The sequence below is a fragment of the Burkholderia sp. ABCPW 11 genome (assembly GCF_001523445.1).
GTDB lineage: Bacteria > Pseudomonadota > Gammaproteobacteria > Burkholderiales > Burkholderiaceae > Burkholderia.
Window position 1 is genome coordinate 172,316 of record NZ_LOVM01000046.1, and the last position, 55,798, is coordinate 228,113.

The window sequence follows — 55,798 nt, forward strand, 5'->3', positions numbered from 1 at the left end:
CGCTCGCTCGGTTATACCGTCGAGGCGGCGCTCGTGTTCGGCGATCGCATCGCGGCGAACGAGGCGATCGGGATGATCGCCGGCGACGAGGACGTCACGCAGGTAGTCGTCACCGACAGCAAGGGACAACTCTTCGCGACGTGGCAGTTGCCGGCCGGAAACGGGATCGCGCGGCTCGAGCGCGCCGTCGCCGCCGTGGCGCTACCCGGGCCGGTTACCGCCCCGGTGATGCATGACGGCATCATCGTCGGCCACGTCGTCGTACGCGGCCGAGGACATCAGTTCTTCGGCTTCCTGCTCGGGGGCGTCGGCGGCATTCTCGGCTGTCTCGCCTTCAGCGTGTTCGGTGCGTATGTCAGCTCCAAGCGTCTGCTGCACGACATCGTTTCGCCGCTGCGCGCGCTGGCGGGCGTCGCGCACGCGGTGCGGCGCGAGCGTGCGTTCGGGCGCCGCGTCGAGCCCGCGGCGATCGACGAACTGAACCAGCTCGGCGACGACTTCAACGCGCTGCTCGACGAATTCGAAGACTGGCAGAACACGCTGCGCGACGAGAACGCGTCGCTCGAACACAAGGCGACGCACGATGCGCTCACCGGGTTGCCCAACCGCGTGCAGTTCGAGTCGCGCCTCGCGCTTGCGCTTTGCGATGCGACGTTGACGGGGCAGCGCGTCGCCGTTCTTTATCTCGACTGCGACCGCTTCAAGGAGATCAACGATTGTCTCGGCCACGACGCCGGGGACGCGGTGCTGATCGGCATCGCGTCGCGGCTGCGCACGCGGGTGCGCGAGGCCGATCTCGTCGCGCGCCTGGGCGGCGACGAGTTTGCGGTGATGCTGGCGACGGTGCCCGAAGCGGGCAGCGTGTGCCGGATCGCCGACGAGATTTTGTCCGGCATGGCGCTGTCGATCGAGCTGTCCGACGGCCGCGTGGTGGCCACCATGATGAGTGCTGGCATTGCGCTGTATCCCGATCACGCGTCGGACGCGAGCGGCTTGCTGCGCGCGGCGGATATCGCGATGTACCGCGCCAAGCGCGCGCGGCCGGGATCGTGGCGGTTGGCGGAGAGCGTTGCAGGGCCGGTGTGACGTTGATCGACTCGCGCTGCGGGCGAGGCCGCAGCGGCGGTTAAAAGAAGCGCTTGCAGAGCGGGCGCGATAGAAGGGGATGCGAAATGAACCACTCGTTTCCTGTGAGCATGGGGCGGATGTGCGTCGGGAGTGCGCTGCTGCTGGGCATGCTGCTGGGGGGCTGCAAGACGCCGCCGCTTCATCGCGGGCTGACGCAGACGCAGGTCACGGCGCTGAAGTCGGCCGGGTTCCAGGAGACCGGGCAGGGATTCGAGTTCGGTTCGACCGGGCCGATTCTGTTCGATTTCGATCGGTACAACCTCAAGCCGGATGTCAGGCGGATCGTCGAGCGGATCGGGCGGACGTTGCAGTCGGCGGGAATCAACGGGGTGCGGGTTTATGGGTACTCGGACGACGAGGGGGAGGCTGCTTACGATTTGGAGTTGTCGAGACGGCGGGCCGAGGTCGTTGCTGTCGAACTGGTCGACGTCGGACTCGATGCGAAGCGGATCGCGATCGTCGGGAAAGGGAAGCGCGATCCGGTAGGAGACAACAAGACGCCGGCAGGGCGGGCGCAGAATCGGCGCGCGGCGATTGTGGTTTCGCCGCGGTGAGGGAGGTGCGCCGCGATATCGATTGCACGCCTGCCGACCAGTAGGCTGTCTAGTATGGTTGCTCAAACACTGCGCCCGGAATGCCTTGGTGCGGTCAGTTCGTTTTAACTGTTTCCTGCCATTGTCACGCAGACGCCTGAGGATGCAGTGTCACGGTTTTCATTGCAGGCCGTCGCGCTGCTTCGGCGCGGCGTGCCGCCTCCGGGCACCCGGCCGGTGGTTTTTTTTCGGATTTTCAGGGCCCGAACGAAAACGTTTGCGGGCATCTTTCAAGCGGTCGGGTTTTACCCTACATTATCGGGGCTGCGGGCCGGCGAGCCGGCTCATGGAACCTGAGATCACACGCAAGGAACAAGAATGAGTTTCGCTCCGAACGGGGGTATTCCCAGTGGATTGGGCGGTAGTGCGCTCGGCTCGTTGAGCGCGCTCGGGGGCCTCGCCGGCCCGGTGGCGTCGAGTGTGGCCGGCAGCCTGGGGCCGCTCGCCGGCCTGGCCGGGCACGTCGACACCGTCCAGCGCGCGATGCAGCTCGCGCAGACCGGCTTCTCGCTGATGGACAAGACGCCCGGCGCGATTGCAGAGGCGATCAACGGCGCAGCCAACCCGGCACGCCTGACCCAGCTCAACCGCTATGTGACGCTCGACACGCCGCTCGGCCCGGATGTGCTGCTGGTCAGCGCGGCCGTCGTCGACGAGCACGTGAACCGCTTGCCGGAAATCCACCTCGACCTGCTGTCGCATCGCCACGACCTGCGGCCCGAGGACCTGATCGGCCAGCAGGTCAAGATCCGCTTCGACCAGCAGGCGCGCCTGTCCACGCTCGAACGCGTCGTGGCGTCGGGCACCGGCGACAACGACCGCTATTTCGACGGCTACGTCGCGTCGTTCGACCGCGCCGGCAACCCCGGGAACGTCACGCAATACCACCTGACGGCCGTGCCATGGTTCTGGTTCCTGACACGCTCGACCGACTGCCGGATCTTCCAGAACAAGACCGCGCAGGACATCCTCACCGAGATCTTCCAGGAACACGGTTTTTCCGATTTCACGTTCGACATCCGGACGAGCCAGAAGCCGCTCGAGTACGTCGTGATGTACCAGGAGAGCTACTACAACTTCTGCGCGCGGCTGATGGAGCAGGAGGGGCTCGTGTGGACGCACCGCTACGAGAAGGACAAGCACTTTCTCGTGATCGGCGACACGAACCTGCTGTTCCGCCCGATCGAAGGGCTCGCCACCGTGCCGTTCGCCGCGACGGAGGCCAGCGAGGGCAGCGGCATCGACCAGTTGCACGAAGGCCGGCGCTTCGGCGTCGGCAAGGTCACGTTCCGCGACTTCAACTACCAGAATCCGTCATCGCCGCTGATGCTGGTGGAGGCCGGGCCGCAAAACCTCAAGCATGCGCGGCTCGATGCGACCGAGCGGTTCGAGCACCAGTCGCTGTACGACCACGGCGACGACGGCAACCGCTACGCGCGTTACGCGATGGAGGCCGAGGAGGCGCAAGCCCATCGCTATACCGGCGGCGGCTATGCGTGGCGCATGACGACGGCGGGCGCCGTGACCGTCGCGAACCACCCCGTCCTCGAAAACAACCAGGAGTACGTGATCCTGCACGTGCGTCACGAGGCCGTGAACGACTATACGCAGCACAGTGCGAAGCTGCCGTACCGCAACAGCTTCTCGCTGCTGCCGAAGAAGATCCCGTACCGCGCGCCGCGCGCGACGCCGAAGCCGGTGATTCACGGCACGCAGTCGGCGATCGTCGTCGGGCCGAAGGGCGAGGAAATCTATACGAACGGCAGCGCGGTGAAGGTGCATTTCCCGTGGGACCGGCGCGGCAAGAAGGACGGCTCCGATTCGATGTGGGTGCGCGTGTCGCAACCGTGGGCGGGCGACGGCTGGGGTGCGGCCGCGATTCCGCGGATCAAGCAGGAAGTGCTGGTGGCGTTCAATCAGGGCGATCCGGATAACCCGGTGATCGTCGGCCGCGTGTTCAACGGCGAGCAGGGCAACCCGTATCATGGCGCGGCCGGCCAGACGATGGGGATCAAGAGCCAGACGCACAAGGGGCAGGGGTCGAACGAGATCCGCATGACCGACACGAACGGCATGCAGGAATTCTTCATGCACGCGCAGAAGGACATGAACACCGTCGTCGAGAACAACGAGACGCATAAGGTGCTGGGGCCGATGCGTACCGTCCTCGTGGCGACGGGCAGCGAAGAAAAGCAGATTCCGCAGGGTAACCTGACCGAGACGATCGCCGAGAAGCGCAGCACCACGGCGACTACCGTCGAGGTCACGACGCCGGCCAAGGACGGTGGCGGCGGCACGCAGGTCTACATGGCCGAGCGCGGCATCCTGCTGAAGGTGCAGAACAGCTCGATCTCGCTCGCGCCGGAAGGCATCCGCCTGGAGCACAACGGCTCCGTGATCCTGATGACCGACGACGGCGTGATGGTCAACGGCAAGCGCATCGATCTCAACAAATAACTCGAAGAACACCAGCCATGCACTACGCAATCCATGAAGGCACATTCGAATTGCCGGACGCGGCGCTTGATCGCACCGTCAACATGCTGATTCTTCCCGTCGGCTCGGGCGGGCTGAGTCTCGTCGTGTCCCGCGGCCGGCTGCGCGAGCAGGAGTCGATCGACGCGTTCGTCGAGCGCGAATGGGCGCAGGCGTCGCGCACCGCGCAGAATCTGAACGTGCAGTCGCGACGCCCGGTGACGGTCGGGCGAGCGGAATGCCCCGGCGTGCAAACGGAATCGACGCATGAACAGGACGGCCGCACCTTTCATCAGATGCAGACGGCATTTCGGCTCGATGCCGGCGGGCAGGTCATCGTGATGACGTTGACCAATGCCGCGCCGCTCAACGACGAACAACGTGCGCTCGCCGCGCGCATGCTGGAGAGCTTCCAGCCGCGCCCGGTTGCGCCCACGCTGGTTTCGGATGCCGGCCGCCCATGAGCCAGCCGGCCGCTCGTAAGGACGATCCCTTTACCCACACGACGCTCGCGGGCGACCTGCTCGGCATGGGCGGGTCGCTGCTGGGCGGCTTGGGAATCGGATGGGCGCTGACCACGATAGCGGAAGGCCTCGTGTTCGGTGCATTGGGTGCGCTCGAAATCGGCACCGGCGGGTTGGCGACGCCCATCGTGCTGGCGATCGGTGTCGGCGTGGCCGCCTATATGCAGGGCTCGGGCCTCAACGACGAGATCGACGAGGCCGCGAAGGGGCTCGGCAATGCCATTTCTCCGCCCGAGGAGAAAGGTACGATCCAGAACGGCTCGCCTGATGTGTTCGTCAACGGGAAGCCGGCTGCACGCGCGGCCGACGGCGCGGACATGGATCCGGTTCTGTGCAGCGATCATCCGGGTCCGCAATTCGTTGCGCAAGGCTCCGACGTGGTGTTCATCAACGATCTACCCGCGGCGCGAGTCGACGACAAGACCACCTGTGACGGCACGATCTCGAAGGGCTCGCCGGACGTTTTCTTCGGCGGCGGCACGAAGACCGTGCGCGAGATCAGTGCGGCGCGACCGTGGGTCGCTGGACTCGGTGCGGCGATCGGTATTGCGCTTGCGCTATGTGGTCGAGGCAAGGGAAGCTGGGGCGATTTCGTCAAGGGCAAGCTGCCGTGTCTCGCGATGAACTTCGCGGCCGGCATATTCGGCACATGGCTCGGCAGCAAGATGCAGCCGTCGGCCGGCCATCCCGTCAACGTGATCACCGGCGGCAAGATTCTCGACGGCAGCGACGATACCGACTTCGTGTTGCCTGGCCCGCTGCCGATCGTCTGGCGGCGTTTTTACAGCAGCCACGACGATCGCGCCGATGGCCTGTTCGGGGCCGGCTGGAGCGTTCCGATCAGTGTCGAGTTGAGGTTGGGGCGGGAGAACGGTGCCGTCACGTCGATCACGTACTGGGACGAACAGGGGCGTGAGATCGAGTTTCCCGCAGTGCCTCCGGGTGAGAGTCATTTCAGCGTGCCTGAAGGCATTTACCTGATTTGTACCGCCGGCGGGCACTATGTGATCGAAACGGTCGACGGTTTGTATCGCGATTTCGGCCCTGCCCGAGCACCGGCGTCGGATGCAGAAACACTGGACCTTCGGCGGCTCGAGGACCGAAACGGCAACTGGATCGAGGTCGAGCGTGCGAGTGTCGGCGAACGGGGGCAGCCGGTGCGGCTTCACGATAGCGCCGGCCGTGTGCTGGCGCTGCATTACGATTCGGGGCATCCGCGACGCGTCGCATCGATCGAACTGGTACGCGGCGTCGATGGCGAATTGCCCGAGATTCTGGTTCGTTACGGCTATACGAGCGCCGGCGAACTCGCATCGGTCACCGATCGCAGCGGCCATACCGGGCGGCATTTCGGTTATGAGCACGGCCTGATGACCCGGCATACGCTGCCCGGCGGACTACAGTGCTTTTACGCGTGGAATGGTGTCGGCCGCGACGCGCGCGTCGTGCGCCACTGGACCGACGACGGCGAAACGTACACGTTCGACGCGGACCTTGCGCAGCGTTCGGTGATGATCACCGATCAAATCGGGCGCGTGACGCAATGGACGTGGAACGAGGACCGGCAGCCGACGAGTCACACGGACGCCGAAGGCAACGTGTGGCGGCTCGAATGGAACACGATGCGGCAATTGATCGGTACGACCGATCCGGCCGGGAATACGACGCGCTTCGAATATGACGAGCGCGGGCGGCAGACACAGCGCATCGACGCGCTCGGCCACGTCGAACGGACCGAATGGAACGGGCACTACGATCTGCCGGTTGCGGAAATCGATCCGACCAACGCGCGATGGATCTATCGTTACGACGCGTGCGGCAACCTGACGATGACGCGCGATCCGGCGGGCTTCGCGACCGAATTTTACCGGGACGATCGTGGGCTCGTGCATACGATTCGCGACGCGCGTGGCGGCTACAAGTTTCTCGAATGGAATGGCCGGGCGCAGTTGACCGCGTATACCGATTGTTCCGGCAAGGTCACGCGGTTTGCGTATGACGCACGCGGTGCGCTCGCGCGGGTGACGGATGCGGCGGGGCAGGCTACCGTGTACGAAACGGACGCGATGGGGCGCGTCACGGGGATCGGGACGGCCGATGGTGCGCATCAGACGTTTCGGTACGATGCGGCGGGGCGCCTCGTCGAGATCGTTGATGCGAATCAGCGCAGCACGCGCTACGAACTCAATTCGCGTGGATTGTTGCTGGCACGCACGGATGCGGCCGATCGTGTCGTGCGGTTCGGCTACGACGATGCGTTCCGGTTAGCGAGCCTGACCAACGAGAACCATGAGACATATCGCTTTCAGTATGACCGTCGCGATCTCGTTTCCGCACAGATCGGTCTCGATGGCCACAAGCGTACGTACGAGTACGACGTGTGCGGCCAAGGCACGATCGTACGCGATGGACAGATCGAGACGCGATACGAGCGCGATGCGATCGGGCGGTTGACGGCGAAGCAAGCCGCGCACGAGCGTTGCGAATACCTGTATGACGAGGCGGGCCGGATCACATCGGCCGAGTTGTACACGCTCGCCGCGCGCGGGCCATCGCTGAAGAATCGCGTCAGCCTGAAGTACGACAAGCGTGGAGAAGTCGTCGAGGAATACACGCCGACCGGCTGGCTCGCACACACCTACGACGAGCTCGGCAATCGTGTCAGCACGACGATTTCCGGCGAGCGCACGATCGATTGGCTGCATTACGGTTCAGGGCATGTGCACCAGATTCGTTTCGACGGCGCGGCAGTTGCAGACATCGAACGGGACGATCTGCATCGCGAGGTGCTACGGACGCAGGGCAAGCTGACGAGTCACTTCGGGTATGACGCGGTGGGGCGCCGTGCGCGGCAAACTGCACGGCGCGGTGCGGCGGGTGGCGAGTTGCTTGCGAAGCAGTGGCAATACGATGCGGCAGGTGACGTGATCCAGAAGCGCGATCAGCGTTATGGCACGACGAGCTATCGGTATGACCCGACAGGGCGCATCGAACAAGCGTCAGGGCCGGGATTGCCGTCGGAAGTGTTTCGCTGGGATGCGGCGGCGAACCTGGTGTCGAGCGATCACCCGGGCGGCTACGTCGAGCACAACCGGCTCAAGATGTTCGAGGACAAGCGCTTCGAGTACGACGCGTATGGGCGGCTCGTTCGCAAGCTGAGTGGACATGGGCCGGCTAAAGAACTGGTTCTTGAATACGACGATTGGAACCAGTTGAAGACCGTCGTGACGAAGGATCGGCTTGGCATCGCGACGACGCATTTCGAGTACGACGCGTTCGGTCGGCGGATCCGGAAGCTCAATGGCAGTTACGCCAGTACGGATTTCCTGTGGGACGGCATGCGGTTGGTGCAGGAGACGTATCACGATCGTCATGGCGAGGAAGCGCTGACGTATTTGTACGAGTCGAATAGTTATGTGCCGCTTGCCCGGATCGATCAAGGGAAGGCGGCGGCTAACGATGCGGATGTCCGGGACGCGGTTTATTACTTCCACAACGATGTTTCGGGGCTGCCGGAGGAACTGACTGACGCTGGGGGCGAACTGGTTTGGCAGGCGCGCTATAAGGTTTGGGGCAATGCGGTGCAGGAGGAGTGGGTTGCGCGGGCGCCGCAGCGAGCGATCTCTGCTTGGGGGAAGAAGTGGGAGACGGCGTCTATATCTACTCACGTACCGCGATCGCAGAACCTGCGCTTCCAAGGGCAATATCTGGATCGCGAGACGGGGCTGCATTACAACGTGTTTCGGTACTACGATCCCGATATTGGGAGATTCATTAACCACGATCCCATTGGACTGGCCGGTGGGATGAATTTGTATCAGTATGCGCCGAATCCGATAAATTGGACAGATCCGCTTGGGTTGAGTTCGCTGGATGCGATTCAGCAACAAATAAATTCAATATTTGAAAGTCATTTGCCTGCAATACAAGCTATCGATCCCAATGCGACAGTCGGTTATAGAGGGAGTGCTGCGAGTGGTGTCAGTAAAGCACATGATCCTGCGATCTCTCGGCCAATAAATATAAACGATTTTGATGTTGACGGATTTATTCAATCTGATTATTTGGCAAATAATCCGATATTCACGAATAGGCGTCGAGATGCGTCTAAAATACCCGGGTTTTCCGATATAGAAAAATCCATTGATAGTGATTTGAGGAAGGCATTTCCTGGGCTGCGAGAGGATCCGTTTGGGTTTAGAATTTTTAAAACCCACGAGTTGAGTGATCTTGCAAGAAAGGGAGATAAGCAAGTGAAAATTGGGGGGTGTTTAAGGTGAATGATAAACGTGGTCGGTGCTTGAGTGTGGTTCTTCTTGAAGATATTGATTTTGAGGAATTGGTAAAAAAAATCGAAAATGCGTTTGGTGTAAATCTCTTGGTGAGTGATAAGAAGGGGCGCTATGTTGCGGAGTGGGAGGGGGGCGATTTTTCCATTGAGGTTATTGATAGGGTTGATCGGCTTGGGGATTTTTTGAGTGACGATAATCACGTTATTGATTTTTTTGTCAATTCGAGCAATATGTCAAATTTGGAATTTGAGGGAAAAATTAAATCACTTTTAAAAAGTGGTGGGGTTAAGTGGGCGCGAGGGGTGTGGTCGCAAGTTAATCGGGGTGACGATTTCAGGGAGATATATCCGAATTTGGATTAATCTGCGGGGCTGGGCGGCAACTCTGCCGGGTGTGTCTGGATGGGCCGCATAGGGTGCTTATAAGTCTGGATGAACATCACTATGGGACCGGGATTGCCGTCGGAAGTGTTTCGCTGGGATGCGGCGGCGAACCTGGTGTCGAGCGATCACCCGGGCGGCTACGTCGAGCACAACCGGCTCAAGATGTTCGAGGACAAGCGCTTCGAGTACGACGCGTATGGGCGGCTGATTCGCAAGCTGAGTGGGCATGGGCCTGCTAAAGAACTGCTTCTGGAATACGACGATTGGAACCAGTTGAAGACCGTCGTGACGAAGGACCGGCTTGGCATCGCGACGATGCATTTCGAGTACGACGCGTTCGGTCGGCGGATCCGGAAGCTCAATGGCAGTTACGCCAGTACGGATTTCCTGTGGGACGGCATGCGGTTGGTGCAGGAGACGTATCACGATCGTCAGGGCGAGGAAGCGCTGACGTATTTGTACGAGCCGAATAGTTATGTGCCGCTTGCCCGGATCGATCAAGGGAAGGCGGCGGCTAACGATGCGGATGTCCGGGACGCGGTTTATTACTTCCACAACGATGTTTCGGGGCTGCCGGAGGAACTGACTGACGCTGGGGGCGAGCTGGTTTGGCAGGCGCGCTATAAGGTTTGGGGCAATGTGGTGCAGGCGGAGTGGATTGCGCGGGCGCCAGATCGACCGACAGCGGTGTGGGGAGACGTCCAAGCGGCTGTGCCAGTGCCCGCTCATGCACCGCGACCGCAGAACTTGCGTTTTCAAGGGCAGTATCTAGATCGTGAAACTGGGCTGCACTACAACACGTTCCGGTTCTATGATCCGGACATCGGTCGATTCATCAGCCCGGATCCGATTGGGGTGGTAGGCGGGTTGAATCAGTATCGATATGGGCCGAATCCGCTGGCGTGGAATGACCCGTGGGACCTGACTTGCCTGAGTCAATGGAGTGGAAAGCGCGGTCGCGAAAAATCGATGTACGACTTGGAGCGAAACGGCTTCAACGTCGTTGCTGAAGAGGTGACAATGAAGGTGAACGGCAAGCGTATTCGGGCCGACTTCGTTGCAACGGACAACCACGGCAACTATCACGTCTTCGAGGCGAAGCATGGGACAGGGCGTCTGACCAAAAATCAAAGCGCTTCCGGTGTGTTTGACATGGCGAGTTCATTGAACACCGTTGACGGTATTGGTGGTGGGGTAATTACGCCATCAGCGGGAGAGACGGGGCAGTTCGAAATCGCAACTGGAAATAGAGATATAGGGGAAGTGCTTGGTGAGCGTGGTACTTCGTATGATGCAACATTTCATGTGCTGAAATATTGAGGCGTGTTGATGAGCGCGGAGTTGAAGAAGATATTTGAGAAAAGATTGCAAGATTTTTTAAAGGAAAATATCAGCGAAAGCGGTGTCAAGGTATCGAGGGGTGAGATTGTTGTTGACCGAGAAGGTGGGGGTAATGGGCGCATCGGATTTAGATTTCTGAGAAATGCAAGCGGATATATTCTTTCTGCTGCAGCTGATTCTCCTGGCCTTCGGGATTTTTATGTGAGCAGAAATCCTCCGTACAGACCAAGGATACCAACTGGTCTGGTTATGGCAATGAATACGTCTATGGAAACGGTAAAATCATTTTCCCCGAATGTCGGTGGGGCAATTGATCTGCCGCGTGATGAGGGGGAGATTGAGTCGGCATGTCGATGGATATGTGAAAAGGTAGCGAGTATTTATTTGCCAAGAATAATCAATGTGGTGGAGGTCAATTCTGGGTTGGTTCGGGACGTAATGGAAAATCCAAATTACTATTCATACCCATTTCTAACCATTGTTTTTGCTGCAAAGAAAAATGGTATCGGCCTGAATGAGCTTGATACTGATTATTTGCTGGGTAAAAAGGTGTCGGGGAATAAGTCGTTCGATGGTGAAGTTTTGAAAGAGTATTTTTAGGGTATGAAGCGGTGGGGCGCCGTGCGCGGCAAACTGCGCAGCGAGGTACGGCGGGTGGCGAGTTGCTTGCGAAGCAGTGGCAATACGATGCGGCGGGCGATGTGATCCAGAAGCGCGATCAGCGCTACGGCGCGACGAGCTATCGGTATGACCCGACAGGACGCATCGAACAGGCGGCAGGGCCGAGGCTGCCGTCGGAAGTGTTTCGCTGGGATGCGGCGGCGAACCTGGTGGCGAGCGATCACCCGGGCGGCTATGTCGAGCACAACTGGCTCAAAATGTTCGAGGACAAGCGATTCGAGTACGACGCGTATGAGCGGCTCGTTCGCAAGCTGAGTGGGCATGGGCCGGCTAAAGAGCTCACGCCGCAAGGCGAGGATCGATATTGAGCCAGGGAGGCTGATCATCACGTAGCTGTAAGCGCAACGCCGCAGGATGCGGCCGCGCTGCGCGACGTCGCGCAGCGCGCCGGACAGGGTAGAGCAGCCGTAAGCGGCAGTCACCCAAAACCCGACATCACCAAGCAATATCGCAAGACGACCGCGACGTCCCCGCACCGCCGGTAGCCGTGCATTTCGTCCCCGATCCGTTGTCGTAGAACGTCCGCGTCTCCGGTTGCCGCACCGACGGATCGAACGGATTCGGCGCGCCGTGCGGACCGCGAGGCGCATCGTACGGCCGCTGGGGCGCATGCGCACCCGCACTTCCAACTGACCGAGAGCCGTTCGCGCGCAGGTATTCGTTCCAGTGCTGCTCGCGCTGCTCATACCCGGGCACTGCGCGACCCAAACTGTCGCTCCCGCCCGCGCCTAGCGCGACGCGGTTCGGAGCCGAGAGAAAATCGGGTTCGTGTTTAAAAGAAGGCGGCGATGCCACGAGCGCATCGCTTGTCACCTGCAACGGCCGCGTATCCGGCGTATCGAACGGGCTACGTTCGGTGGGGGCGGCGAACTGCACGCGTCGACGGCTCATCCGTGCAGCATGTCCGTCATCCCGAGCAGTCGCACGCCGCTCCGATCGAAACACATTGGCACTGGCCGACTGATCGGTCAGCGCATCGCGTCCCGAAGCGTGGGCAGCAAAAACAGAAAGCGCGCACGCGATCGCGGTGGCGGAAGAGAGGCGGACGGAGTAATTCATGGCGATCCGAAGCAGGTGATGTGCATTGAACAAAACGGCAGATCACTGGCTGGCGGCGGGGCGACGAGCGGGTGTCGACGCGGCCCTGAGGCGATTGCGACGCGCGGCGGGCGCGACTTGCACGAAGGCTGGCTGGATTGCGGAAGCGAGTTCGCATTATTTCACGGATATATCAAAAAGCTTTCAATATGTTTAGTTTTTCCGCTAACGGAAATTTTTCCCGCCTCGCGTAGCGCCCCGTCCTGGTGCGCATGCTCACAATCATCAGTCGATTGATTTCCAACATCCGGGCCGTCGGTAGCTCGAAAAATGCGCCGGCGCGACCTCCCCATCGCCGAACACCCCGCCCAGCAAGGAATCTGCCCCGATCCCTCTGCCCAATAGCAACCCGATTGCACTCGAAGCAAACGTTCCCGCCTCGTCGAGGTTGCGCCCCCATCGCCACCCACCCATCTCAAAAACGTACGTGTTTTCCCTCAATCGACAGGCATTTTTGACAGACGATTGAAAAACGCCCATATAATTTCGGCTGCCTTGCCAACAGCTGTCGGACCATCCCTCCGAACCAGCGATTTGGCAAGCGGGGCAGGCGAAACGCTTGCGCAATGCAAGACGCATCACGATGTCTTTCCGAACCAGACGTCCCCTTCGGGGACTGCAAGAGCCGGGCCCCGCTACGCAACATTCCGCCGGAGTTCCGTCTTCTATGTGTCTCGGGCGTGTCCCATGTCCTCGCCCCGGGTGCTGTTCGATTGCGCAAGTCATGCCGCCTTTGCCCGTATGACTAAACAACATCGAGGAGCTCCCAGATGACGCTGTCCCGTCTTACGTCCATTTCCGTCGCCGCCGTGCTGTTCGCCGCGGGCGCCGCCGCCGCGCAAGCGGAAACCGTGAAGATCGCCATCGCTGGTCCGATGAGCGGCTCGGTCGCCCAATACGGCGACATGGTGAAGGCCGGCGCGCTGACCGCGATCGAACAGATCAACGCGGCAGGCGGTGCGGGCGGCAACAAGTTCGAAGTCGTGCTGATGGACGACGCGTGCGAACCGAAGCAGGCCGTCGCCGTCGCCAACAAGATCGTCAGCCAGAAGATCAAGTACGTGATCGGCCACGTGTGCTCGGGTTCGACGATTCCCGCGTCGGACATCTACGAGAACGAAGGCATCGTGATGGTCACGCCGTCGGCCACCGCGCCGCAGCTGACCGAAGGCAAGAAGCGCCACTTCATCTTCCGCACGATCGGCCGCGACGACCAGCAAGGCCCGGCCGCCGCGCACTACATCATCAACAACGTGAAGCCGAAGAAGGTCGCGGTCCTGCACGACAAGCAGTCGTACGGCCAGGGCATCGCGTCGTCGGTGAAGAAGGACCTCGAAGCCGCGAAGATCCCGGTCGTGCTGTTCGAAGGCATCAACGCCGGCGATTCGGACTACTCGGCGATCATCACGAAGCTGAAGTCGCAAGGCGTCGATTTCGTCTACTTCGGCGGCTACCACCCGGAAATGGGCCTGTTGATGCGCCAGGCGCGCGAGCAGGGCGTGAAGGCGACGTTCATGGGGCCTGAAGGTGTGGGCAACAAGGACGTGACGGCGATTGCCGGCCCGGCTTCGGAAGGCATGCTGGTCACGCTGCCGGCCGACTTCTCGGCCGATCCGGCCAACGCGGCGCTCGTGAAGGCGTTCGCGGACAAGAAGCGCGATCCGAACGGCCCGTTCCAGATGCCGTCGTACGCCGCGGTGAAGATCATCGCCGACGCGATCGCGGGTGCGAAGACGACGGATCCGACCAAGGTCGCCGCGTACATGCACAAGACGACGTTCGACACGCCGATCGGCAAGGTCGCGTATGACGCACAGGGCGACCTGAAGGCGTTCAAGTTCGTCGTCTACACGTGGCACAAGGACGCGACGAAGACCGCCGCCAAGTAATACGGAGTACCCGCCCCGCACACGCGCTCTGCCCGTCACCCGGGCGGAGCGCGTGCGCATTTGGCCGTTCCGCGGCCAACGGGCGGCCCGAGACGACACCGTGCGTTGCGCGCGGCCGACCGCCGTGATCCGGCGCAGGCATGCGACACAGCGCCAACGGGAGCTTCCCGCACATGACTGACTTCTTTCCTCAATTCGCCCAGCAGCTGGTCAACGGCCTGACGCTGGGTGCGATCTATGCGTTGATCGCCATCGGCTATTCGATGGTCTACGGCATCATCGGCATGATCAACTTCGCCCACGGCGAGATCTACATGATCGGCGCGTACGTGGGCCTCGTGACCCTGACGGCCATCGGCATCTCCGCCGGCTATCCGTTGCCGCTCGTGCTCGGCGCCGCGCTGATCGTGTCGGTGATCGTCACGGGCCTGTACGGCTTCGCGGTCGAGCGCGTCGCGTATCGGCCGCTGCGCGGCGGCCCGCGGCTCGTGCCGCTGATCTCGGCGATCGGCATGTCGATCTTTCTGCAGAACTACGTGCAGATCGGCCAGGGCGCGCGCGACGTGTCCGTGCCGGTGCTGATCTCCGGCGCGTTCGACATCCATCTCGGCGGCGACTACGACGTGACGATCCCGTATGCGCGCCTGTTGATCGTCTGCGTGACGCTCGTGCTGATGATCGCGCTCACGCTGTTCATCTCGCATTCGCGGATGGGCCGTGCGTGCCGCGCGTGCGCCGAGGACATGAAGATGGCGAACCTGCTCGGCATCGACACGAACCGCGTGATCTCGTTCACGTTCGTGCTCGGCGCGATGCTGGCGGCCGTCGGCGGCGTGCTGATCGGGCTGACGATCGGCAAGCTGAATCCGTATATCGGCTTCGTCGCGGGCATCAAGGCGTTCACCGCCGCGGTGCTCGGCGGGATCGGCAGCATCCCCGGCGCGATGCTCGGCGGCGTGCTGCTGGGCCTGGCCGAAACCTTCGCCGCGGGCTACATGCCGGCCGAGTACAAGGACGTGGTCGCGTTCGGCCTGCTCGTGCTGATCCTGCTCTTCCGCCCGACCGGCCTGCTCGGCAAGTCGGACATCGAAAAGGTTTGAGGGAGACGCAGATGAGTCAAGTCATTTCCGTTCGCCGCCCGGCCGCCGATGCTTCGATCGGCCAGGCGTTGAAGAATGCGGTGGCTGCCGCGATCCTGACGGCGATCCTCACGATTCCGGTGCTCGGGCTGCAACTGAAGCTCGACGGCTACCAGGTCGTGCTGACGCCGCACTGGCGCCCGGTGTGGATCGCCGTTGCGGCGGTATTCCTGTTCCAGTTGTTCAAGCCGTGGCTGATGCGCGCGAAAGCGGCCGTGAAGCTGCCGGCGGCGCCTGCGATGGGCGCGCGGCAGCAGCGCGCGATCATCTGGGTGCTGCTCGCGGTGGGGCTCGTGTGGCCGTTCTTCGGCTCGCGCGGTGCGGTGGACGTCGCAACGCTCGCGCTGATCTACGTGATCCTCGGCCTCGGGCTGAACATCGTGGTCGGTTTCGCGGGGCTGCTCGATCTCGGCTATGTCGGGTTCTATGCGGTCGGCGGCTATACGTACGCGATGCTGAACCAGTATTTCGGGCTGTCGTTCTGGGAGTGTCTGCCGATCGCGGCGATCGCCGCGGCGACGTTCGGCTTCCTGCTCGGCTTCCCGGTGCTGCGCCTGCGCGGCGACTATCTCGCGATCGTCACGCTCGGCTTCGGCGAAATCATTCGCCTGCTCGCGAACAACCTGACGAGCCTCACCGGCGGCCCGGACGGCATCTCGAGCATTCCGAAGCCGACGGTGTTCGGCTTCGAGATGGCGCGCTCGGCGAGCGTCGAAGGTGCGAAGACCTTCCATGAACTGATCGGGCTGGAATACAGCGGCGAGCACATGGTGATCTTCCTGTACCTGATCGCGCTGCTGCTGGTGGGCTTCACGCTGTTCGTGACGAGCCGCCTGATCCGCATGCCGATGGGGCGCGCGTGGGAAGCGCTGCGCGACGACGAGATCGCATGCCGTTCGCTGGGTCTCAACCCGACGCGCATCAAGCTGTCGGCGTTCACGCTCGGCGCGGCGTTCGCGGGGATCGGCGGCGCGTTCTTCGCGGCGCGTCAGGGCCTCGTGAATCCTGAATCGTTCACCTTCATCGAATCGGCGCTGATCCTCGCGATCGTCGTGCTCGGCGGGATGGGCTCGCAGCTCGGCGTGATTCTCGCGGCGATCCTGCTGACCGTGCTGCCGGAAGTCGCGCGCGGGTTCGCCGAGTACCGGATGCTGATCTTCGGCCTGGTGATGGTGTTGATGATGATGTGGCGTCCGCAGGGCCTGCTGCCCGCGAGCCGTCCCCACGTGGAGCTGCCGCAATGAGCGTGAATGCAGAACTGTTGAAGGTCGCCGGGCTGCAGATGCGCTTCGGCGGGTTGCTCGCGGTGGACGGCATCGATTTCGACGTGCGCCGCGACGAGGTGTTCGCGATCATCGGGCCGAACGGCGCGGGCAAGACCACGGTGTTCAACTGCGTCGGCGGCTTCTACAAGCCGACCGGCGGCGACGTCGTGCTCGACGGCCACGCGATCGCCGGGCTGCCGAGCCACAAGATTGCGTTGAAGGGCCTCGTGCGGACGTTCCAGAACATCCGCCTGTTCAAGTCGCTGACCGTCGTCGAGAACCTGCTCGTCGCGCAGCATCGCAAGGTGAAGGCGGGGCTGCTGCACGGCCTGTTCGCGACGCCCGCGTATCGTCACGCCGAGAAGGAAGCGCTCGAACGCGCGGCCGTGTGGCTCGACCGGATGGGGCTGACGTCGGTCGCCAACCGGCCGGCGGGCACGCTGTCGTACGGGCACCAGCGGCGTCTGGAGATCGCGCGCTGCATGATCACCGAGCCGCGCCTGTTGATGCTCGACGAGCCGGCGGCCGGCCTCAACCCGCAGGAAAAGATCGAGCTGCAGCATCTGATCGACAAGCTGCGCCGCGAGTTCGGCGTATCGGTGCTGCTGATCGAACACGACATGAGCCTCGTGATGGGCGTGTCCGACCGCATCCTCGTGATGGAGCACGGCCGGCCGATCGTGATCGGCACGCCGGAAGCGGTCCGCAACGACCCGCGCGTGATCAAGGCGTACCTGGGGGAAGAGTGATGCTGAAGCTGGAACAGGTCCATACGCACTACGGCGCGGTCGAGGCGCTCGCGGGCGTGTCGATCGAGGTGAACAAGGGCGAGATCGTCACGCTGATCGGCAGCAACGGCGCCGGCAAGACGACGCTGATGATGACGGTATGCGGCACGCCGCGCGCATCGTCGGGCCGCGTGCTGTTCGAAGGCAACGACATCACCGCGATGTCGACGCACCAGATCATGCGGCAGGGGATGGCGATCTCGCCGGAAGGGCGGCGCGTGTTCCCGAGCCTGACGGTGCTAGAGAACCTGAAGATGGGCGGCTTCTTCGCGAGTCGCCACGAGATCGACGACGGCATCGAGCACGTGTTCAAGCTGTTTCCGCGCCTGAAGGAACGCGCGGCGCAGCGGGCCGGCACGATGTCGGGCGGCGAGCAGCAGATGCTGGCGATCGGCCGCGCGCTGATGAGCAAGCCGCGTTTGCTGCTGCTCGACGAGCCGACGCTTGGCCTCGCGCCGCTCGTGATCGCGCAGATCTTCGACATCATCCGGACGATCCGCGACGAAGGCGTCACGGTCTTCCTGGTCGAGCAGAACGCGAATAAGGCGCTCGGCGTGGCCGATCGCGGCTACGTGCTCGAAACGGGGCGCGTGGTGCTGGCTGACACGGGCGCGAACCTGCTCGCGAACGACCGGATCAAGCAGGCGTATCTCGGCGGTTGACGAGAGAAAGCCGCCGGCCTGCAACGGGCCGGCGGCAGTTTTGCGGGACTGTTCGCGTTCGTTTGCAAGGCCGGTTCCCGGCCTTGTCTTCCCTATCCGATCCTGAACGTGCTTTTCAGCACGTCGCGCAGATGCAGCGCGGCGCGATTGCTGTCGTCCGTCAGCACCGTGACGAGGTGCGGCGGCAGATCGGGCAGCGCGATTCCGGCGATGTGGCTCGTCAGGTTGCCCGACACGCGCTCATGCTCGATCAGGCCGACCGCGAGGCCGTTCGCGATGCACGCTTCCACCGCCGGCGAACTGGCGCTTTCGAGCAGCATCCGGTGCGCGATCTTCGCCTTCTTCAGCGCACGCAATGCGGTGTCGCGGTACGGGCAGCCCGGCAGTTGCACCGCGATCGGCAGCGGTGCGTCGGGATTGAACTTGAACGTGCGCGCGGCGATCCACACCGGATGGGTCTTGCCGAGCAGCTCGGCGTGCGGCGGCGCTTTCGGTACCACGGCGATCGTGATGTCGAGCTGGCCGCGCGCGAACAGCTGCTGCAACTCGTCGCTGGAGCGCGCTTCGACCGTCAGTTCGAGCAGCGGCCGGTCGGCGGCGAAGCGCGGCAGGAATTCCGCCATGAAGTGCGCCGCGTAGGAATCGGGGATGCCGAGCCGCAGCTTGCCGGTCAGCATCTGCGGCGACAGCGATTCGACGAGCCGGTCGTGGCTCAGCAGAAACTCGGTGGTGTCGCTCAGCAGCTTGTGGCCGAACTGCGTAAGTTCGACCGCCTGGTTGTTCCGCGTGAATAGCCGCTGCGCGACCATCTCCTCCAGCTTCTGAATCTGCGCGGTGACGGACGACGGGCTGCGGTTCACATGAACGGCCGCATCCTTGAAGCGGCCAAGCTTCGCGACGGCGTGGAAGGTACGCAGCAGGTCGACGTCCAGGGTACGCGGCATGATTTGGTTTTTCCGAATCGCTGATTCAGGTAATGTCGATTGACGGAATTATTGAGCAACCCATATTCTCGGGTCAACGGCTCGAGCCGATTCGCCCGGGGGACCTGCGACCCGCGCCGGTCTCCTGCCACCTTCCGAGAATCGTCGCTCCATGCAGCTATTCCTGCTTCAACTCGTTTTCGTCCTGTCGTGGAGTTCCGGATTCATCGGCGCCAAGCTCGGCGCGGAGACGGCCGGCGCGTTCAACCTGCTGTTCTGGCGGTTCCTGCTCGTCACGCTGTGCGTCGCGATCGTCGTCAATCGGCGGATCGGGCGTCTGACGCTCGAAAAAATCCGCTATCACGCGGTGATCGGCTTCCTGTCGCAGTTTCTCTATCTGGCCTGCGTGTACGTTGCGATCCAGCATGGGCTGCCACCGGGCATCGCGGCGATCGTCGCGGCGTTGCAGCCGCTCATCACGGCGGCGATGGCGTCGTTCGGCGGCAGCGAACGCAGCGGGGCGCGCCAGTGGGCCGGGCTCGTGGTCGGGTTCGTCGGCGTGGGCATCGTGATCGGCGGGCAATACGCGCTGCCGGCCGGGTCGGTCGGGATCGTGATGTACCTGCTGCCGCTGGTGTCCGCGTTCGGGTTGTCGATCGCGACGATCTATCAGCGCCGCCGCGCGTTGACCGACGTGCGCAGTAACGAGGACGGGTTGATCCTGCCGTTGTTCGTGCAGGGCTGCGTGAGCCTCGTGCTGTTCGCGGCGGGCGGGATCGTCACGGGCGACCTGCACGTGCCGACGCAGCCGAACGTGTGGGTGTCGGTCGTGTGGCTCACGGTGTTCTCGACGTTCATCGCTTATCTGTCGTTGTGGGCGCTGCTCAGGCGGATGCCGGCGACGCGCGTGGCGACGCTCGTCTATCTCGAACCACCGGTGACGCTGATGTGGGCCGCGTGGATGTTCGGCGACCGGATCGAGGTGACGACCTATGTCGGTATCGTCGCCGTCGCGCTCGGCGTCTGGCTGGCCGGCAAGCACGGCGCGCGGCCGCGCTGCGCGGACATGAAGACGCCCAGCCGCCGACGTGCTGGTCGCGCGCGTGATTCCAGTGTAGCTTCGCGAGACTGCCCGAATCGTGAAGGAATCCGATGAAAGTCAAACGAATCGTCGCCAACGTCGACACGCGATCCGTCGACGACGCCAAGCGCTTCTATCAGCACATTTTCGGCCTCGACCTGCTGATGGACCACGGCTGGATCGCGACCTACGGCAATGCCGAGCAGATGGACGTGCAGATCAGCTTCGCGTCGCAGGGCGGGTCGGGCACGCCGACGCCCGATCTGTCGATCGAGGTCGATGACCTCGACGAAGCGCTCGCGCGCATTCAGGCTGCCGGCATTCCGGTCGAATACGGCCCGGCCGACGAGCCGTGGGGTGTGCGGCGCTTCTACGTGCGCGACCCGTTCGGCAAGCTCGTCAACGTGCTCGCGCATCGCTGAGCGGCGACGGCGGGCGGGGCACGCCGGCGTTCACGCATGCAACGCCAGCCCCTTCACCGCCTTGTCGACGGCCTTCTTCGGCCCGTGCAACGCCAGGCCGACGAGATCGGGATGCTCCGCGTCCTCGGCGCGAAACGCCGCGCGGTTGGCCGCATCGTGCCCTGTCGAAAACATCGCCCGCACGTACGGCACGATCGTGAGCTCGCGCGACAGCGCCTGACGGTGCGCGGCCTGCAATCCGTTCAAATCGGCGGCGAACACCAGCATCGGCTGGCCGAGCATCCGGCCGTAGCGGCGCCCGGCCGCATCCTCGTAAGGCTCGCCCAGTGCGTCGGGCGCGCCGGCCGCGACGCCCGTCGCGAGAAACGCGACCACGTTGAGTTTCTGCCACGCGGCGAGATCGTCGCGCACGATCAGCGCTACTTTGGTATCGAACATGCTTGCTCCCGGTTGGAGCATCCATGATCGGACGTCGTGCGCGATCAGTCTGGAACGTTTGTGCAGAGTTGCCGGTACGCGGCCGGCGTGATCCGGTATGCGCGGCGGAACCAGCGGCCGAGGTGGCTCTGGTCGGCGAAGCCGACGTCGGCGGCCGCCTGCGCGGGCGTGCGGCCGGCCGCCAGCAGCTTGCGCGCGGCACGCAGCCGCAAGCGCACGAGGTACGCGTGCGGCGACGTGCCGAACGCGCGCTGGAACATCCGCGTGAGCCGGAACCGGTCGATGCCGGCGGCGCTCGCGAGTTCGTCGAGGCCGATGTTGCCGTCCATGCGTTCGTGCAGCAGGTCGCGCACGCGCGCGATCGCGGGCGGCACGGCGCTGCTCTCCAGCACGAGCGGGCTGGCCAGCTGGCTGCCGAGGCGCATCAGCAGGCGGTCGAGCGTCTGGTCGCGCGCAAGCCGGCCTTCGTTGTCGTGGATCGCGAAGAAGGCGTTCCGGATCGCGTCGACGAGGCTGCGATCGTCGACGAGCGTATGGCCGAACGTGGCTTCGACGCTGCCGAGGCCCGGCAGGTCCAGCCGGCGCGCGGCGCGCTCGACCCACGCCTGCGGCAGGTACAGCATCCCGTACGTGAAACCGCCGGCTTCGGGCGCGTGGCCGTCGTGCATCGCGCCCGGCTCGATCAGGATCGCGCGGCCCGGCACGCTGGTATGCAGCGAACGGCGACACTGGAAGCGTTGCACGCCCTGTTCGGTGAAGCCGACCAGCATGTCGTCGTGATCGTGCGCATCGTACGCATGGCCGTTGAAATGGGCGTGCAGGCTTTCGATGCCGGTTTCCGCATCGCGGCGCGCGACGAGCCAGTGGTCGGTCGTGCCGACGGTCTTTGCGTCGGTCGTCATCGCGCGCCTCGCACATCGTCGTGGCGTGACGAAACGAGGTGACAGGCGGCGGGACAGGGAAGGCGGGTGCGGCTCATGGTTCGTTCGCCGCCTGTTCGGCCTGTTCGTCGCGCGCGTATTGCGCGGGCGGCCGGCCGACGTGCCGCGCGAACGCGACGCTGAAGGTGCTCGCGGAACTGTAGCCGACGCGCGCCGCGATCTCGGCGATGCGGCCTTCGTTGCGGCGCAGCAGGTCTTTCGCGAGCGCCATGCGCCACGTCAGCAGGTATTCCATCGGCGCGACGCCGACCGCACGGCTGAAACGCTCGAAGAAGGTCGAGCGCGACAGCGCCGCTTCCTTCGCCAGCTCGACGATCGTCCACGGATGCGACGGGCGCGCATGCATGGCGCGGATGGCGGCCGCGAGGCGGCTGTCGGCGAGCCCGCGCACGAGGCCCGGCGATGCATGCGTGCCGGCCGTGAATCGCAACGCCTCGATCAGCAGCACTTCCATCAGCCGCGACAGCACGATCTCGCGCGCGGGCCGCTGCGCGCGCGATTCGTCGCGCACCAGTTGCACGAGCGTGGTCAGCCGCGGATCGCCGCGCACGTGCACGAATCGCGGCAGGAGTGACACCAGCAATGCCGCGTCGGGCGAACCGAAGCTGCAGTTGCCCAGCATCATGCGCGTGTCGACCGGGTTGCCGGGATCGCCCACCCGGTATTCGCCGGTGTCGAGCGCCATCGGCGGTGCGGATTCGACGCCCGGCGGCGGCGGTTCGAGGCTCGATGTCGCGATGCCGTACGCCGCCGGAATCAGCACGAAATCGCCGGCCCGCAATTCGATCGGCGCGTGCCCGTCGATCTCGATCCGGCAACCGCCGTCGAGAACGACGCAATAGAACGGCTCGCCGGCGACCGTGCGACGCACGAGCCATGGGCTCGCACCGTGAACGGACTTGGAGTACCGCGCAGCCGGTTGCAGCAGCGTCACGACTTCGGTCAGCGGGTCGATCATCGCCGGACTCTCGCAAAAGAAAAGCGGATTTTCGATTGTAGCGAATACGGCGGCGGCCATCTATCGTACGGACACGTGCTCAACACATCCCAGGAGTTCGCATGAAGACCGTACTGATCACCGGCTGTTCTTCCGGCTTCGGCCTCGAAATCGCGCGCCATTTCCTGGCGCGCGACTGGCAGGTCGTCGCGACGATGCGCACGCCGCGCGGGGACGTGCTGCCGCCGTCGGAGCGCTTGCGCGTGCTGCCGCTCGACGTGACGAACGCGGACAGCATTCACGCGGCGATCGATGCCGCCGGCCCGATCGACGTGCTCGTCAACAACGCGGGCTTCGGCGCGGCCGCACCGGCCGAACTCACGCCGCTCGACACGGTGCGCGCGCTGTTCGACACCAACACGATCGGCACGATCGCGGTGACGCAGGCCGTGCTGCCGCAATTTCGCACGCGCGGCGCGGGCGTGATCGTGAACGTCACGTCGAGCGTCACGCTGAAGGTGCTGCCGCTGGTCAGCGCGTATCGCGCAAGCAAGGCGGCCGTGAATGCGTTCACCGAATCGATGGCGGTCGAACTCGCACCGTTCGGCGTGCGCACGCATCTCGTGCTGCCGGGCCGCGCGCCCGGCACGCGTTTCGCCGACAACGCACGGGCCAACATGCATGGCTTCGAGCACGAAGCGTACGCGGACTTCGTCGGCAAGGCCGTGGCGCGGATGCTCGATGCATCGGGGCCGATCACCCATGCGCAGGACGTTGCCGAAGCCGTGTGGCGCGCGGCGACCGATCCGTCGAGCCCGATGCGTATCCCTGCCGGCGCCGATGCCGAAGCTTGGGCCGCCGAAGCCCGCTGATCGATACGGAATGCGAAGCATGAGCGCGTCGTGCCGGTCGGTCGAACCGGCGCGACGGATCGCGCGGGAACGGGGCTGTCGCGTGCCGTTACAGCGCGCGCGTAATCGCCTGCTCCAGCAGCGACAGGCCGAGATCGATCTCGTCGTCGCTGACGGTCAGCGGCGGCGCGATCCGGAACACGCCGCCCATGCCGGGCAACTGCACGATGTTCATGCTGAGCCCGAGGTTCATGCACGCGCGCGTGATCTTCGCGCCGAGCCCGTCCGCCGGCTCCTTGGTGCGGCGATCCTTGACGATTTCGACGCCGAGCAGTAGCCCGCGCCCACGCACGTCGCCGATGCAGTCGAAGCGTTCCATCAGGTCGAGCAGGCCGCGCCGCAGCCGCTCGCCCATCACGTTCGCGCGCGCGACGAGGCCGTCGCGCTGCACGACGTCGAGCACGCGCAGGCCGACGGCTGCCGGCAGCGGGTCGGACACGTGCGTCGTATAGAACAGATAGCCGAGTTCGTGCGCGCGTTCCTCGATGGCCGCGGACGTCACGAGGGCTGCGAGCGGCAGCCCCGCGCCGAGCGTCTTCGATAGCGTCAGGATGTCGGGCGTCACGCCGTCGCGCTGGCACGCGAACATCGTGCCGGTGCGACCGACGCCCGTTTGCGCTTCGTCGAGGATCAGCAGCATGCCGCGTTCCTCGCACTTGCGCTTGAGCGCAGCCATATAGCCTTCCGGCAATTCGATGATTCCGCCCGAACTGAGGATCGGCTCCGCGATGAACGCGGCGAGGTTGCCGCTCGACTGGCGATCGATCAGGTCGAACGCGTAGTCGAGTTCGGCGAGCGGGTCGTAGGCGCCGTTGCGCTCGAAGCGCGGCCGGTACGCGAACGGCGCCGGAATCGCGAACGAGCCGACCGATGCCGGGCCGACGCCCTTGCGGCCGGCGCTGTACGTGGCCGATGCGGCGGCGCCCGTCATCCCGTGCCACGACTGCGCGAACCCGACGATCTCGTACTTGCCGGTGACGAGCTTCGCCATCCGGATCGCCGCCTCGTTCGATTCCGCGCCGGTGCTGAGCAGCAGCGCGCGGTCGAGCCCGGCGGGCGTGATGTCGGCCAGACGGGTCGCGAGATCGACGACCGGCCGCGACAGCATGCCGCTGAACAGGTGGTCGAGCTTGCCCGCGTATTCGCCGATCACGGACACGATCTCCGGATGGCTGTGGCCGAGCACCGCGCTCATCTGGCCCGACGTGAAATCGAGGATCGCGCGGCCGTCGGCGTCGTAGACGAAGCTGCCTTTCGCGCGCTCGACGATCATCGGCTCGAACGTGCCGCCGTAGCGGACCAGGTGCTGCCTGGCGTTGCGCCAGAAGGTTGCGTCGTCGTTCAGGGACATCGGGCGGCTCCGGGCAAAAAGGCGGGGATCGCTTGCAGTCTAGGCGCACGTCTGGTTTGATGGAAACGAATAGTTCTAATGCAAGCTAGAAAGGGAGCTAATACCTTGGCGCTTTCGCTCGAAATCGACCTGCTGCGCTCGTTCGTCGCGATCGCCGAGGTGCGCGCGTTGAGCCGCGCGGCCGCGCGGGTCGGCCGCACGCAATCCGCGCTCAGCCAGCAGATGAAGCGGCTCGAAGCGGCCGTCGATCAGCCGCTGTTCCAGCGTACCGGCCGCGGCGTGGTGCTGACGCATCCGGGCGAGCGGCTGCTCGTGCACGCGCAGCGCATCCTGCGGCTGCACGACGAGGCGATGGCCGACCTGTGCGGCACGGGGTTGTCTGGGACCATCCGGTTCGGCTGCCCGGACGATTACGCCGAGGTGTGGCTGCCGTCGCTGCTGCGGCAGTTTTCGAGCCAGCATCCGCAGGCGATCGTCGAAGTCGTCTGCGCGCCCACGCCGCGGCTCGTCGAACACCTGGAGAAGCGTGCGGTCGATCTGGCGATGATTTCCGTGCCGGACGACGGCGCGACCGACGACATCGTTCGCCGCGAGCAACTGGTCTGGATCGGCTATCCGGGGCTCGAACCCGCGCATTTCGATCCGCTGCCGCTCGCGCTGTCCGACCGCGACACGCTCGATCATCTCGCGGCCTGCGACGCGTTGAGCCGCGCCGGCCGCGACTATCGCGTCGCGTACGCGAGCAGCAGCCTCGCCGGGCTGATCGCGCTCGTGCGCTCGGGGCAGGCGTTCGCGGTGATGACGCAGACGGCGGTGCCGGCCGACCTCGCGATCGTCAACGGCGATCCGCATTTGCCGCCGTTGCCGGCCGTGGGCATCACGCTGAGGTTCGACCGGAAGCGGCCGTCGCACCTGACGGCAGCATTCGCCGACCATATCCGGCAAACGCTGCCGTTGCTGTGACGGGCGACGCGAATCAGTCGACCATCGATGAGGCCGACACCTGCCTGGAGCCGGGCATCTCCGCCGTCGCATCGCGTACGCGGATCGCCGCCTGCATGGCCGGCAGCTTCAGTTCGGCTTCCTGATATTCACCGGCCGGTTCGGGCCCGCCGACGATGCCGCGATTGTCGTCGGGCGTCGCATCACGCGCGGCTCGAGCGCCGCGCCGCCAGCACTGCGATGACGAGCAGCACCGCGACATGAGCGGCGACGCTCGTCCATGCGCCGCGTTGCCAGAACGCGCCGCCGACCGAGCCGAGCACGCTCGACCCGACATAGTAGGCGAGCAGATACAGCGAGGCCGCATGCCCTTTCGCGGCGCCTGCGAGCGCGCCGACCCAGCCGCTCGCGACCGAATGGGCGACGAAGAAGCCGATCGTCACGAGCACGATGCCGACGACGATCGCGGCGAGCGAGTGCGACAGCGTCAGTGCGAGGCCCACCGCGAAGACGACGATGCCGCTGACCAGGACCGGCCCCCGCCCGAGACGATCGGCAAGCGCGCCGGCGCTCGATGACGACACCATCCCGAACAGGTACGCGCCGAAGATCAGCCCGCATGCGGTCGGGCTCAGGTTGAACGGCGCCGCCATGAGCCGGAATCCGGCGTAGTTGTAGATCGTCACGAACGCGCCCATCATCAGGAAGCCGATCGCGAACACGAACGGCAGGCGTGCATGACGCAGTTGCGCGTGCCACAGCCGCAGGTGGTGACGCAGCGTCAGGTCGGTGCGCTTCACGAAGCGTCGCGAGGCCGGCAGCAGCATCACGAACGCGAGCGCCGCGAGCAGGTCGACGACGCCGATCGACAGCATCGCCGTTCGCCACGAGAAGTGCTCCTCGAGCGCGCTCATCCCGATCCGTCCGATCATGCCGCCGAACGCGGTGCCGCCGACGTAGAGCCCCATCGAGAAGCCGAGCCCGTCGGCGGCGATTTCTTCCGCGAGATAGGCCATCGCCACCGCCGGCACGCCGCCCAGCGCGAAGCCTTCGAGCGCACGCCAGACGAGCAGCAGGTGCCAGTTTGGCGACAGCGCGGCGAGCAGGTTGAACACCGCGGCCAGCGTCATCGACACGAACATCAGCCCGCGCCGCCCGACCCGTTCGGACAGCGCGCCGGCACACAGGATCGACACTGCGAGCATCCCGGTCGACAGCGACAGCGAGAGCGAACTCGACGCCGCGCCGACGTCGAACTCGCGTGCGAACGCGGGAAGCAGCGGCTGCACGCAGTACAGCAGCGAGAAAGTGGCAAAGCCGGCGAGGAAAAGCGCGAGCGCGATGCGCTTGTACGCGGCCGAGCGCGGGGACACGCCGGCCGGCAGCGCATCGGGTGCGGATGGTTGCGTGCCGGGCATGGATCGGGAAATCGAAGCGGAGGACATGGGGGCAGTCGATGTGCGACGGAATACACGAATTCTTGCGCACGGTCATGTATATGTCCAATATATGAAATGAACCGCAGCAATATGTTTTAACACTGGCTGACAGGCCAGCCCGACTCACCGCGAGGTCACGTCACGCATGGAACTCCGGCATCTGCGCTACTTTCTGGCCGTCGCGGCCGCGTCGAATTTCACGAAGGCCGCCGAAACGCTCGGCATCGGCCAGCCGCCGTTGAGCCAGCAGATCAAGGCGCTCGAGAGCGAACTCGGCGTGGAGCTGTTCAAACGCACCGCGCGCGGCGCCGAGCTGACGCTGGCGGGCGAGGTCTTCGCGGAAGAGGCGCGCCGCGTGCTGGAAGATGCCGAGCGCGCGGCGCGGGCGGCCAGGCGCGCCGCACGCGGGGAAACCGGCCATTTGCGAGTGGGCTTCACCGGCACGGCCGCGTTCAATCCGAAAGTGTCCGATCTGATTCGCCGTTTTCGCGAGGCGTATCCGGATGCGGAGCTGACGTTGCAGGAAGCGACGTCGGGCGTGCTGCTGGAGGCGCTGGAGGCCGGGCGTCTCGACGTCGCGATCGTGCGGCCCGAGCGTCGCGTCGCCGCGGCGCTGCGGGTATCCGACTGGGACGAGGAGCCGATGTTCGTCGCGCTGCCCGTCGCGCATCGGCTGGCGCCGCGCCGGCGCATCGATCTTGCCGAGCTGGCCGACGAGTCGTTCGTGCAGGTGCCGCGCGCGGCCGGCGCCGCGCTGTTCGACGACATCGTCGCCGCGTGTCAGGCCGCCGGGTTCGAGCCGCGCATGGGGCAACCGGCGCCGCAGATCGCGTCCGCGGTGACGCTGGTGGCGGCCGGGCTCGGCGTGTCGGTCGTGCCGAAAGCGATTACGCAGGTGCAGGTGCCCGGGGTCGTGTACCGGCCGTTCGCCGGTAACCGGTTTCGCGCCAGGCTCGCCATCGCGTCGCGCTGCGACGAGCCGTCGGCGGTGGTGCGCAATTTTCTGTTGCTCGCGTAGCCGGCAACAAAAAACCCGCGAAGCCATATGCTGTCGCGGGTTTCAGATCATGCTCGGAATGCGCTGGAAGCGCATCTGGTGCCGACGGCGAGACTCGAACTCGCACAGCTTTCGCCACTACCCCCTCAAGATAGCGTGTCTACCAATTTCACCACGTCGGCACTGCAAGGGGCGCAATTCTAACGTCACATCGCGCGTTTGTGAAGGGGGTGTGACAAGGTCGTGTGCGTGCACGCGATCGATCCCGGTAGAATTCGTCCGATCGACCCGACGATCACCGCAACCGCCACCCGTTTTCTCCCCGTGATACACACCCTCGAACAGCTGCAGGCCGGACAACTGTCGGGCGCGCGGCAACTCAAGCTCGCGTGCGGGCTGACCGAATTTCCGCGCGAGATCTTCGATCTGGCCGACACGCTCGAAGTGCTCGACCTGACCGGCAATGCGTTGTCCGCGCTGCCGGACGATCTGCCGCGGCTGCATCGTCTGCGCATCCTGTTCGCGTCGGGCAACCGCTTCACCGCCTTTCCCGACGTGCTCGGCGCATGCGATCGGCTCGACATGATCGGCTTCAAGGCGAACCGGATCCGCACCGTGCCGCGCGGCGCGCTGCCGCGTGCGCTGCGCTGGCTGATCCTGACCGACAACGCCATCGACGAACTGCCGGCCGACATCGGCGATTGTGCGCGGTTGCAGAAGCTCATGCTTGCCGGCAACCGGTTGCGGACGCTACCCGCCGAAATGGCCGCCTGCCGCGCGCTGGAGCTGGTGCGCCTGTCGGCGAACCGGCTGGATGCGTTGCCCGACTGGCTGCTGCGCCTGCCGCGTCTCGCATGGCTCGCCGTGGCCGGCAATCCGTTCGGCGCGGCGCCGGAGGCCGCGGCGTCTGCCGGGCCGGACGTCGCGGAGATCGACTGGGCGGCGCTTTCGTGTGAACGGAAACTGGGCGAGGGCGCGTCGGGTGTCATTTATCGCGCGCAATGGCGGGCGAACGGCCATCCGCCGCGCACGGTCGCGGTCAAGCTGTTCAAGGGCGCGGTCACGAGCGACGGCCTGCCCGATTGCGAAATGGCCGCATGCCTGCATGCCGGCCGCCATCCGCATCTGATCCCGGTGATCGGCAAGGTGCGCGGGCATCCGGACGGCACGCACGGCCTCGTGATGGAACTGGTCGATCCCGCGCTGACGAATCTCGCCGGGCCGCCGAGCTTCGCGTCCTGCACGCGCGACGTCTATGCCGCCGATGCGAGATTCGATCCGGCGCAGGCGCTGCGGATCGCGCACGGCATCGCATCGGCGGCCGGCCATCTGCACGCGCGCGGCATCATGCACGGCGATCTGTACGCGCACAACATCCTGCACGACGGCGCAGGCGGCGCGTTGCTCGGGGATTTCGGGGCGGCGTCGCCGTACGACGTGAACGAGCGCACCCGCGGCGCCCGGTTCGAGCGGCTCGAAGTGCGCGCGTTCGGCTATCTGCTCGGCGAATTGCTCGAGCGATGCGAATCGCATGCCGGCGCGCTCGATGCGCTTGCGGCGGCGTGCGTGAACGAGGATGTCGATGCGCGGCCGTCGTTCGACGAGATCGCGGCCGCACTGGCCGCGCGCATGCACTGACGGGAGCGGGCCGGCCTACGCCTGCCGCGCGGTCAGCAGCTTGATGCCGAGCCCGACGAACAGCAGCCCGCTCGCGCGCTTGAGCGCGCGCACCGCGCGGCTCATGCCGAAACCGCGATGCAGGCGGCGCACGCCGGCCGAATAGACACTGTGAACGATCACGACCGTGCAGGCGATCGTCGCGTACATCACGACGAACTGCAGCGCGAGCGGGCGATCGTGCACGATGAACTGCGGCATGAACGCGGACAGGAAGATCATCGTCTTCGGATTGCTGCCCGACACGAACAGCGCTTCGCGGAACAGTTTCCGGCGATCGGGCGCGACGATCTCGGCCGCGCCGCTCGATGCGGCGGTCTTGCTATCGCCGCGCAACTGCCGGACACCCAGGTACATCAGATACGCGGCGCCGATCACCTTCATCGCGACGAACAGCGGCGGCATCGCCGCCAGCACCGCGCCGACACCGAGCGCGACCAGCAGCACGACCACGCCCTGCGCGACGAGGTTGCCCGCGATCGTCGCGACGGTGCCGTGCGTGCCGTAGCGCACCGTGTTGCGGATCACGAGCAGCACGTTGGGCCCCGGCGACAGCGTCGTGGCGAGATAGGCTGCGGCGAACAGCATCCAGGTCTGAATGGACATGCGGCGCTCCGAAAGGCGGTTGCGGCGGTCGGGATGAAGCGATGATGCCACGCCAATAATGGCACGGGCCGCCGCCGCAACCGTGCCGTCGTCGCGCGTCAGCGCGCGTCGCGCATGCAGTACGCGGGAATCGACGGCGGTGTATCGATGGCGGCAGGCCGCGTCATCCATGCGATCCACGCGGCCCATAAGCCGCAGACGATCAGTATCGCGACATTCAGCGGCGTCCGGTAGCGGACGATCAGCTCGGCGAGCGGCAGGCGGTCTTTCATGAGCGTCTCCTTCGGTCGAGGGGCAGGCGGCGTTACTGGCCGGCGTAGGCCGGCGCCTTCGCGTCGCAGGTCACGGACACGGTCGAGCCGTCCGCGAAATGCAGCCGGAGCGGCACCTTCGCGCCGGGCGCGACGGCCTGGCGCGGCGCTTCCAGCATCGCGTGATAGCCCTTCGGCTTGAAGGCGACCGTGCCGTGCGCCGGCACGACGACCGAGTCGATGTGGACCATCTTCGCGGTGCTGCCGCTCGTCTGCGTTTCATGCATCATCGCCATCCCGTAGGCGGGCGTGTCGATACCGACGAGCGTCGCGGGTGCGTCGCCGTCGTTCTGCAGCGTGAAGTAGCCGGAGGACGGCACCGTCGCCGGCATCGTGCGGATCCAGCACGCATCGGCCTGTAGGGCCGGCGCGGCGAACGTGGCGGACACGTGCAGCGCCAGCGCCATGAGCAGGCCGGTCGAAATCGGGCGTTTCATCGTGTGTTCTCCTGATCGAGTGCGATGCCGGGGGCATCGATGCGAATGCGATCGGCACGGCGCGCCGATGCGCATCGCGTGCGTTACTTCAGCGTGAATGCGTAGCGCCCGTGCGTGCGATGGCCGTCTCTGGCCACCGCGATCCACGCGACCGTGTACGTGCCGGCCTTCAGATCGGCCAGTGCGACGCGCATCCGCTTCCGGTTGCCGGTGTCGACGGCCGACTTCCCGTCGACGACCGACTGCCCGTGGCTATCGGTCACGGCGATCGAGCTGAACGCCGGCTCGAGCGCCTCGCCGAAGTCGATCGTGACTGCGTGCGGCGCGCTCGACAGCGTGGCGTCGGGGGCCGGGTCCTGCGTTTTCGGGAGCGCGTGCGCATGGGCGGCCTGGATGACGACGAAGCCGAGTGCGGCGAGTGCGCCGCGAACGAAAGGGGTGGTTTTCATGGCTGGATGAGCGAGTGACGAATCGGATGGAAAAGACGGATTCGACGGACGGCTGCGCGAGCGGCATCGATGTCGGCGGCGATTGGCGCGGCCGTGCGCGGTCGGCCATTCGCATGCGGGCGAATGCAGGCGCGGTCATTCGAACCGGCGGCGGCCAACCGCGCGCACGGCACGGCGCCGCGCGCAGCATGGTGAGACATGATCGTCCTTCGAAACGTGACACGTCGCGCACGCGGACGGCGTGCGCAGGCTGCGCGATGCACGACGGCATCACGCGCAATGACGACGGATCAGGACGCGAGCGGCGGGGCGCGCGGTTGCGCGGCCGTGAGCGGCAGCGCGCGGCGCAGGCTTTCGAAGCGGGTCGCCGCGCGATGCTCGATCGCGTGCACGTGGGCCGCGAACGTCAGTTCGGGGGCAGGCAGCGCGGGAGTATGAGCAAGCAGGCTGCAGTAGCCGCATGCGTGGAGATGCGCCTGCAGGCTTTTCGTCGACGTATCGGCGGAGCGATCGCCGGCGGCTGGCGCGGACGAACAGTAGCCGGCCAGCAGCGCGTCGACGCGGCCTTGCGTGGTCAGCGCCTGCGAGATCGTCGGCGCGAGCGCCGTCATCAGGATGGCGAGCATCCCGAGCAGACTGCCGATCTTCCGGAGGCGACGATTCAGCATGCGATGCACGGCGGCGGGTGGACGACGATGCCGCCGATTATGCCACGCACGTCGATGCGTCGGCCGGCACGAACGTGCGGCGTAGCGGCGCGCTACGCGTGCAGCGCCAGATATTTCGCGATCAGCGTCATCTGCGCGGCCCAACCCTGGTCGTTCATTGCGCGCGCCGTCGCGCGACGCGCTTCGATCAACTGGTCGAAACCCGTTTCGGTGACCGTGAGCGACGTGCCGCCGGCCTGCGCCGCGAGCGTGAACGTGACGAGCGTCATCGGCTCGGACGCGTAATCGACGTGCGGATCGATCGCGAACGGATGCCAGCGGAACGAGAACAGTCGTTGCGGCTCGATGCGATCGACGACGATTTCGAACACGGTGCCCGCATAGGGCTCCTGCGCCTTCGCGACATCGTCGTCGACGCGGGTGGGCGTGATGCGGCCGAACAGCGGCTGGCCGGCCTCGAACGGGCCGTCGAACGAGACGCCGAACCACTGGCCGAATTCCCCGGAATTGCTGACGGCTGCCCAGACGCGGTCGGGCGCTGCGCCGAGCAGCGCCTGTTTTTCGATGCGATCGGTTTGCTGGATCATCATGTTCTCCATGCAGGATCGAGCGTTGCAGGACGACGCGCGCGCTCGCGCGCCGCGTCTAGTCGAGCATGGCCGCGTCGGGCACGTCGAGCACGAGGTCCGACGTTGCGACGGCCACGCACGGCAGCGTATAGCCGTCGGCCTTTTCCTCGCGGCTCAGCCCCGGCCATTCGATCGTGTAGCGTACGCTGCCGCTGACGATCCGGCAAAGGCAGCTTCGGCACGTGCCGTTGCGGCAGGAGCGCGGCAGCGACACGCGGGCGAACGCGGCGGCTTCGAGCACCGTCAGCGAATCGGGTGCGTCGAAGGTTGCGCCGAGCGGCTCGATGCGCACGAGGGACGGGTGTTCTGGATCGGTCATGACTGAAGCGGGCAGCGGTTCGGCGGCGACGCGCCAAGCATACCCGAACCCGCCGGCGGCCGGCGGCCGCCAGCCGCGGGCGTCAGTGCCGTCGCAGATACCGGTACACGGTATTGCGGGCGAGACCGAGTTCGCGCGCGGCCGCCGATACGTTGCCGCCATGCCGCGCGAGCACCGCATCGATCATCGCGGCCTGGTGGCTTTGCAGCGTCGTGCCTTCGCGCTTGCCGGCCGGCGTAGCTGCTTCCGGCGCAGCCGCGGTGTCGTCGCAGTCGAGCCAGAAATCGTCGGGCAAATGCGCGAGCGTGATCTCGTCTTCGTCCTCGGCGAGCATGCCGGCCGTACGCAGCACGTTGGTCATCTGCCGCAGGTTGCCGGGCCAGCGGTGGCGCGCGAACGCGTCGAGCACGTCGGCCGCGAGGCGGCGCGGCATCGGCTCGCTGCGCGCGAGCCGCGCGAGGATCCGCTCGACGAGCGCCGGCAGGTCGGTGCGCGTGGCGAGCGCCGGCAGCGTGACCGCGAGCCCGTTGATCCGGTAGAACAGGTCTTCTCGGAACGTGCCGTCGGCGATCATCGCGCGCAGGTCGCGGTGCGTCGCGCAGACCACGCGCACGTCGACCGGCACCGCGCGTGCGCCGCCGAGCGGCATCACCGCGCGCTCCTGCAGCACGCGCATCAGCCGCACCTGCTGCGCGAGCGGCATGTCGCCGATTTCGTCGAGAAACAGCGTGCCGCCGTCGGCCTGCGCGATCTTGCCGGGGCTGCCGCGCTTGCGCGCGCCCGTGAACGCGCCGTCTTCATAGCCGAACAGCTCGGCCTCGATCAGCGAATCGGGCAGCGCCGCGCAGTTCACCGCGACGAACGGGCCGTCCGCGCGCGGCGACGCCTGGTGCAGCGCGCGGGCGAGCCATTCCTTGCCGGTGCCGGTCTGGCCGAGGATCAGCAGCGGCAGGTCGCGCCCGCGGATCTTCGCGACGCGTTCGAGCACGGCGGCCATGCGCGCGTCGCCGGTGTCGAGCGTCGCGAACGTGATCGCGTCGGGGTCCGGCGCACGCACGCGCGCAGCCGGCGCGGCCGGCCTGACGGCGACGGTCGTTTTCTGCGCTTCCGGGAACTCGCAGCGCGCGAGCACGCGCACGCCGGTCGACAGCGTGAGGCGGAACGTGGCGCCCGGTGCGCGCGCGGCCTGCTGCGCGAGCTGGCCGAAGCGCATGCCGAACAACGCGTCGCTGGCCTGGTGCTGCAGTGCGTCGAACGACGCGCCGAGCTGGAACTGGGCGCTGCGGTTCGCGGCGATCAGCCCGCCATCGGGGCCGAAGGCGACGAGCCCCGCGAACAGCGAATCGACGCAATCCTCGTGTGCGTGAAAGCGCAGCCGCAGCGCTTCGCCGCACTGGTTCGCGAACAGGTGGTTCTCGATCAGTTGCGCGGACATCCGCACGAGCGCGAGCGTATGCGGGCTGGCGCCGCGCGGGTCGCCGCTCACGTCGAGCGTGCCGAGCGTGCGGCCGAACGGATCGGCGATCGGCGCGCACGCGCAGGTGAGGATGTGGTTGGCGCGCAGGAAATGTTCGGACCCGTGCACGACGACGGCCTGGCCCGACGCGAGCGCGGTGCCGATCGCGTTGGTGCCGCGCGCGCCTTCGGCCCACGACACGCCGTTGCACAGCGCGACGCGGTTGGCTTTCTCGATGAAGTCCGCGTCGCCGATGCTGTGCAGGATCACGCCGTCGGCGTCGGTCAGCAGCACCAGGCTTTGCGTCTCGGCGATCTGCGCGTGAAGATCCTCCATCACCGGGCGGGCATGTGAGAACAGTGTGTGGTTCGTGTCGAGCAGTTCGCGCAGCGCGACGCGCGACAGCGGCGAGAAATCTGGGCGTTCGTGCGCGCGCAGGCCGACCGCGGTCGAACGCGCATGCGCCTGCGCGAGCAGGTCGGTACGCCCCGCGGCGGCGGGCAGCACGAAGGGTTGCGGCATGGTTTGTCTCCTGTTCCCGGGGCCGTCGGGGCCGATCGGATCGGAATCGGCGGCGGAGTGCGGCTCCGCTCGCGGTGCACCATTCGGCGCGACAGTCGTCCGTCCGGGTACGCATCATCATACAAGCGCCACGTGCGATGTGCGACCGCGAACAAAATCCCCTTGCTTTTAAGCGCCCGCCTGCAATGATGGAAATGGAGCACGCACGCGCCGTGTTCCGCACTGCAACAAGCATGCGACGCGACATGCATCCGTTCGGGAGACGCATCATGGTTCGGGCGGAACTGAGAGTCGTGCTGGCGGCCATCGCCACCTTCATCATGCTGGGCGGCATTGCCGTGGCGATCCACGGATTGCTGTTCGATTTGACCGACGCGGTGAGATACGGAGCGGCCGCGATTGCGGTGGGCGTCACGACCGCCGCGATCGCGCTCAACGTCTGGCCGACCGATCCGCACTGACTCCGTTTGCGAAACGGTGCCGGATGCCGCGCAGATCAGACGAAATGCGCGTCGGAACGACGCACACCGAAATTTTTGTCTCCCGCGCGAAACCGTCTAAAGTGGAATTCAACCGGCATGCCTCGACTGCGCGACACCCCGCGGTCGGGGCCTCCGCCGGCGAGCCCGCATCCATTTCGTCCGGCCGGTGGCGGACGACGGACGCGGTCATTCGTTTTCTACCGGTCGAGGCGGCTTCCATGCAGATCCATTTCACGAACGAGAAGCCTGAGTATTCGGGGCGTGACCTGATGCTGGCGTTCACGGCTCTGGTCAATGGCGAGCGCGTCCAATGCCAGATCACCGCGGAGGCGCTGGAAGACCACTTCGGCGCGGCATCGCCCCGCTTCGAGGACATGGTCGGCGCATTCGACCAGCACCGCGAGCGCATCGAGGCGGCCGCGCGGCGCCTGCTGTCGGAAACGCGCGCGCAATGCGTGACGCTGCGCAGCGGCTACGTGCGTTTCTACGAGGCCAACTGGCGCTGACACGACGACGCACGTCCGGCGGCGCGCGCCTCCGGGCGGCGCACGCGAAGACGTTGCCTTCACGCAATGCCGTTCGGCGGGGCCGGGCGGCATTTTCGTATGCGGGCCGTGCGGGACGATCGAGCGTCGATAGGAGCGTGCGCGCGGGTTCGTCAGGATCGCAGACGAATCGTGCGAAAACGAAAAACGCCACCCGAAGGTGGCGTTTTTTCATTTCACCGCGCGGTGCAGCGATGCGCTTCGCTTACTCGCTGCCGAGATAGAAGAAGCGGAACAGGAACACGGCCGCGATGATCCACACGATCGGCTTGACCGTGCGGCCCTGGCCCGTCAGCAGCTTGAGGCCGCCGTACGCGATGAAGCCGAACGCGACGCCGTTCGCGATCGAGTACGTGAACGGCATCAGCAGCGCGGTCAGTGCAGCCGGCACGGCTTCCGTCGCGTCGTCCCACGGCACCTCGACCATCTCGCGCAGCATCAGGCACGACACGTACAGCAGCGCGGGCGCGGTCGCGTAGGCCGGCACGACGCCGGCAAGCGGCGCGATGAACAGGCACGCGAGGAACAGCGCCGCGACGGTGATGGCCGTCACGCCGGTGCGGCCGCCGGCCTGCACGCCCGACGCGCTTTCGATATACGCGGTGGTCGACGACGTGCCGAGCACCGAGCCCGCGACGATCGCCGTGCTGTCGGCGAGCAGCGCCTTGTTCAGGCGGTGCATCTTGCCTTCGACGAGCAGGCCCGCGCGATTCGCGACGCCCATCAGCGTGCCCGTCGCGTCGAACAGCTCGACGAGGAAGAACACGAGGATCACGTTGATGATGCCGGTCGACAGCGCGGCGCGGATGTCGAGCTTGAACAGCGTCGCATCGATCGACGGCGGCGCGGAGAACACGCCGTGGAACTGGTTGTCGCCGAAGAAGAACGACAGGATCGTCACGCCGATGATGCCGATCAGGATCGCGCCGCGCACGCGCAGGTGGTCGAGCGTGACGATCGTGAAGAAGCCGACGATCGCGAGGATCGTCGTGGGCTTGTGCAGATCGCCGAGCGTGACGAGCGTGGCCGGGTTGCCGACGATCACGCCCGACGTCTTCAGCGAGATGATGCCGAGGAACAGGCCGATGCCGGCGGTAATGGAAATCCGCAGCGATTTCGGAATGCCGTTGACGATCGCCTCGCGCACGCGGAACAGCGTGACGAGCAGGAACAGGCAGCCGGAAATGAACACGGCGCCGAGCGCGGCCTGCCACGTGAAGCCCATCCCCTTGACGACCGTGTACGCGAAATACGCGTTCAGGCCCATGCCGGGCGCGCAGGCGATCGGGTAGTTCGCGTACAGCCCCATGATGATCGACGCCAGCGCCGCGACGAGGCAGGTCGCGACGAACACGGATTCCTTCGGCATGCCGGCGTCGCCGAGGATCGCGGGGTTGACGAAGATGATGTAGGCCATCGTCAGGAACGTGGTGACGCCCGCGAGTATTTCGGTGCGGAAGTCGGTGCCGGCTTCAGCGAAGCCGAAATACCGCTTGATGGATTCCATGAAGGCGTTTCTCCGGTCGGGTTGTCGTGTTGATTGTTGTGCCGATTTGTTGTAAAGGCAGCGCGGCCGGCTAACTGTAACCAGCCACTATTGCCCGGCTATCGGCGGATTGTAATAGCGCGGATAGCTCGGACGATATAGTTGGAGGGCACGATCGATTGCCTGCGCGCGAACGGTCGGGCAGCCCGCCCGCGCGACGAAGGCGCGCATTTTACCGGTTCGCGGGGCACGGGCCGGCAGAAATGGCTGAAACGGGGGAAACGAGCGGAAGGGGCGCGGGGCCGGCGCACGACGCCAGCCGATGCATGCGCAACGGCACGGCGGCAGCGTCGCACGCGGCCGGTGCGCAATGACATGCGACTGAAACGGGGCGACCGCATGCTGCACGAACGCGGTGCAGGCGGCGCGTGCACGCGAATGCACGTGCGCGGCCGGCACGTGCGCGCGGCGGCGTGCAGCGGTCATTCGTCAGTCCAGGCGGTGGCGGGTATCGGGCAATCGTGCGCCGAAGCCGTCCCGTCCGCAACTGTCATTTCGCGATGCGGGGGCGACTGTGGTTTCTGTGTAAAAGATTGCAAGACCCCATCGCGTAAACCGGCAACTCTTTCTAGGATAGATACACCGCGCATGCACACGCCGGCCGGTCATTGCCGACGCGGGGAGTCGCAGTCCGTGCAGGCCAGGCGGTGAATGGCGGTCAAGGCCATTGCGCGTTTGGGCAGGCACGGCCGGTCAGGCACGGCCAGTTAGGAACGGCCGATTGCGATTGCCCGATGCGGGTTCGTCCGTAATCACGGAGGTCAGCATGTTGAACTGGATCAGCCGCTGGGCGATGCGACACGCCCCCACGCCGGAAAAAACCGCTGCGTCGATGCTCGTGACGGCGCGCATGGAACTGTTCGCAGCCGAACAGCGCGTCATCGATGCGAAATTACAGGCGGACTACTGGCGCACACGTGTGTCATTCCTCGAAGAGGTGCAGAAGCAGGGCATCGATCCGTGGGTGACCTCGCAGGCCGCGCAACGTCCCGACGTCGATTCCACGCCCCGAAGCACGGGCCCGCGTCTCGCCGCCAGCACCTGATGCACCTGCTGCATCCCCTCGCTGCGCACGGCGCGCGATCGCTTTCGGCACGCACGGGTGTGCCGCGTCCTTCGATGCGCACCTGCGGCGCGTTGCGCCGCGGGTGCGTCCGTTTCCGGATACCGTGATTCCGCACGCCACGGTTTGCCGTCGTGCGTGCGAACTCACCGCGTCAATCCCTTCTTCGCCATTGTCCAACGAGCAAACGCCGTAGTGGCGCGAGCGCGCGTCTTAGCCGCTCGCCGCGCCGCACGTATGCCGTCGTGATCGACGCTTCGGCCGCCGCGTCATCGTCGGTGCCGAGCCAGATGCGATCGCCGCGTGCGATGCGCAGCACGTCGCCGGGGCGTACCCAGTAGTCGTCGATGCTCGGTGGGCGCGTGATCCACAGCGGCGCGCCGTGCGCACGAATTTCCGCATCGCTGGGCGCGCGCCAGGTCAGTGTCGTGCGCGGCGCGACCGCGAAGCGGATCACGACGGTCGGTAACGCGATCGTGCCGGCGTGGCGCCGATCGCGGCGTTCGAACAGCGGGCTTGCCTGGTCCATCGTCTTCTCCATTCAGTGAGCCGGACGGATGACGTGCACCAGAACAAAAAGGCCTCATCCGTTTCCGGCGAGGCCTTGTGTGACATGCGGTACTGCTCGATTGCTAACGCACAAGCGCCTCCCGTGATCCATTCTTTCGAATGTTCACCGGGCAATGATTCGCGATGGCGATGAGCTTGAACGTAGGCATGCGAACGATTTTGTTGTCGGCGTGCGGCGTTGTCAACGACTATTTTCGAGATGGACGGCGATCACGCGTCGCGTTGCGCGAGCCCGTTCACGAGCAGTTCGGACAGCAGGCCCGTCATTCCGTTCGGATGGTCGGCGGCGCGCGCCTTCAACTGTTCGACCAACTCGGCGTTGAGCTTGCACGCGAACGGCACGAGGCCCTGTTCCTGGTCGAGCTTGCGTTGCGCGCGGCGATCCAGCTTCGCCGCCTCCTCGGCGCCCTTGCCGAAACGCGCGGAGCTCGACTGCTTCATCGCGTGCGTCAGCTTGAGCGCCTTGTTCTTTTCGAGATCGGTTTTCTTCATGGCCATCGCGGCACCTCCGGGAATTGAAGCCGCGATTGTACGCATTTCGGCGGACGCCGCCCGGCGGCGCCGTCGCAACCCCGCTTGCGACGCCGCCCGCTCATCCGCTCACGCGCCTTTCGTCGTGCCCCAGTTGCCGCCGTGCGCAGCCGCCTGCGCGGCCGGCGAGCGCGCGAGGTAGGCGAGTGCCTGCTCGGTCGAGCCCTCGTGGTGCGGCGTATAGCCCGGCTTGAAATAGCGCAGCGCCGCGCCGATCACCTTCCAGAACGACGGCAGGTGCCCGCGCCGCGAACCCTGCCGCCACGCGCGCGCGAAGCCGGGGTAACGGCCGGCGTCCGGGTCGCGCCGGTACATGAATTTCGCGCCGGTTGTGATGTAGTAGAGCAGCAGCACGATCACGAACGCCATATGCACGCAGCGCTCCGGATAGGTGCCGCCCATGTGCCGGTAGATGTCGAACGCGACGGTGCGGTGCTCGACTTCCTCGGCGCCGTGCCAGCGCAGCAGGTCGACCATCGTCGGGTCGGCGCGGCCTTCGTCGAGGCCGTGCGCGTTGAGCACCCAGTTGCCGAGATAGCCGAAGAAATGCTCGAGCGACGCGATCACGGCCAGTTGCTGCCGCAGCCAGAAACGCGTATGGCCGATCTTCAGCCCCAGCGGCTGCTCGCCGAGCACGCGCGTGAACAACCGGTTGAGCTTCTGCGTGAACGGCTTCGTGTCGATGCCGTGGCGCTCGTAGTAGTGCTTGAGCACGCCGCCGTGCGAACGCGAATGCACGGCCTCCTGCCGCAGGAAGCCTTCGGCTTCGTCGCGCAGGCGTGCATCGGTGATCAGCGGCAGCGCCTTGTTGTACACGCGGCAGAACCACAGCTCGCCTTCCGGGAACAGCAGGTTCAGCGTGTTGATGATGTGCGTGCTGCCCGGATCGTTCGGTACCCAGGTGATCGGCGTATCGCTGAAGTCGAACTTCACGTGCCGGGCCTTGATCTTGTGGTAGTCGGCGGTATCGGTCATGTCGTCTCCTTGTCCCTGTGCAGCGTCGAGCGCCGTCAATGCGATGCCATGCTGATGCGCGCGAGCATCCGGCCCAGCCACGGCATGAAGCGGCCGACGAAACGCATCGCGTGCGCTTCGCCGCCGACCGCCACGACGGGGCGGTTGCGCAGCACGCCGTCGACCATCGCCCGCGCGACGGTTTCGGGTTTCAGGCCGCGCATCTGGTACAGCCTGGTCGCGCGCTTGCGCAGCCGCGCTTCGTCCTGTGCGCTGGCGCCCGCGTAGTGCGTCGACGCCATGATTCCGGTCTCCGCGAAACCGGGGCACACGGCCGTCACGCCGATGCCTTTCTCCGCCAGTTCCGCGCGCATGCATTCGCTGAGCATCAGCACCGCGGCCTTCGTCGTCGCATACGCGGGCAGGTCGCGCGACGGGCCGAACGCGGCGGCCGACGCGGTGTTGACGATGTGCCCGCCGGTGCCGCGCGCGGCCATCTGCCGAGCGAACAGCCGCGAGCCATGGATCACGCCCCACAGGTTCACGTGCAGGATGCGCTCCCAGTCCCGCGTGCCCGTGTCGAGGATGCCGCCGGCCATGCCGATGCCCGCGTTGTTGATCACGATGTCCGCGCCGCCGAGTTCGCCGCCGACCCAGGTCGCGAGCGCTTCCATTTCGTCCGCGGACCCGACGTCGACACGTTTCGCATGCGCGTGCGCGCCGGTCAGCCCGATGAGCAGCGCGGTGCGCTCGGCGCTCGCGAGATCGATGTCGCATGCGACGACCGTCGCGCCTTCGCGAGCGAAGGCCAGCGCCGCGCAGCGGCCGATTCCGCTGCCCGCGCCGGTGACGACCGCGACCTTGCCGCCGAAGCGCCCGCTGGTTGCGCGGCGGCGCGCGTTAGCGAGCGCAGGCGGTTCGTTGCCGGATTCGACCGCGTCGATCAATTGCCCGGCGAGATCCGCGAAGCGCGCGGGATCGGCGAGCGGCAGCCAGTGGCCGGCAGCGACTTCGCGGCGGTAGTACTGCGGCACCCAGCGCGACAGGTTCTCGGACAGCGCGGGGCTCACGTATTTGTCGCCGAGCGGCACGATCGTCTGCACCGGTGCGTGCGCATAGCGTTCGCGCGGCGCGAACAGGCAGCGGATGAAGTTCGCGCGATAGAGGCGTACGCCGCGCGCGCCGTCGTCGGCCTGGGTCGGCCGCTGCGCGGCGGGCGTTTTCTCGAGCCGGCGCAGCAGGCCCGGCCACGCGCGGCCGAGCCACAGCCGCCAGCCGAGCTCGGGGATGAGCGGCAGGTGGAACAGATACACGTACCACGAGCGCACGAGCTGGCCGCCGAGCGTGGCCAGCGACGCGGGCGTCGGGCGCAGCACGCGCTCGCGCAGCCAGAAGCCGACGTGGTCGAGGCATGGCCCCGAGCACGACGTGTACGACGCGATGCGGCCGGCGAGGCGCGGGTCGGTGACGAATTCCCAGCCCTGGATCGAGCCCCAGTCGTGTGCGACGAGGTGCACGGCGCGGCCCGGGCAGAGCGCATCGATCACCGCGACGAAATCGTCGGTCAGCTTCGCGAGATGGTAGTCGGCCGTGCGCTTCGGCACGCCGGACAGGCCCGCGCCGCGCACGTCGTACGCGATCACGTAGTGCCGGCGTGCGAGCAGTGGCGCGACGTGCTGCCAGACGCTGCTGTCGTCGGGATAGCCGTGCACGAGCACGACCGGCGAGCGGGCCGGATCGCCCCAGGTCCTGACCGCGAGCGTCAGGTCGCCGGAGGCGACCGCCGTTTCGGCGTGAACCGATTCGAACAGGGCCAGCGGCGCTTCGTCGGAAAGAGACTGCATCGTGAGTCCGTCGTTCAGAGAGTCGGGAGGCGGGAGCGGGTGCGTCAGGCAGCGGCCGGCACGTTCGCCGCGGCGTGCGCGCGTTCGGCCTGGCGGCGGCGCCAGCGGCGCACGTGCGGCAGATCGTCGTCGAGCCAGTACGCGTCGTCGTCGGTGATCACCAGCAGTTCCTCGAATTTCGCGCCGACGCCCGCGAAGCCGAGATGCGGCTCGACGGCCCACAGGCCCGGCACGGGCGCATGCTCGGAGCGGCGGTCGATCGACCACAGCGGCGACCAGCCTTGCTGCTTCGCCGCGCGGCCCTGGTCGAGCAGCAGGTTGCGCGTCGCGTTCAGCCCGAAGCGGGCGACGAAGCGCGGCTTCGACAGCTTGTGGATCTTCGCGACACGATGCGCGAGCACCTTGAACGGGTAGGCCTTGTGGCGCGGCTCGACGCCCTGGCGGCGGCACAGCGCGTCGACTTCCTGCGCGACTTCCGCCATCGGCCGGCGCGCCTTCACGAGCCGCACGATCATGTCGCGATGGTCCATCAGGTCGTCCTGCAACTGCTCGAGGATCGGGTTGCGGCCGAGGCAGTGCGCGTAGCCGACATCGGCGACGATGCCGTCGAGCACCGGCGCGACGTCGAGGATCACCGGCATGTCGGTTTCGAGCTGGCGGTTGCTCGGGAAGAACGCGAGATTGAAGCCGCCCATGTGCTTGAGGCCGGAGAAGCCCTCGAACGCGGTGCGATCGCCGAACCATGCGAACGGCTTGTGCAGCCAGTCGTGCACGCCGTTGTCCTGCAGCCATTCGGTCAAGAGGCGCGCGGCTTCCTTCTCGGTGATGCCGGGGTACAGCATCGCGCCGACGGTTTCGACGCAGCGGTACGCGAGCTGCTGGACCGCGCGGAATTGCGGCAACTCGTCGAGATGGACTTCCGGCAGCGGGTGGTGGGCGGTCATGATGCGTCTCCGTCGAGGGTGCTGATCCGGAACGCGCCCGCCAGTGTTCATCACCACGAGCTATTCAGTCAGCATTTAATGTGTCATTGCGCGATGTAACGATAATAGACGGTTCCGGAAAACGCGCTAGCCCCGTGGGGTGAGGATTTGTCCTAATGGAGAGGCGAAATGGAAGGAAGGCTCTAGCGCACTGATGGCCGGGGTACTTTTCGGTGTCGATCCAATATTGCTTTTCGAGCGAGGCCAGACCTACAATATTCAAAGGTAATACCTCTGGATACTTTTTATCGTGGCAACCTCGATCAAACTCGATCCGGCCCTTCAGGAGCGGGTGCGTCATCTGGCCGAACAGCGTCGGCGCACGCCGCACTGGATCATGCGCGAGGCGATCGCGCAATATGTGGCGCGCGAGGAAAAGCGCGAGTCGTTCAAGCAGGAAGCGATGCAGGCATGGGCAGACTATCAGTCGACGGGGCTGCACGTGACGCACGAGGAGATGGACGCGTATCTCGAGAAGCTCGAGGCCGGTGAAGCAGCGGAGCCGCCCGAGTGTCACGACTGATCTGGACGCGAACTGCCCAGCAAGCGATTGTTCGCCTTCATCGTTTTCTCGCCGACCAGGATCCGCTGGCCGCGCGTCGTGCGATCAAGGCGATTCGTACTGGCGTCGACGTTCTGGTTCGACAGCCCCGGCTCGGCCGTCCCGTCGACGAACTCGATACGGTTTTTCGCGAATGGCTGATCGATTTCGGCGACAGCGGATACGTGGTGATGTACAGGGTCGATGATGATGGCGTCGCGATCCTGACGATCAGGCATCAACGGGAAGCCGGGTATTGAGCGACCGGGCCACGCCTGCCGCCATCGTGTCACGCTCCGTTGCACGATGGCCGGGTATCGTCCATACGCACATCAGCACCGCTAATCCTCCCGCTTCCCCCCCAACCGCTCCAGCAACGCCCCCAGCAGATCGATCGGCAGCGGGAACACGATCGTCGAATTCTTGTCCGCGGCGATCGTCGTCAACGTCTGCAGGTAGCGCAACTGCATCGCCTGCGGCTGCTGCGCGAGCCGCTGCGCGGCCTGCAGCAGCTTCTCCGACGCCTGCAATTCGCCTTCCGCATGAATCACTTTCGCGCGCCGCTCGCGCTCGGCTTCGGCCTGCCGGGCGATCGCGCGGATCATCGTCTCGTTCAGGTCGACGTGCTTGATCTCGACCGTCGACACCTTGATCCCCCACGCGTCCGTCTGCGCGTCGAGCGTCTTCTGGATGTCCGCGTTCAGTTGCTCGCGCTCGGCCAGCAGTGCGTCGAGGTCGTGCTTGCCGAGTACCGAACGCAACGTCGTCTGCGAGAGCTGGCTCGTCGCGTCGAAAAAGTGCGCGACCTGGATCACGGCCTTCTCCGGATCGACGACACGGAAATACACGACCGCGTTGACCTTCACCGACACGTTGTCGCGCGTGATCACGTCCTGCGGCGGCACGTCGAACACGACGGTGCGCAGGTCGATCCGCACGACCTGCTGGACGATCGGGATGATCAGCACCAGCCCCGGCCCCTTCACTTTCCAGAACCGGCCGAGCATGAACACGACACCACGCTCGTATTCGCGAAAGATGCGGATCGACGACGCGACGAGCACCACGACGAAGACGACCAGGACGCTGCTGAAGCCGAACGTGTAACCGATCATGGAGGTTCTCCCTGGGGATGGGCGGGGGCGGGCACGTCGTAGAGCGGCGCGACCGTCAGCGTCAGCCCGTGGCGGCCGGTGACGCGCACGCGGCAGCCGGCGGCCAGCGGCGTGCTGCTCGCCACGCGCCAGCGCTCGCCGTGCACGCGCGCCCAGCCGGCGGCCGACGGCGGCGCGCCGGCCGCGTCGTTCGGCTGGTCCGGATGCAGGCCGTCGTCGAGGACTTCGCCGATGCTGCCGAGCATCGCCTCGGCGCCCGTCACGACCGGGCGGCGCCGCGCGCGCAGCGCGACGCTCGACACGCCCGCGACGAGCAGCCCGCCGCCGAGCGCGAGGCTCGCGATCACGGGCCACGGAATCCCGTAGCCGGGCACGTCGGTGTCGATCAGCATCAGCGCGCCGATCGTGAACGCGACGATTCCGCCGAACCCGAGCACGCCGAAGGTCGGCAGGAATGCCTCGGCGACGAGGCAGCCGAGCCCGAGCAGCACGAGGCCGAGGCCCGCATAGCTGACCGGCAGCAACTGCATCGCGAACAGCCCGATCAGCAGGCAGATCGTGCCGGCGACGCCCGGCAGCACGAAACCGGGGTTCGCGAATTCGAAGAAGAGGCCGTAGATGCCGATGGTCAGCAGGATCAGCGCGACGTTCGGATCGGCGATGATCGCCAGGAAGCGGCTGCGCCAGTCGGGCGCGAGCACGATTAGCGGCGCGTGCGCGGTCGCGAGATGCAGCGTGCCGGCGGTGGTCGTCGCGGCGCGGCCGTCGAGCTGGCGCGCGAGATCGGCCGGATCCTGCGCGATCAGGTCGACGACGTGCTGCATGCGCGCCTCGTTCGCCGGCAGGCTCACGGCCTCGCGCACCGCGCGCTCGGCCCATTCCGCATTGCGCCCGCGCAATTGAGCGAGGCCGCGGATGTACGCGGAAGCGTCCTGTATCGCCTTGCGGATCTCGGTCGATTGCGTGTCGGTCGGCAGCGCGGCGGCCGGGGCGGATGCACCCGATGCACCGGTGGGCGCGCCCGGCGGAGCGGCGCCGCCGATGCCGAACTGCACGGGCGACGCCGCGCCGAGATTGGTGCCGGGCGCCATTGCCGCGAAGTGGCTCGCATAGACGATGTAGGTGCCCGCGCTCGCCGCCCGCGCGCCGCCCGGCGCGACGAACGCGGCGACCGGCACCGGCGAGCCGAGGATGGCCTTGATGATCTGCCGCATCGACGTATCGAGGCCGCCGGGGGTGTCGAGCTGCACGATCGCGAGCGGCGCGTGCTCGCGGGCCGCGCGGTCGAGCGAACGCACGATGAAATCGGCGCTGGCCGGGCCGATCGCGCCGTTGACGGGGATCACGACGACCGGACGCGCGGCCGGCGCGTCGGCCGATGGCGGCGCGGCGAGCGCGGCGCATACGACGAGCAGCGCCGCGAACAGCGCGGCGCGCGCGACCCGCGCGGACAGCGGGTGACGGGGGCGGCCGGCGGGCGCGGCAGGCGCCGGCGGCGGCTCATGACGGTGAAAGCGCATCGGGACGTCCGGGCGGCGCACGGCCGCGTGCCGTCCGGCTTGCGGAAAGGGCGTGGGCCCGATACTTGAAGATTAGGCGGTTTCGGGGCAAAGCGCGAAGGTGCGGCCGCGCCGGCCGGATTCAGCTGGCGCCGCCACCGCGCGCGAGCACTTCGTCGCGATAGTCGGCCGGGCTGCGCCCGCTCCATTTGCGGAACGCGCGGTAGAACGCGCTCGGCTCCGCGAATCCGGTCGCGGCCGCGACGTCGGCGATCGTGCGTGTGGGGTCTGCCAGCGCCTCGAACGCGAGATCGCGCCGCAGCGTGTCCTTGATCGACTGGTACGCGTGGCCTTCCTGGTGCAGCTTGCGTCGCAGCGTGGCCTCGGCCACGTGCAGCCGCGCGGCCATCCCGCCCGCGCCCGGCCACGCGGCGGGCGGCATCCCGCGCAGCACTGCGCGCACGCGCTGCGCGAGCGCGTTCGGGTTGCGGTACTTGACGATGAAGCTGGCCGGCGCGTTGCGCAGAAACGTTTTCAGCGTCTTCGCGTTCTGCACGACCGGCAGCGTCGCGAATTCGGGATCGAAATCGACATACGAATCGGGCTCGTTGAAACGCATGTCGTCGCAGAACATCGACGGATATTCGTGATCGGCGGGCGGCGTGTCGCAACGGAAGCTCGCGTGCAACAGCGGAATGCGCCGGCCGATCAGCCAGCACGTGAGGCCGTAGACGATGATGAAATAGGTCGCGTACGTGAACATCGCGGGCGTCGCGCCGTTGCGGTGCACGAAACGCAGCCGCACGCGCTGCGGGTTCGCGTCGAGTTCGGCGTGCAGGTCGTCGAGCACGCAGTGCATGAAATTCACCGCGCGCGCCATCGCGTGAAGCCCGTCGCGGGCGGACAGCGCGGCCTGGCTCATCGCGATGAAGCTGCCGCTGCGCATCGGGTGGCGATCCTGCCCGAAAAATTCGTCGTCGAGCGTGCGCGCGATGGCGTTCCACAACGCGCCATATTGCTGTGCGGACACGCGTGCGCGCGGCTGCCCGAGCAGCGCGGGCGCGATGCCGGCCTGCGCGAGCAGCGGCTCGGCCGCGACGCCGCGCCGCGTGGCCAGCGCGACGCTGTACGCGACGAGGCCGATCGCGACGGTTCCCTTGTCTTCCTGCTTCATCGGTGTCGCCGGTATGGCAAAAACGCTCAGTGTAAATGAGCGACGCGAGCATCGAACAGTCGCGCGTGCTTGCCTACACTTGTTGCATCGAAACGCAAGGACGGTCGCGCCCGGCGGCCGCGGGAGACTGCAGCACATGGACGAGCTTTACACCGAAGACCAGCGGATGATCCGCGATGCGGCGCGCGCTTTTGCCACGGAGATGCTGGCGCCGAACGCCGCGCAGTGGGACCGCGACGCCAACCTGCCCGACGCGATCGTCGCGCAGCTCGGCGAACTGGGCCTGCTCGGGATGATCGTGCCGCAGGAACTGGGCGGCTCGTATACGGATTACGTGGCCTACGCGCTGGCGATGGAGGAAGTGGCGGCCGGCGACGCCGCGTGCGCGACGATGATGAGCGTGCACAACTCGGTCGGCTGTGGGCCGATCCTCGGCTTCGGCACGCCCGCGCAGAAGGATCGCTGGCTGGCCGACATGGCGGCCGGCCGCGTGATCGGCGCATTCTGCCTGACCGAGCCGCATGCCGGTTCCGAGGCGAACAACCTGCGCACGCGGGCCGAATTGCGCGACGGCAAATGGGTGCTGAACGGTGCGAAGCAGTTCGTGACCAACGGCCAGCGCGCGGGCGTCGCGATCGTTTTTGCCATGACCGACCCCGAAGCCGGCAAGCGCGGCATTTCCGCGTTCCTGGTGCCGACCGACACGCCGGGCTTCATCGTCGGCAAGCCCGAGAAGAAAATGGGCATCCGCGCGTCCGACACCTGCCCGATCACGTTCGAGAACTGCGCGATTCCCGAAGAAAACCTGCTCGGCAATCGCGGCGAAGGGCTGAAGATCGCGTTGTCGAACCTCGAAGGCGGGCGCATCGGCATCGCCGCGCAGGCGCTCGGCATCGCGCGCGCCGCGTTCGACAAGGCGCGCCGCTATGCGGGCGAGCGCGTGCAGTTCGGCAAGCCGATCGCCGAGCATCAGGCGATCCAACAGAAGCTCGCCGACATGGCCGTGCAGATCAACGCCGCGCGCCTGCTCGTGCATCACGCGGCGAAGCTGCGCACGGCCGGGTTGCCGTGCCTGTCGGAAGCGTCGCAGGCGAAGCTGTTCGCGTCCGAGATGGCCGAACGCGTGTGCTCGGACGCGATCCAGATTCACGGCGGCTACGGCTATCTGGTCGATTACGAAGTCGAGCGTCACTATCGCGACGCGCGCATCACGCAGATTTACGAAGGCACGAGCGAAGTGCAGCGGATGGTGATCGCGAGACAGCTTTGAGTCGCGACGGTCGCGCCGACGACGGCATCACGCAGGGCACGAGGGCAGCGCGGCGAACGCGGCACGCAACGACGTGACCGTGCGCCGTGCAACACGGAGCCGGGCATGTGCTGCGGCACATGCGCCGGTTGACCGCTGGGCATGGAGACTGGACGGAGACGACACATGACGGTACAGGCATTCCTGGATGCACGCGACTTCCTGCTGCGCCATCGCACCGACTACGACACCGCGTACCGCGAGTTCGAATGGCCGGTGCTCGATGCGTTCAACTGGGCGCTCGACTACTTCGACCCGATGGCGCGCGGCAACGACCAGCCCGCGCTGTGGATCGTCGATGCGGCGACCGGCACGGGCGATCCGTATTCGTTCGCGCAGATGTCCGAGCGTTCGTCGCGGATCGCGAACTGGCTGCGCTCGATCGGCGTCGTACGTGGCGACCGCATTCTGCTGATGCTGCCGAACCGTGTCGAGCTGTGGGACGCGATGCTGGCCGCGATGAAGCTCGGCGCGATCGTGTTGCCCGCCACCACGCAACTGTCGCCCGACGACGTGCGCGACCGCGTGCGGATCGGCGGCGCGAAATACGCGATCGTCGACGAGAACGAAACCGCGAAGTTCGAGCAACCCGATCTCGGCCTCGCGCAAAAGATCGTCGCCGGCGCGCCGCGCGCGGGCTGGCTCGCGATGAACGACGGCTATGCGGCGAGCGCCGCGTTCGAGCCGGACGCCGTCACGCACGCGAACGATCCGATGCTGCTGTACTTCACGTCGGGCACGACGTCCAAGCCGAAGCTCGTCGAGCATACGCATCGCACCTATCCGGTCGGCCATCTGTCGACGATGTACTGGGTCGGCCTGCAGCCGGGTGACATCCACTGGAACATCAGCTCGCCCGGCTGGGCGAAGCATGCGTGGAGCTGCTTCTTCGCGCCGTGGAATGCGCAGGCGTGCGTGTTTGCGTTCAACTATGCGCGCTTCGAGCCGAAGGTCGTGCTCGATGCGCTCGTCAAATACCGGGTGACCACGCTGTGCGCGCCGCCGACCGTGTGGCGCATGCTCGTGCAGCAGCCGCTCGCGTCGTTCGACGTGAAGCTGCGCGAGATCGTCGGCGCGGGCGAGCCGTTGAATCCCGAGATCATCGAGCGCGTGAAGAAGGCGTGGAACATCTCGATCCGCGACGGCTACGGCCAGACCGAGACGACCTGCCTGATCGGCAACTCACCGGGCCAGCCGGTGGTCGCGGGGTCGATGGGCCGGCCGCTGCCCGGCTACCGGATCGCGCTGCTCGATCCGGACGGCGCGCCCGTCAGCGAAGGCGAGGTCGCGCTGCCACTCGGCGATGGCGCCGCGCGCCCGGTCGGGCTGATGAACGGCTATGCGAACAATCCCGACGCGACGGCCCATGCGATGCGCGACGGCCACTACCGCACGTCGGATATCGCGATGCGTCGCGACGACGGCTACTACGTGTACGTCGGCCGCGCGGACGACGTGTTCAAGTCGTCCGACTACCGGCTGAGCCCGTTCGAACTCGAGAGTGTGCTGATCGAGCATCCGGCGATCGCCGAGGCGGCCGTCGTGCCGAGCCCGGACCCGGTACGGCTGTCGGTGCCGAAGACTTTCATCACACTGCGCCAGGGCTACGAGGAAAGCCCCGCGCTCGCGCTGGAGATCTTCCGTTTTTCGCGCGAGAAGCTCGCGCCGTACAAGCGCATTCGCCGCCTGCAATTCGCGGAGCTGCCGAAGACGATCTCGGGGAAGATCCGCCGCGTCGAGCTGCGCCGCCGCGAGATCGAGCGCGGCGACGACGCGACCGCGCGCATGCCCGGCGAATACTGGGAAGAGGATTTCGCCGCCGAACTGAAATGACCGGCCGCGGGCGGCGCGCGCCGCATGCCGCGGCCGCCGCCCGCAGCCGAATCGAACCGGTCGCGCGGCGGCATGCCGCCACGCCGCGACCCACTAAGGAGAAAACGCTGATGAACGCGAATCCGACGCCCCGTACGGGGCAAGACGTGCCGACGGTCAAGCTGCTGATCGACGGCGCTTTCGTCGAGTCCGCCACCGACGAGTGGCGCGACGTCGTCAACCCGGCGACGCAGCAGGTGCTCGCGCGCGTGCCGTTCGCGACCGTCGCGGAAGTCGACGCGGCCGTGCAGGCCGCGCACGCCGCCTATGCGACGTGGAAGAACACGCCGATCGCCGCGCGCATGCGCATCATGCTGAAGTTCCAGGATCTGGTGCGCGCGAACCAGCAGCGCATCGCGAAGACGCTGACGGCCGAGCAGGGCAAGACGATTCCCGACGCCGAAGGCGACATCTTCCGCGGCCTCGAAGTGGTCGAGCACGCATGCTCGATCGGCACGCTGCAACTGGGCGAATTCGCGGAGAACGTCGCGGGCGGCGTCGACACCTACACGCTGCGCCAGCCGCTCGGCGTGTGCGCGGGCATCACGCCGTTCAATTTCCCCGCGATGATCCCGCTGTGGATGTTCCCGATGGCGATCGTGTGCGGCAACACGTTCGTGCTGAAGCCGTCGGAGCAGGACCCGATGTCGACGATGGAACTCGTCGAGCTCGCGCTCGAGGCCGGCATACCGAAAGGCGTGCTGAACGTCGTGCATGGCGGCAAGGAAGTCGTCGACGCGATCTGCACGCATCCGCTCGTGAAGGCGATCTCGTTCGTGGGTTCGACGGCGGTCGGCACGCACGTGTACAACCTGGGCGGCCAGCATGGCAAGCGCGTGCAGTCGATGATGGGTGCGAAGAACCACGCGATCGTGCTGCCCGACGCGAACCGCGAGCAGGCGATCAACGCGCTCGTCGGCGCGGGCTTCGGCGCGGCCGGCCAGCGCTGCATGGCGACCTCGGTCGCGGTGCTGGTGGGCAAGGCGCGCGAGTGGCTGCCCGACATCGTCGCGAAGGCGAAGGCGCTGAAGGTCAACGCGGGAGCCGAAGCGGGCACCGACGTCGGCCCGGTCGTGTCGCGCGGCGCGAAGGCGCGGATCCTGACGCTGATCGACGCGGGCATCAAGGAAGGCGCGAAGCTCGAACTCGACGGTCGCGACGTGAAGGTGCCCGGCTACGAGGACGGCAACTTCATCGGCCCGACGATCTTCTCAGGCGTGACGACCGACATGTCGATCTACACGCATGAAATCTTCGGGCCGGTGCTGGTCGTGATGGAGGTCGACACGCTCGACGACGCGATCGCGCTCGTCAACGCGAACCCGATGGGTAATGGCGTGGGCATCTTCACGCAGAGCGGCGCGGCGGCGCGCAAGTTCCAGAGCGAGATCGACGTCGGCCAGGTCGGCATCAACATTCCGATTCCGGTGCCGGTGCCGTTCTTCAGCTTCACCGGTTCGCGCGGCTCGAAGCTGGGCGATCTCGGCCCGTACGGCAAGCAGGTCGTGCAGTTCTACACGCAGACCAAGACGGTCACCGCGCGCTGGTTCGACGACGACACGACGGCCGGCCCGGTGAATACGACGATCCGGCTGCATTGAGCGGTGGAGGAAACGAACATGAAAATCGGATTCATCGGCCTCGGCCACATGGGCGCGCCGATGGCGCTGAACCTGCTGAAAGCCGGCCATGACGTGCATGCGTTCGACCTGAGCGCCGACGCGTTGCGCGCGCTGCAGGACGCCGGCGCGCAGGCGGCCGCGTCGCCGCGCGATGCGGCGTCGGGCGCGACGTTCGTGATCACGATGCTGCCGGCCGCGCCGCACGTGCGCTCGGTGCTGTCCGGCGAGAACGGCGTGCTGGCCGGCCTCGGCGCGGGCGCGACGGTGATCGATTCGAGCACGATCGACCCGGCGAGCGCGCAGGCGTTCGGCGCGCTGGTGCGCGAGCACGGCGGCGCGTTCGTCGATGCGCCGGTGTCGGGCGGCACCGGCGGCGCGGCGGCCGGCACGCTGACCTTCATGGTCGGTGGCAGCGATGCGGATTTCGAGCGCGTGAAGCCCGTGCTCGCCGGCATGGGCAAAAACATCGTCCACTGCGGCGCGACGGGCATGGGGCAGGTCGCAAAGGTCTGCAACAACCTCGTGCTCGGCATCTCGATGGCGGCGGTGTCGGAGGCGATGTCGCTCGGCGTCGCGCTCGGCATCGACCCGAAGGTGCTGGCCGGCATCGTCAACACGTCGACGGGCCGCTGCTGGAGTTCGGACACCTACAACCCGTATCCGGGCGTGATCGAGACCGCGCCATCGTCGCGCGGCTACACGGGCGGCTTCGGCACCGACCTGATGCTGAAGGATCTCGGCCTCGCGAACGATGCGGCGAAGCAGGCGCGCCAGCCCGTCTATCTCGGCGCGCTCGCGCAGCAGTTGTACCAGACGATGAGCAGCCGCGGCGACGGCCAGCTCGATTTCTCGGCGGTGATCCGCCTGTACCAACCGGCCACGAAGAAGGACGCCTCATGATCGAACTCGACTACGTCGACGACGGCGCGATCGCGTGCGCGACGCTCAAGCGTCCGCCCGCGAACGCCTTTACCGCCGACGGGCTGCGGCAACTGCAGGCGAGCGTCGCCGAACTGAATGCGAACCCGCGCGTGCGCGCGCTGGTGATCACCGGCGACGGCCCGAAGTTCTTCAGCGCGGGCGCCGACCTCAACACGTTCGCCGACGGCGATCGTGCGGTCGCACGCGCGATGGCGTCGCGCTTCGGCGCGGCGTTCGAGGCGCTGCACGATGCGCGCGTCGTGACGATCGCGGCGATCAACGGCTATGCGATGGGCGGCGGCCTCGAATGCGCGCTCGCGTGCGACCTGCGGATCGCGGAGGCGCATGCGCAGATGGCGCTGCCCGAACCGTCGGTCGGCCTGCTGCCGTGCGGGCTCGGCACGCAGACGCTGCCCTGGCTCGTCGGCGAAGGCTGGGCGAAGAAGATCATCCTGACCGGCGCGCGCGTCGATGCGGCCACTGCGCTGCGGATCGGCCTCGTCGAGGACGTGGTGGAAAGCGGCGCCGCGCGCGATGCGGCGCTCGCGCTGGCGCGCGACGTCGTGCGGCAAAGCCCGCACGCGCTCGCCTACAGCAAGGAGCTGATCGGCCTCGCCCGTCGCGGCGTGCCGCGCGGCGCGGCGCTCGCGGTCGAGCGCGAACGCTTCGTCGACCTGTTCGACACGGCCGATCCGCGCGAAGGCGTGGCGGCGTTCCTTGGCAAGCGCGCACCGCAGTGGCGCACCGATGAGGAGTCGCAACGATGAGCACGCCGGTGACGAATCACGACGCATCCGCGGAGCATGCGCCCGAGGTGCTGTATCGCGTGGTGAACCGCGTGGCGCTGATCACGCTGAACCGGCCGGCCGCACTCAACGCGCTGTCGTACGCGATGATCGGCGAGCTGACCGCGCTGTTCGAGCGCTGCCGCCACGACGACCGGATCGTCGCGGTCGTACTGCGCGGCGCGGGCGAGAAGGGCTTCTGCGCGGGCGGCGACGTGCGTGCGCTGTACAGGATGGTCGCGCAGCGCGAGACCTGGCTGCCGTTCTTCGTCGACGAATACCGGCTCGACTACGCGATCCACACGTTCCCGAAGCCGGTGGTCGCGCTGATGGACGGCGTGACGATGGGCGGCGGCATGGGGCTCGCGCAGGGGGCGGCGCTGCGCGTCGCGACCGAGCGCAGCAAGATCGCGATGCCGGAAACGCGCATCGGCCTCGTGCCCGACGTGGGGGCGACGCATTTCCTGTCGCGCATGCCGGCCGAACTCGAACTGTACGTGGGGCTGACCGGCGCGATGCTGTCGGGCGCCGACGCACTGAGCGCGAAACTCGCGGACCTGTGCGTGCCGTCCGCGTGGCTCGACACGTTCGAGACGCGCATCGAAAGCGTGAAGTGGGACGGCGATGCGCTGCCGTTGCTGCGCAAGGTGTTCGAGCCGCCGTGCAACGTGGTGCCGCACGCGGCGCTCGATGGCCAGATGCCGTGGATCGTCCGCCACTTCGACAAG

54 protein-coding genes, 1 tRNA gene and 1 pseudogene (2 of these 56 cut by a window edge) are annotated in these 55,798 nt (G+C 66.3%); 31 read left to right on the plus strand and 25 right to left on the minus strand.

Annotation, left to right across the window (positions count from 1 at the left end; genetic code table 11):
- The 9 genes from WS61_RS19020 to WS61_RS19050 form a co-directional block, all read left to right on the plus strand.
- Window positions 1–1,086 carry the 3' portion of a diguanylate cyclase domain-containing protein gene (locus tag WS61_RS19020; protein ID WP_059502386.1) on the plus strand. 183 nt of this gene lie to the left of the window's left edge, so 1,086 of the gene's 1,269 nt are visible here — the last part of the coding sequence; its start codon lies off the left edge, out of view; it ends in the stop codon at window positions 1,084–1,086.
- Between the two features lie 86 nt (window positions 1,087–1,172).
- A complete protein-coding gene (locus WS61_RS19025) occupies window positions 1,173–1,682 on the plus strand; it encodes an OmpA family protein (protein WP_059502388.1) in 510 nt (169 codons plus the stop codon).
- A gap of 357 nt (window positions 1,683–2,039) precedes the next feature.
- Window positions 2,040–4,178 carry a type VI secretion system Vgr family protein gene (locus WS61_RS19030; protein ID WP_059502390.1) on the plus strand — a complete coding sequence of 713 codons (2,139 nt, stop codon included), beginning with the start codon at window positions 2,040–2,042 and terminating at the stop codon, window positions 4,176–4,178.
- A 17-nt stretch (window positions 4,179–4,195) separates the two neighbouring features.
- Window positions 4,196–4,660: a DcrB-related protein gene (locus tag WS61_RS19035; protein ID WP_059502391.1), complete on the plus strand. Its 465-nt coding sequence runs from the start codon at window positions 4,196–4,198 to the stop codon at window positions 4,658–4,660.
- A complete protein-coding gene (locus WS61_RS19040) occupies window positions 4,657–9,000 on the plus strand; it encodes an RHS repeat-associated core domain-containing protein (RefSeq protein WP_257127291.1) in 4,344 nt (1,447 codons plus the stop codon). The genes WS61_RS19035 and WS61_RS19040 overlap by 4 nt, the downstream gene beginning before the upstream one ends.
- The gene (locus WS61_RS33780; RefSeq protein ID WP_218921211.1) at window positions 8,997–9,374 is read left to right on the plus strand and encodes a hypothetical protein; all 378 of its coding nucleotides are present in this window, start codon (window positions 8,997–8,999) and stop codon (window positions 9,372–9,374) included. Before WS61_RS19040 ends, WS61_RS33780 begins: the two co-directional genes overlap by 4 nt.
- 69 nt (window positions 9,375–9,443) lie before the next feature.
- Window positions 9,444–10,715 (plus strand): RHS repeat domain-containing protein, encoded by a 1,272-nt coding sequence (locus tag WS61_RS35415; protein WP_257127292.1) that lies wholly within the window; start codon window positions 9,444–9,446, stop codon window positions 10,713–10,715.
- A 9-nt stretch (window positions 10,716–10,724) separates the two neighbouring features.
- Window positions 10,725–11,336, plus strand: a complete 612-nt coding sequence (locus WS61_RS35705; RefSeq protein WP_257127293.1) for a hypothetical protein — start codon at window positions 10,725–10,727, stop codon at window positions 11,334–11,336.
- Between the two features lie 62 nt (window positions 11,337–11,398).
- Window positions 11,399–11,725, plus strand: a complete 327-nt coding sequence (locus WS61_RS19050) for a hypothetical protein (protein WP_059502393.1) — start codon at window positions 11,399–11,401, stop codon at window positions 11,723–11,725.
- A gap of 127 nt (window positions 11,726–11,852) precedes the next feature.
- On the opposite strand, the gene WS61_RS33785 is transcribed toward WS61_RS19050, so the two are convergent.
- Window positions 11,853–12,476, minus strand: a complete 624-nt coding sequence (locus tag WS61_RS33785) for a hypothetical protein (RefSeq protein WP_157692755.1) — start codon at window positions 12,474–12,476, stop codon at window positions 11,853–11,855.
- Between the two features lie 809 nt (window positions 12,477–13,285).
- On the opposite strand from WS61_RS33785, the gene WS61_RS19055 reads away from it, so the two are divergent.
- The 5 genes from WS61_RS19055 (at window position 13,286) to WS61_RS19075 (ending at window position 18,258) form a co-directional block, all read left to right on the plus strand.
- Window positions 13,286–14,404 (plus strand): branched-chain amino acid ABC transporter substrate-binding protein, encoded by a 1,119-nt coding sequence (locus WS61_RS19055; protein ID WP_034204312.1) that lies wholly within the window; start codon window positions 13,286–13,288, stop codon window positions 14,402–14,404.
- Between the two features lie 173 nt (window positions 14,405–14,577).
- The gene (gene livH, locus WS61_RS19060) at window positions 14,578–15,504 is read left to right on the plus strand and encodes a high-affinity branched-chain amino acid ABC transporter permease LivH (RefSeq protein ID WP_034204313.1); all 927 of its coding nucleotides are present in this window, start codon (window positions 14,578–14,580) and stop codon (window positions 15,502–15,504) included.
- An 11-nt stretch (window positions 15,505–15,515) separates the two neighbouring features.
- Entirely contained in the window at window positions 15,516–16,787 is a 1,272-nt protein-coding gene (locus tag WS61_RS19065; RefSeq protein ID WP_034204314.1) for a high-affinity branched-chain amino acid ABC transporter permease LivM, read from the plus strand.
- On the plus strand, window positions 16,784–17,557 hold the full coding sequence (livG, locus tag WS61_RS19070; protein WP_059502395.1) for a high-affinity branched-chain amino acid ABC transporter ATP-binding protein LivG: 774 nt from the start codon (window positions 16,784–16,786) through the stop codon (window positions 17,555–17,557). The genes WS61_RS19065 and livG overlap by 4 nt, the downstream gene beginning before the upstream one ends.
- Window positions 17,557–18,258 carry an ABC transporter ATP-binding protein gene (locus tag WS61_RS19075; RefSeq protein ID WP_006484776.1) on the plus strand — a complete coding sequence of 234 codons (702 nt, stop codon included), beginning with the start codon at window positions 17,557–17,559 and terminating at the stop codon, window positions 18,256–18,258. The genes livG and WS61_RS19075 overlap by 1 nt, the downstream gene beginning before the upstream one ends.
- A gap of 92 nt (window positions 18,259–18,350) precedes the next feature.
- On the opposite strand, the gene WS61_RS19080 is transcribed toward WS61_RS19075, so the two are convergent.
- Window positions 18,351–19,202, minus strand: coding sequence for a LysR family transcriptional regulator (locus WS61_RS19080; protein WP_059502397.1), 852 nt, complete (start codon window positions 19,200–19,202; stop codon window positions 18,351–18,353).
- Window positions 19,203–19,353: 151 nt separating this feature from the next.
- On the opposite strand from WS61_RS19080, the pseudogene WS61_RS19085 reads away from it, so the two are divergent.
- Together WS61_RS19085 and WS61_RS19090 are read left to right on the plus strand one after the other, a co-directional pair.
- Window positions 19,354–20,265 (plus strand): annotated as a pseudogene (locus tag WS61_RS19085) (DMT family transporter); the annotation flags it as partial.
- A 68-nt stretch (window positions 20,266–20,333) separates the two neighbouring features.
- Window positions 20,334–20,684: a VOC family protein gene (locus tag WS61_RS19090; protein ID WP_059502399.1), complete on the plus strand. Its 351-nt coding sequence runs from the start codon at window positions 20,334–20,336 to the stop codon at window positions 20,682–20,684.
- 30 nt (window positions 20,685–20,714) lie between these two features.
- Here WS61_RS19090 and WS61_RS19095 read toward each other — a convergent pair whose 3' ends face one another.
- The 3 genes from WS61_RS19095 to WS61_RS19105 form a co-directional block, all read right to left on the minus strand.
- Entirely contained in the window at window positions 20,715–21,122 is a 408-nt protein-coding gene (locus WS61_RS19095) for a DUF2000 domain-containing protein (RefSeq protein ID WP_034204318.1), read from the minus strand.
- Window positions 21,123–21,166: 44 nt separating this feature from the next.
- A complete protein-coding gene (locus tag WS61_RS19100; protein ID WP_059502401.1) occupies window positions 21,167–22,024 on the minus strand; it encodes an AraC family transcriptional regulator in 858 nt (285 codons plus the stop codon).
- 73 nt (window positions 22,025–22,097) lie between these two features.
- Complete coding sequence (locus tag WS61_RS19105; protein ID WP_059502403.1) at window positions 22,098–23,081, minus strand: AraC family transcriptional regulator; 984 nt, start codon at window positions 23,079–23,081, stop codon at window positions 22,098–22,100.
- 41 nt (window positions 23,082–23,122) lie between these two features.
- On the opposite strand from WS61_RS19105, the gene WS61_RS19110 reads away from it, so the two are divergent.
- Entirely contained in the window at window positions 23,123–23,872 is a 750-nt protein-coding gene (locus WS61_RS19110) for an SDR family oxidoreductase (protein ID WP_059502405.1), read from the plus strand.
- A gap of 88 nt (window positions 23,873–23,960) precedes the next feature.
- Here WS61_RS19110 and WS61_RS19115 read toward each other — a convergent pair whose 3' ends face one another.
- On the minus strand, window positions 23,961–25,262 hold the full coding sequence (locus WS61_RS19115; RefSeq protein WP_059502407.1) for an aspartate aminotransferase family protein: 1,302 nt from the start codon (window positions 25,260–25,262) through the stop codon (window positions 23,961–23,963).
- A 78-nt stretch (window positions 25,263–25,340) separates the two neighbouring features.
- Between WS61_RS19115 and WS61_RS19120 the strand changes: the two genes are divergently transcribed.
- A complete protein-coding gene (locus tag WS61_RS19120; protein ID WP_059502409.1) occupies window positions 25,341–26,225 on the plus strand; it encodes a LysR family transcriptional regulator in 885 nt (294 codons plus the stop codon).
- Window positions 26,226–26,407: 182 nt separating this feature from the next.
- Here WS61_RS19120 and WS61_RS19125 read toward each other — a convergent pair whose 3' ends face one another.
- Entirely contained in the window at window positions 26,408–27,649 is a 1,242-nt protein-coding gene (locus tag WS61_RS19125) for an MFS transporter (RefSeq protein WP_059502411.1), read from the minus strand.
- 139 nt (window positions 27,650–27,788) lie between these two features.
- Here WS61_RS19125 and WS61_RS19130 point away from each other — a divergent pair, with 139 nt between their 5' ends.
- Window positions 27,789–28,661 carry a LysR family transcriptional regulator gene (locus WS61_RS19130; protein ID WP_059502412.1) on the plus strand — a complete coding sequence of 291 codons (873 nt, stop codon included), beginning with the start codon at window positions 27,789–27,791 and terminating at the stop codon, window positions 28,659–28,661.
- A gap of 76 nt (window positions 28,662–28,737) precedes the next feature.
- Here the strand turns inward: WS61_RS19130 and WS61_RS19135 are convergent.
- Window positions 28,738–28,822, minus strand: a tRNA-Leu gene (locus WS61_RS19135).
- 142 nt (window positions 28,823–28,964) lie between these two features.
- Here WS61_RS19135 and WS61_RS19140 point away from each other — a divergent pair.
- Complete coding sequence (locus tag WS61_RS19140) at window positions 28,965–30,278, plus strand: leucine-rich repeat-containing protein kinase family protein (protein ID WP_059502766.1); 1,314 nt, start codon at window positions 28,965–28,967, stop codon at window positions 30,276–30,278.
- A 15-nt stretch (window positions 30,279–30,293) separates the two neighbouring features.
- Here WS61_RS19140 and WS61_RS19145 read toward each other — a convergent pair whose 3' ends face one another.
- The 8 genes from WS61_RS19145 to WS61_RS19175 all read right to left on the minus strand — a co-directional run bounded on the left by WS61_RS19145 (window position 30,294) and on the right by WS61_RS19175 (window position 35,714).
- Entirely contained in the window at window positions 30,294–30,923 is a 630-nt protein-coding gene (locus WS61_RS19145) for a LysE family translocator (RefSeq protein WP_059502414.1), read from the minus strand.
- A 98-nt stretch (window positions 30,924–31,021) separates the two neighbouring features.
- Complete coding sequence (locus WS61_RS35250; protein ID WP_179949690.1) at window positions 31,022–31,195, minus strand: hypothetical protein; 174 nt, start codon at window positions 31,193–31,195, stop codon at window positions 31,022–31,024.
- A 32-nt stretch (window positions 31,196–31,227) separates the two neighbouring features.
- Window positions 31,228–31,671 (minus strand): copper chaperone PCu(A)C, encoded by a 444-nt coding sequence (locus WS61_RS19150; protein ID WP_059502416.1) that lies wholly within the window; start codon window positions 31,669–31,671, stop codon window positions 31,228–31,230.
- Window positions 31,672–31,754: 83 nt separating this feature from the next.
- Complete coding sequence (locus WS61_RS19155) at window positions 31,755–32,120, minus strand: copper resistance protein CopC (RefSeq protein WP_059502418.1); 366 nt, start codon at window positions 32,118–32,120, stop codon at window positions 31,755–31,757.
- Window positions 32,121–32,410: 290 nt separating this feature from the next.
- Window positions 32,411–32,788 carry a DUF2946 domain-containing protein gene (locus WS61_RS19160; protein WP_059502420.1) on the minus strand — a complete coding sequence of 126 codons (378 nt, stop codon included), beginning with the start codon at window positions 32,786–32,788 and terminating at the stop codon, window positions 32,411–32,413.
- A gap of 92 nt (window positions 32,789–32,880) precedes the next feature.
- Complete coding sequence (locus WS61_RS19165) at window positions 32,881–33,375, minus strand: SRPBCC family protein (protein ID WP_059502768.1); 495 nt, start codon at window positions 33,373–33,375, stop codon at window positions 32,881–32,883.
- Between the two features lie 58 nt (window positions 33,376–33,433).
- On the minus strand, window positions 33,434–33,736 hold the full coding sequence (locus tag WS61_RS19170; RefSeq protein WP_059502422.1) for a 2Fe-2S iron-sulfur cluster-binding protein: 303 nt from the start codon (window positions 33,734–33,736) through the stop codon (window positions 33,434–33,436).
- Window positions 33,737–33,818: 82 nt separating this feature from the next.
- Window positions 33,819–35,714 (minus strand): sigma-54-dependent Fis family transcriptional regulator, encoded by a 1,896-nt coding sequence (locus WS61_RS19175; RefSeq protein WP_059502424.1) that lies wholly within the window; start codon window positions 35,712–35,714, stop codon window positions 33,819–33,821.
- Window positions 35,715–35,899: 185 nt separating this feature from the next.
- Here WS61_RS19175 and WS61_RS19180 point away from each other — a divergent pair, with 185 nt between their 5' ends.
- Both WS61_RS19180 and WS61_RS19185 read left to right on the plus strand, forming a co-directional pair.
- Window positions 35,900–36,175 carry a DUF2964 family protein gene (locus WS61_RS19180; protein ID WP_249189237.1) on the plus strand — a complete coding sequence of 92 codons (276 nt, stop codon included), beginning with the start codon at window positions 35,900–35,902 and terminating at the stop codon, window positions 36,173–36,175.
- Window positions 36,176–36,414: 239 nt separating this feature from the next.
- Window positions 36,415–36,702 (plus strand): DUF1488 domain-containing protein, encoded by a 288-nt coding sequence (locus WS61_RS19185; protein ID WP_006480750.1) that lies wholly within the window; start codon window positions 36,415–36,417, stop codon window positions 36,700–36,702.
- Window positions 36,703–36,946: 244 nt separating this feature from the next.
- On the opposite strand, the gene WS61_RS19190 is transcribed toward WS61_RS19185, so the two are convergent.
- Window positions 36,947–38,248 carry an NCS2 family permease gene (locus WS61_RS19190; protein ID WP_059502425.1) on the minus strand — a complete coding sequence of 434 codons (1,302 nt, stop codon included), beginning with the start codon at window positions 38,246–38,248 and terminating at the stop codon, window positions 36,947–36,949.
- An 805-nt stretch (window positions 38,249–39,053) separates the two neighbouring features.
- Here WS61_RS19190 and WS61_RS19200 point away from each other — a divergent pair.
- The gene (locus WS61_RS19200; RefSeq protein WP_034186190.1) at window positions 39,054–39,332 is read left to right on the plus strand and encodes a hypothetical protein; all 279 of its coding nucleotides are present in this window, start codon (window positions 39,054–39,056) and stop codon (window positions 39,330–39,332) included.
- Between the two features lie 172 nt (window positions 39,333–39,504).
- Here WS61_RS19200 and WS61_RS19205 read toward each other — a convergent pair whose 3' ends face one another.
- The 5 genes from WS61_RS19205 to WS61_RS19225 form a co-directional block, all read right to left on the minus strand.
- The gene (locus WS61_RS19205; RefSeq protein WP_059502770.1) at window positions 39,505–39,879 is read right to left on the minus strand and encodes a DUF2917 domain-containing protein; all 375 of its coding nucleotides are present in this window, start codon (window positions 39,877–39,879) and stop codon (window positions 39,505–39,507) included.
- 251 nt (window positions 39,880–40,130) lie between these two features.
- Window positions 40,131–40,418 (minus strand): hypothetical protein, encoded by a 288-nt coding sequence (locus WS61_RS19210; protein ID WP_059502430.1) that lies wholly within the window; start codon window positions 40,416–40,418, stop codon window positions 40,131–40,133.
- Between the two features lie 102 nt (window positions 40,419–40,520).
- Window positions 40,521–41,426 (minus strand): metal-dependent hydrolase, encoded by a 906-nt coding sequence (locus tag WS61_RS19215; protein ID WP_059502772.1) that lies wholly within the window; start codon window positions 41,424–41,426, stop codon window positions 40,521–40,523.
- A gap of 35 nt (window positions 41,427–41,461) precedes the next feature.
- Window positions 41,462–43,249: an SDR family oxidoreductase gene (locus tag WS61_RS19220; RefSeq protein WP_059502432.1), complete on the minus strand. Its 1,788-nt coding sequence runs from the start codon at window positions 43,247–43,249 to the stop codon at window positions 41,462–41,464.
- Between the two features lie 44 nt (window positions 43,250–43,293).
- On the minus strand, window positions 43,294–44,193 hold the full coding sequence (locus WS61_RS19225) for a M24 family metallopeptidase (RefSeq protein WP_059502434.1): 900 nt from the start codon (window positions 44,191–44,193) through the stop codon (window positions 43,294–43,296).
- A gap of 289 nt (window positions 44,194–44,482) precedes the next feature.
- Here WS61_RS19225 and WS61_RS19230 point away from each other — a divergent pair, with 289 nt between their 5' ends.
- Complete coding sequence (locus WS61_RS19230) at window positions 44,483–44,755, plus strand: CopG family ribbon-helix-helix protein (RefSeq protein WP_059502436.1); 273 nt, start codon at window positions 44,483–44,485, stop codon at window positions 44,753–44,755.
- On the plus strand, window positions 44,743–45,033 hold the full coding sequence (locus tag WS61_RS33810) for a type II toxin-antitoxin system RelE/ParE family toxin (RefSeq protein WP_082742335.1): 291 nt from the start codon (window positions 44,743–44,745) through the stop codon (window positions 45,031–45,033). Before WS61_RS19230 ends, WS61_RS33810 begins: the two co-directional genes overlap by 13 nt.
- A gap of 81 nt (window positions 45,034–45,114) precedes the next feature.
- Here WS61_RS33810 and WS61_RS19240 read toward each other — a convergent pair whose 3' ends face one another.
- The 3 genes from WS61_RS19240 to WS61_RS19250 all read right to left on the minus strand — a co-directional run bounded on the left by WS61_RS19240 (window position 45,115) and on the right by WS61_RS19250 (window position 48,561).
- Entirely contained in the window at window positions 45,115–45,888 is a 774-nt protein-coding gene (locus WS61_RS19240; protein ID WP_059502441.1) for a slipin family protein, read from the minus strand.
- On the minus strand, window positions 45,885–47,408 hold the full coding sequence (locus WS61_RS19245) for a nodulation protein NfeD (RefSeq protein WP_059502774.1): 1,524 nt from the start codon (window positions 47,406–47,408) through the stop codon (window positions 45,885–45,887). Before WS61_RS19245 ends, WS61_RS19240 begins: the two co-directional genes overlap by 4 nt.
- 121 nt (window positions 47,409–47,529) lie before the next feature.
- A complete protein-coding gene (locus tag WS61_RS19250; RefSeq protein WP_059502443.1) occupies window positions 47,530–48,561 on the minus strand; it encodes an AraC family transcriptional regulator in 1,032 nt (343 codons plus the stop codon).
- Between the two features lie 136 nt (window positions 48,562–48,697).
- On the opposite strand from WS61_RS19250, the gene WS61_RS19255 reads away from it, so the two are divergent.
- From WS61_RS19255 to WS61_RS19280, 6 genes are all read left to right on the plus strand, one after another.
- Window positions 48,698–49,831, plus strand: a complete 1,134-nt coding sequence (locus WS61_RS19255; RefSeq protein WP_059502445.1) for an acyl-CoA dehydrogenase family protein — start codon at window positions 48,698–48,700, stop codon at window positions 49,829–49,831.
- A 165-nt stretch (window positions 49,832–49,996) separates the two neighbouring features.
- Window positions 49,997–51,703, plus strand: coding sequence for an AMP-binding protein (locus WS61_RS19260; RefSeq protein ID WP_059502446.1), 1,707 nt, complete (start codon window positions 49,997–49,999; stop codon window positions 51,701–51,703).
- 110 nt (window positions 51,704–51,813) lie between these two features.
- Window positions 51,814–53,343, plus strand: a complete 1,530-nt coding sequence (locus WS61_RS19265; RefSeq protein WP_059502776.1) for a CoA-acylating methylmalonate-semialdehyde dehydrogenase — start codon at window positions 51,814–51,816, stop codon at window positions 53,341–53,343.
- Window positions 53,344–53,361: 18 nt separating this feature from the next.
- Complete coding sequence (gene mmsB / locus WS61_RS19270; protein ID WP_059502778.1) at window positions 53,362–54,264, plus strand: 3-hydroxyisobutyrate dehydrogenase; 903 nt, start codon at window positions 53,362–53,364, stop codon at window positions 54,262–54,264.
- Complete coding sequence (locus WS61_RS19275) at window positions 54,261–55,052, plus strand: enoyl-CoA hydratase (protein ID WP_059502450.1); 792 nt, start codon at window positions 54,261–54,263, stop codon at window positions 55,050–55,052. The genes mmsB and WS61_RS19275 overlap by 4 nt, the downstream gene beginning before the upstream one ends.
- Window positions 55,049–55,798, plus strand: partial view of an enoyl-CoA hydratase/isomerase family protein gene (locus tag WS61_RS19280; protein WP_059502452.1) — the 5' portion only. 390 nt of this gene lie beyond the right edge of the window; 750 of the gene's 1,140 nt are visible here — the first part of the coding sequence; its start codon is at window positions 55,049–55,051; its stop codon lies beyond the right edge, outside the window. The genes WS61_RS19275 and WS61_RS19280 overlap by 4 nt, the downstream gene beginning before the upstream one ends.

Excerpts from the sequence above, each read along its gene's own strand:
- WS61_RS19055 (WP_034204312.1), top strand. The coding sequence starts at position 13,286 with ATGACGCTGTCCCGTCTTACGTCCATTTCCGTCGCCGCCGTGCTGTTC.
- WS61_RS19215 (WP_059502772.1), bottom strand. The coding sequence starts at position 41,426 with ATGACCGATACCGCCGACTACCACAAGATCAAGGCCCGGCACGTGAAG.
- WS61_RS19030 (WP_059502390.1), top strand. The coding sequence starts at position 2,040 with ATGAGTTTCGCTCCGAACGGGGGTATTCCCAGTGGATTGGGCGGTAGT.
- WS61_RS19035 (WP_059502391.1), top strand. The coding sequence starts at position 4,196 with ATGCACTACGCAATCCATGAAGGCACATTCGAATTGCCGGACGCGGCG.
- WS61_RS19150 (WP_059502416.1), bottom strand. The coding sequence starts at position 31,671 with ATGAAACGCCCGATTTCGACCGGCCTGCTCATGGCGCTGGCGCTGCAC.
- WS61_RS19200 (WP_034186190.1), top strand. The coding sequence starts at position 39,054 with ATGTTGAACTGGATCAGCCGCTGGGCGATGCGACACGCCCCCACGCCG.
- WS61_RS19025 (WP_059502388.1), top strand. The coding sequence starts at position 1,173 with ATGAACCACTCGTTTCCTGTGAGCATGGGGCGGATGTGCGTCGGGAGT.
- livG (WP_059502395.1), top strand. The coding sequence starts at position 16,784 with ATGAGCGTGAATGCAGAACTGTTGAAGGTCGCCGGGCTGCAGATGCGC.
- WS61_RS19165 (WP_059502768.1), bottom strand. The coding sequence starts at position 33,375 with ATGATCCAGCAAACCGATCGCATCGAAAAACAGGCGCTGCTCGGCGCA.
- WS61_RS19160 (WP_059502420.1), bottom strand. The coding sequence starts at position 32,788 with ATGCTGAATCGTCGCCTCCGGAAGATCGGCAGTCTGCTCGGGATGCTC.
- WS61_RS19080 (WP_059502397.1), bottom strand. The coding sequence starts at position 19,202 with ATGCCGCGTACCCTGGACGTCGACCTGCTGCGTACCTTCCACGCCGTC.
- WS61_RS35415 (WP_257127292.1), top strand. The coding sequence starts at position 9,444 with ATGAACATCACTATGGGACCGGGATTGCCGTCGGAAGTGTTTCGCTGG.
- WS61_RS19265 (WP_059502776.1), top strand. The coding sequence starts at position 51,814 with ATGAACGCGAATCCGACGCCCCGTACGGGGCAAGACGTGCCGACGGTC.
- WS61_RS19210 (WP_059502430.1), bottom strand. The coding sequence starts at position 40,418 with ATGGCCATGAAGAAAACCGATCTCGAAAAGAACAAGGCGCTCAAGCTG.
- WS61_RS35250 (WP_179949690.1), bottom strand. The coding sequence starts at position 31,195 with ATGAAAGACCGCCTGCCGCTCGCCGAGCTGATCGTCCGCTACCGGACG.
- WS61_RS19225 (WP_059502434.1), bottom strand. The coding sequence starts at position 44,193 with ATGACCGCCCACCACCCGCTGCCGGAAGTCCATCTCGACGAGTTGCCG.
- WS61_RS19185 (WP_006480750.1), top strand. The coding sequence starts at position 36,415 with ATGCAGATCCATTTCACGAACGAGAAGCCTGAGTATTCGGGGCGTGAC.
- WS61_RS19065 (WP_034204314.1), top strand. The coding sequence starts at position 15,516 with ATGAGTCAAGTCATTTCCGTTCGCCGCCCGGCCGCCGATGCTTCGATC.
- WS61_RS19275 (WP_059502450.1), top strand. The coding sequence starts at position 54,261 with ATGATCGAACTCGACTACGTCGACGACGGCGCGATCGCGTGCGCGACG.
- WS61_RS33785 (WP_157692755.1), bottom strand. The coding sequence starts at position 12,476 with ATGAATTACTCCGTCCGCCTCTCTTCCGCCACCGCGATCGCGTGCGCG.
- WS61_RS19130 (WP_059502412.1), top strand. The coding sequence starts at position 27,789 with ATGGAACTCCGGCATCTGCGCTACTTTCTGGCCGTCGCGGCCGCGTCG.
- WS61_RS19220 (WP_059502432.1), bottom strand. The coding sequence starts at position 43,249 with ATGCAGTCTCTTTCCGACGAAGCGCCGCTGGCCCTGTTCGAATCGGTT.
- WS61_RS19255 (WP_059502445.1), top strand. The coding sequence starts at position 48,698 with ATGGACGAGCTTTACACCGAAGACCAGCGGATGATCCGCGATGCGGCG.
- WS61_RS35705 (WP_257127293.1), top strand. The coding sequence starts at position 10,725 with ATGAGCGCGGAGTTGAAGAAGATATTTGAGAAAAGATTGCAAGATTTT.
- WS61_RS19250 (WP_059502443.1), bottom strand. The coding sequence starts at position 48,561 with ATGAAGCAGGAAGACAAGGGAACCGTCGCGATCGGCCTCGTCGCGTAC.
- WS61_RS19090 (WP_059502399.1), top strand. The coding sequence starts at position 20,334 with ATGAAAGTCAAACGAATCGTCGCCAACGTCGACACGCGATCCGTCGAC.
- WS61_RS19190 (WP_059502425.1), bottom strand. The coding sequence starts at position 38,248 with ATGGAATCCATCAAGCGGTATTTCGGCTTCGCTGAAGCCGGCACCGAC.
- WS61_RS19095 (WP_034204318.1), bottom strand. The coding sequence starts at position 21,122 with ATGTTCGATACCAAAGTAGCGCTGATCGTGCGCGACGATCTCGCCGCG.
- WS61_RS19180 (WP_249189237.1), top strand. The coding sequence starts at position 35,900 with ATGATGGAAATGGAGCACGCACGCGCCGTGTTCCGCACTGCAACAAGC.
- WS61_RS19145 (WP_059502414.1), bottom strand. The coding sequence starts at position 30,923 with ATGTCCATTCAGACCTGGATGCTGTTCGCCGCAGCCTATCTCGCCACG.
- WS61_RS19040 (WP_257127291.1), top strand. The coding sequence starts at position 4,657 with ATGAGCCAGCCGGCCGCTCGTAAGGACGATCCCTTTACCCACACGACG.
- WS61_RS19110 (WP_059502405.1), top strand. The coding sequence starts at position 23,123 with ATGAAGACCGTACTGATCACCGGCTGTTCTTCCGGCTTCGGCCTCGAA.
- mmsB (WP_059502778.1), top strand. The coding sequence starts at position 53,362 with ATGAAAATCGGATTCATCGGCCTCGGCCACATGGGCGCGCCGATGGCG.
- WS61_RS19105 (WP_059502403.1), bottom strand. The coding sequence starts at position 23,081 with ATGGCCGCCGCCGTATTCGCTACAATCGAAAATCCGCTTTTCTTTTGC.
- livH (WP_034204313.1), top strand. The coding sequence starts at position 14,578 with ATGACTGACTTCTTTCCTCAATTCGCCCAGCAGCTGGTCAACGGCCTG.
- WS61_RS19155 (WP_059502418.1), bottom strand. The coding sequence starts at position 32,120 with ATGAAAACCACCCCTTTCGTTCGCGGCGCACTCGCCGCACTCGGCTTC.
- WS61_RS19260 (WP_059502446.1), top strand. The coding sequence starts at position 49,997 with ATGACGGTACAGGCATTCCTGGATGCACGCGACTTCCTGCTGCGCCAT.
- WS61_RS19100 (WP_059502401.1), bottom strand. The coding sequence starts at position 22,024 with ATGACGACCGACGCAAAGACCGTCGGCACGACCGACCACTGGCTCGTC.
- WS61_RS19120 (WP_059502409.1), top strand. The coding sequence starts at position 25,341 with ATGCAAGCTAGAAAGGGAGCTAATACCTTGGCGCTTTCGCTCGAAATC.
- WS61_RS19075 (WP_006484776.1), top strand. The coding sequence starts at position 17,557 with ATGCTGAAGCTGGAACAGGTCCATACGCACTACGGCGCGGTCGAGGCG.
- WS61_RS19115 (WP_059502407.1), bottom strand. The coding sequence starts at position 25,262 with ATGTCCCTGAACGACGACGCAACCTTCTGGCGCAACGCCAGGCAGCAC.
- WS61_RS19240 (WP_059502441.1), bottom strand. The coding sequence starts at position 45,888 with ATGATCGGTTACACGTTCGGCTTCAGCAGCGTCCTGGTCGTCTTCGTC.
- WS61_RS19170 (WP_059502422.1), bottom strand. The coding sequence starts at position 33,736 with ATGACCGATCCAGAACACCCGTCCCTCGTGCGCATCGAGCCGCTCGGC.
- WS61_RS19125 (WP_059502411.1), bottom strand. The coding sequence starts at position 27,649 with ATGTCCTCCGCTTCGATTTCCCGATCCATGCCCGGCACGCAACCATCC.
- WS61_RS19205 (WP_059502770.1), bottom strand. The coding sequence starts at position 39,879 with ATGGACCAGGCAAGCCCGCTGTTCGAACGCCGCGATCGGCGCCACGCC.
- WS61_RS19245 (WP_059502774.1), bottom strand. The coding sequence starts at position 47,408 with ATGCGCTTTCACCGTCATGAGCCGCCGCCGGCGCCTGCCGCGCCCGCC.
- WS61_RS19175 (WP_059502424.1), bottom strand. The coding sequence starts at position 35,714 with ATGCCGCAACCCTTCGTGCTGCCCGCCGCCGCGGGGCGTACCGACCTG.